The organism is Microbacterium sp. GXS0129 (genome assembly GCF_044769785.1).
Taxonomy (GTDB): domain Bacteria; phylum Actinomycetota; class Actinomycetes; order Actinomycetales; family Microbacteriaceae; genus Microbacterium; species Microbacterium nymphoidis.
The window spans coordinates 685650-741683 of sequence record NZ_JBIZVZ010000001.1 but is presented as its reverse complement, the minus strand read 5'-3'; the positions used below and the strand labels follow the sequence as shown (position 1 = coordinate 741683).

At 68.8% G+C, this 56034-nt stretch carries 56 protein-coding genes (2 of these 56 running past the window's edge); 24 read left to right on the top strand and 32 right to left on the bottom strand.

Annotated elements, in window-relative coordinates:
• The 4 genes from ACIQJ5_RS03290 to ACIQJ5_RS03275 form a co-directional block, all read right to left on the bottom strand.
• A protein-coding gene (locus ACIQJ5_RS03290; RefSeq protein ID WP_231090444.1) for an extracellular solute-binding protein crosses the window boundary here: on the bottom strand, positions 1-63 show its 5' portion. The gene continues 1218 nt to the left of window position 1, outside the view; 63 of the gene's 1281 nt are visible here — the first part of the coding sequence; the start codon lies at positions 61-63; its stop codon lies beyond the left edge, outside the window.
• Between the two features lie 57 nt (positions 64-120).
• Positions 121-1305 carry an ROK family transcriptional regulator gene (locus tag ACIQJ5_RS03285; RefSeq protein ID WP_231090445.1) on the bottom strand — a complete coding sequence of 395 codons (1185 nt, stop codon included), beginning with the start codon at positions 1303-1305 and terminating at the stop codon, positions 121-123.
• 446 nt (positions 1306-1751) lie between these two features.
• Positions 1752-4943 (bottom strand): family 20 glycosylhydrolase, encoded by a 3192-nt coding sequence (locus ACIQJ5_RS03280; protein WP_402840840.1) that lies wholly within the window; start codon positions 4941-4943, stop codon positions 1752-1754.
• Complete coding sequence (locus ACIQJ5_RS03275; RefSeq protein WP_402842026.1) at positions 4934-6139, bottom strand: alanine racemase; 1206 nt, start codon at positions 6137-6139, stop codon at positions 4934-4936. Before ACIQJ5_RS03275 ends, ACIQJ5_RS03280 begins: the two co-directional genes overlap by 10 nt.
• A gap of 64 nt (positions 6140-6203) precedes the next feature.
• Between ACIQJ5_RS03275 and ACIQJ5_RS03270 the strand changes: the two genes are divergently transcribed.
• The 5 genes from ACIQJ5_RS03270 (at position 6204) to ACIQJ5_RS03250 (ending at position 10161) form a co-directional block, all read left to right on the top strand.
• Complete coding sequence (locus ACIQJ5_RS03270) at positions 6204-6611, top strand: RidA family protein (protein ID WP_402840837.1); 408 nt, start codon at positions 6204-6206, stop codon at positions 6609-6611.
• A gap of 168 nt (positions 6612-6779) precedes the next feature.
• A complete protein-coding gene (locus ACIQJ5_RS03265; RefSeq protein ID WP_402840834.1) occupies positions 6780-8354 on the top strand; it encodes a L,D-transpeptidase family protein in 1575 nt (524 codons plus the stop codon).
• A 148-nt stretch (positions 8355-8502) separates the two neighbouring features.
• Positions 8503-8955 carry an N-acetyltransferase gene (locus ACIQJ5_RS03260; protein ID WP_231090451.1) on the top strand — a complete coding sequence of 151 codons (453 nt, stop codon included), beginning with the start codon at positions 8503-8505 and terminating at the stop codon, positions 8953-8955.
• Positions 8956-9184: 229 nt separating this feature from the next.
• Positions 9185-9676 carry a hypothetical protein gene (locus ACIQJ5_RS03255; protein ID WP_402840831.1) on the top strand — a complete coding sequence of 164 codons (492 nt, stop codon included), beginning with the start codon at positions 9185-9187 and terminating at the stop codon, positions 9674-9676.
• Positions 9664-10161 carry a DUF559 domain-containing protein gene (locus ACIQJ5_RS03250; RefSeq protein WP_402840828.1) on the top strand — a complete coding sequence of 166 codons (498 nt, stop codon included), beginning with the start codon at positions 9664-9666 and terminating at the stop codon, positions 10159-10161. Before ACIQJ5_RS03255 ends, ACIQJ5_RS03250 begins: the two co-directional genes overlap by 13 nt.
• Before the next feature lie 58 nt (positions 10162-10219).
• Here the strand turns inward: ACIQJ5_RS03250 and ACIQJ5_RS03245 are convergent, their stop codons facing one another.
• The 4 genes from ACIQJ5_RS03245 to ACIQJ5_RS03230 form a co-directional block, all read right to left on the bottom strand.
• Positions 10220-12031, bottom strand: coding sequence for an ABC transporter ATP-binding protein (locus ACIQJ5_RS03245; protein ID WP_402840825.1), 1812 nt, complete (start codon positions 12029-12031; stop codon positions 10220-10222).
• Complete coding sequence (locus ACIQJ5_RS03240) at positions 12028-13893, bottom strand: ABC transporter ATP-binding protein (protein WP_231090455.1); 1866 nt, start codon at positions 13891-13893, stop codon at positions 12028-12030. The genes ACIQJ5_RS03245 and ACIQJ5_RS03240 overlap by 4 nt, the downstream gene beginning before the upstream one ends.
• 366 nt (positions 13894-14259) lie before the next feature.
• Positions 14260-14763 (bottom strand): methylated-DNA--[protein]-cysteine S-methyltransferase, encoded by a 504-nt coding sequence (locus ACIQJ5_RS03235; RefSeq protein ID WP_402840821.1) that lies wholly within the window; start codon positions 14761-14763, stop codon positions 14260-14262.
• On the bottom strand, positions 14760-16259 hold the full coding sequence (locus tag ACIQJ5_RS03230) for an AlkA N-terminal domain-containing protein (RefSeq protein WP_402840818.1): 1500 nt from the start codon (positions 16257-16259) through the stop codon (positions 14760-14762). Before ACIQJ5_RS03230 ends, ACIQJ5_RS03235 begins: the two co-directional genes overlap by 4 nt.
• Before the next feature lie 153 nt (positions 16260-16412).
• Between ACIQJ5_RS03230 and ACIQJ5_RS03225 the strand changes: the two genes are divergently transcribed.
• From ACIQJ5_RS03225 to ACIQJ5_RS03215, 3 genes are read left to right on the top strand one after another with little or no spacing between them, the layout of a single operon-like run.
• On the top strand, positions 16413-17837 hold the full coding sequence (locus ACIQJ5_RS03225; RefSeq protein WP_402840815.1) for a dihydrolipoyl dehydrogenase family protein: 1425 nt from the start codon (positions 16413-16415) through the stop codon (positions 17835-17837).
• Positions 17834-18421, top strand: a complete 588-nt coding sequence (locus tag ACIQJ5_RS03220; protein ID WP_402840812.1) for a class I SAM-dependent methyltransferase — start codon at positions 17834-17836, stop codon at positions 18419-18421. Before ACIQJ5_RS03225 ends, ACIQJ5_RS03220 begins: the two co-directional genes overlap by 4 nt.
• A 9-nt stretch (positions 18422-18430) precedes the next feature.
• Positions 18431-18598, top strand: a complete 168-nt coding sequence (locus tag ACIQJ5_RS03215; protein ID WP_402840810.1) for a hypothetical protein — start codon at positions 18431-18433, stop codon at positions 18596-18598.
• Positions 18599-18779: 181 nt separating this feature from the next.
• On the opposite strand, the gene purH is transcribed toward ACIQJ5_RS03215, so the two are convergent.
• The 4 genes from purH to ACIQJ5_RS03195 all read right to left on the bottom strand — a co-directional run bounded on the left by purH (position 18780) and on the right by ACIQJ5_RS03195 (position 22808).
• Positions 18780-20387 carry a bifunctional phosphoribosylaminoimidazolecarboxamide formyltransferase/IMP cyclohydrolase gene (purH, locus tag ACIQJ5_RS03210; protein WP_231090462.1) on the bottom strand — a complete coding sequence of 536 codons (1608 nt, stop codon included), beginning with the start codon at positions 20385-20387 and terminating at the stop codon, positions 18780-18782.
• Between the two features lie 33 nt (positions 20388-20420).
• Complete coding sequence (gene purN / locus ACIQJ5_RS03205) at positions 20421-21014, bottom strand: phosphoribosylglycinamide formyltransferase (protein WP_402840806.1); 594 nt, start codon at positions 21012-21014, stop codon at positions 20421-20423.
• A gap of 50 nt (positions 21015-21064) precedes the next feature.
• On the bottom strand, positions 21065-22276 hold the full coding sequence (locus ACIQJ5_RS03200; RefSeq protein WP_402840803.1) for a DUF6350 family protein: 1212 nt from the start codon (positions 22274-22276) through the stop codon (positions 21065-21067).
• An 88-nt stretch (positions 22277-22364) separates the two neighbouring features.
• Positions 22365-22808 carry a nitroreductase family deazaflavin-dependent oxidoreductase gene (locus tag ACIQJ5_RS03195; RefSeq protein WP_231090468.1) on the bottom strand — a complete coding sequence of 148 codons (444 nt, stop codon included), beginning with the start codon at positions 22806-22808 and terminating at the stop codon, positions 22365-22367.
• A gap of 50 nt (positions 22809-22858) precedes the next feature.
• Here ACIQJ5_RS03195 and ACIQJ5_RS03190 point away from each other — a divergent pair, with 50 nt between their 5' ends.
• The gene (locus ACIQJ5_RS03190; RefSeq protein WP_372459776.1) at positions 22859-24268 is read left to right on the top strand and encodes an NCS2 family permease; all 1410 of its coding nucleotides are present in this window, start codon (positions 22859-22861) and stop codon (positions 24266-24268) included.
• Between the two features lie 64 nt (positions 24269-24332).
• Here the strand turns inward: ACIQJ5_RS03190 and ACIQJ5_RS03185 are convergent, their stop codons facing one another.
• From ACIQJ5_RS03185 to ACIQJ5_RS03165, 5 genes are all read right to left on the bottom strand, one after another.
• Entirely contained in the window at positions 24333-25412 is a 1080-nt protein-coding gene (locus tag ACIQJ5_RS03185) for a Gfo/Idh/MocA family protein (protein WP_402840799.1), read from the bottom strand.
• Positions 25397-26098 (bottom strand): ThuA domain-containing protein, encoded by a 702-nt coding sequence (locus tag ACIQJ5_RS03180; RefSeq protein ID WP_402840797.1) that lies wholly within the window; start codon positions 26096-26098, stop codon positions 25397-25399. The genes ACIQJ5_RS03185 and ACIQJ5_RS03180 overlap by 16 nt, the downstream gene beginning before the upstream one ends.
• A gap of 41 nt (positions 26099-26139) precedes the next feature.
• Positions 26140-27021, bottom strand: coding sequence for a carbohydrate ABC transporter permease (locus ACIQJ5_RS03175; protein ID WP_402840794.1), 882 nt, complete (start codon positions 27019-27021; stop codon positions 26140-26142).
• 1 nt (position 27022) lies between these two features.
• A complete protein-coding gene (locus tag ACIQJ5_RS03170) occupies positions 27023-27877 on the bottom strand; it encodes a carbohydrate ABC transporter permease (protein ID WP_269142955.1) in 855 nt (284 codons plus the stop codon).
• A 68-nt stretch (positions 27878-27945) separates the two neighbouring features.
• Entirely contained in the window at positions 27946-29289 is a 1344-nt protein-coding gene (locus ACIQJ5_RS03165; protein WP_402840792.1) for an extracellular solute-binding protein, read from the bottom strand.
• 197 nt (positions 29290-29486) lie between these two features.
• Between ACIQJ5_RS03165 and ACIQJ5_RS03160 the strand changes: the two genes are divergently transcribed.
• From ACIQJ5_RS03160 to ACIQJ5_RS03150, 3 genes are all read left to right on the top strand, one after another.
• Positions 29487-30521, top strand: a complete 1035-nt coding sequence (locus ACIQJ5_RS03160) for a LacI family DNA-binding transcriptional regulator (protein WP_231090478.1) — start codon at positions 29487-29489, stop codon at positions 30519-30521.
• Positions 30522-30655: 134 nt separating this feature from the next.
• Complete coding sequence (locus tag ACIQJ5_RS03155; protein ID WP_231090479.1) at positions 30656-31267, top strand: DUF4166 domain-containing protein; 612 nt, start codon at positions 30656-30658, stop codon at positions 31265-31267.
• Positions 31264-32220: an epimerase gene (locus ACIQJ5_RS03150; RefSeq protein ID WP_402840789.1), complete on the top strand. Its 957-nt coding sequence runs from the start codon at positions 31264-31266 to the stop codon at positions 32218-32220. Before ACIQJ5_RS03155 ends, ACIQJ5_RS03150 begins: the two co-directional genes overlap by 4 nt.
• Before the next feature lie 61 nt (positions 32221-32281).
• On the opposite strand, the gene sucD is transcribed toward ACIQJ5_RS03150, so the two are convergent.
• Together sucD and sucC are read right to left on the bottom strand one after the other, a co-directional pair.
• Positions 32282-33184: a succinate--CoA ligase subunit alpha gene (gene sucD / locus ACIQJ5_RS03145; protein ID WP_231090481.1), complete on the bottom strand. Its 903-nt coding sequence runs from the start codon at positions 33182-33184 to the stop codon at positions 32282-32284.
• A 33-nt stretch (positions 33185-33217) separates the two neighbouring features.
• Positions 33218-34387, bottom strand: a complete 1170-nt coding sequence (gene sucC, locus ACIQJ5_RS03140) for an ADP-forming succinate--CoA ligase subunit beta (RefSeq protein ID WP_231090483.1) — start codon at positions 34385-34387, stop codon at positions 33218-33220.
• Positions 34388-34534: 147 nt separating this feature from the next.
• Between sucC and ACIQJ5_RS03135 the strand changes: the two genes are divergently transcribed.
• The 7 genes from ACIQJ5_RS03135 (at position 34535) to ACIQJ5_RS03105 (ending at position 38470) form a co-directional block, all read left to right on the top strand.
• Positions 34535-34978: a hypothetical protein gene (locus ACIQJ5_RS03135; protein WP_231090484.1), complete on the top strand. Its 444-nt coding sequence runs from the start codon at positions 34535-34537 to the stop codon at positions 34976-34978.
• A 49-nt stretch (positions 34979-35027) separates the two neighbouring features.
• Positions 35028-35696 carry a TetR/AcrR family transcriptional regulator gene (locus tag ACIQJ5_RS03130; protein ID WP_231090485.1) on the top strand — a complete coding sequence of 223 codons (669 nt, stop codon included), beginning with the start codon at positions 35028-35030 and terminating at the stop codon, positions 35694-35696.
• Between the two features lie 88 nt (positions 35697-35784).
• On the top strand, positions 35785-36531 hold the full coding sequence (locus ACIQJ5_RS03125; protein ID WP_231090486.1) for a hypothetical protein: 747 nt from the start codon (positions 35785-35787) through the stop codon (positions 36529-36531).
• A gap of 5 nt (positions 36532-36536) precedes the next feature.
• On the top strand, positions 36537-36854 hold the full coding sequence (locus tag ACIQJ5_RS03120) for a hypothetical protein (protein ID WP_231090487.1): 318 nt from the start codon (positions 36537-36539) through the stop codon (positions 36852-36854).
• Between the two features lie 13 nt (positions 36855-36867).
• Complete coding sequence (locus ACIQJ5_RS03115) at positions 36868-37563, top strand: hypothetical protein (RefSeq protein WP_231090489.1); 696 nt, start codon at positions 36868-36870, stop codon at positions 37561-37563.
• A complete protein-coding gene (locus ACIQJ5_RS03110) occupies positions 37560-38018 on the top strand; it encodes a hypothetical protein (RefSeq protein WP_402840783.1) in 459 nt (152 codons plus the stop codon). Before ACIQJ5_RS03115 ends, ACIQJ5_RS03110 begins: the two co-directional genes overlap by 4 nt.
• Positions 38015-38470: a hypothetical protein gene (locus ACIQJ5_RS03105; protein ID WP_402840780.1), complete on the top strand. Its 456-nt coding sequence runs from the start codon at positions 38015-38017 to the stop codon at positions 38468-38470. Before ACIQJ5_RS03110 ends, ACIQJ5_RS03105 begins: the two co-directional genes overlap by 4 nt.
• Positions 38471-38568: 98 nt before the next feature.
• Here ACIQJ5_RS03105 and ACIQJ5_RS03100 read toward each other — a convergent pair whose 3' ends face one another.
• The 3 genes from ACIQJ5_RS03100 to ACIQJ5_RS03090 are packed head-to-tail and all read right to left on the bottom strand — an operon-like array spanning position 38569 to position 41670.
• Entirely contained in the window at positions 38569-39462 is an 894-nt protein-coding gene (locus ACIQJ5_RS03100; protein WP_231090494.1) for a carbohydrate ABC transporter permease, read from the bottom strand.
• Position 39463: 1 nt separating this feature from the next.
• A complete protein-coding gene (locus tag ACIQJ5_RS03095) occupies positions 39464-40387 on the bottom strand; it encodes a carbohydrate ABC transporter permease (protein ID WP_402840777.1) in 924 nt (307 codons plus the stop codon).
• A complete protein-coding gene (locus tag ACIQJ5_RS03090) occupies positions 40381-41670 on the bottom strand; it encodes an extracellular solute-binding protein (RefSeq protein ID WP_402840775.1) in 1290 nt (429 codons plus the stop codon). The genes ACIQJ5_RS03095 and ACIQJ5_RS03090 overlap by 7 nt, the downstream gene beginning before the upstream one ends.
• Before the next feature lie 163 nt (positions 41671-41833).
• Between ACIQJ5_RS03090 and ACIQJ5_RS03085 the strand changes: the two genes are divergently transcribed.
• Both ACIQJ5_RS03085 and ACIQJ5_RS03080 read left to right on the top strand, forming a co-directional pair.
• Positions 41834-42829: a LacI family DNA-binding transcriptional regulator gene (locus ACIQJ5_RS03085; protein WP_402840772.1), complete on the top strand. Its 996-nt coding sequence runs from the start codon at positions 41834-41836 to the stop codon at positions 42827-42829.
• 49 nt (positions 42830-42878) lie between these two features.
• A complete protein-coding gene (locus tag ACIQJ5_RS03080) occupies positions 42879-43940 on the top strand; it encodes a class I SAM-dependent methyltransferase (protein ID WP_402840770.1) in 1062 nt (353 codons plus the stop codon).
• On the opposite strand, the gene ACIQJ5_RS03075 is transcribed toward ACIQJ5_RS03080, so the two are convergent.
• From ACIQJ5_RS03075 to ACIQJ5_RS03060, 4 genes are all read right to left on the bottom strand, one after another.
• The gene (locus tag ACIQJ5_RS03075) at positions 43937-45817 is read right to left on the bottom strand and encodes a DUF222 domain-containing protein (RefSeq protein ID WP_402840768.1); all 1881 of its coding nucleotides are present in this window, start codon (positions 45815-45817) and stop codon (positions 43937-43939) included. The two genes, ACIQJ5_RS03080 and ACIQJ5_RS03075, sit on opposite strands and share 4 nt — an antisense overlap.
• A gap of 106 nt (positions 45818-45923) precedes the next feature.
• Complete coding sequence (locus ACIQJ5_RS03070; RefSeq protein WP_231090500.1) at positions 45924-46328, bottom strand: DUF6508 domain-containing protein; 405 nt, start codon at positions 46326-46328, stop codon at positions 45924-45926.
• Positions 46329-46437: 109 nt separating this feature from the next.
• Positions 46438-46923 (bottom strand): hypothetical protein, encoded by a 486-nt coding sequence (locus ACIQJ5_RS03065; RefSeq protein ID WP_402840764.1) that lies wholly within the window; start codon positions 46921-46923, stop codon positions 46438-46440.
• A gap of 14 nt (positions 46924-46937) precedes the next feature.
• Complete coding sequence (locus ACIQJ5_RS03060) at positions 46938-48035, bottom strand: NAD(P)-binding domain-containing protein (protein ID WP_402840761.1); 1098 nt, start codon at positions 48033-48035, stop codon at positions 46938-46940.
• 88 nt (positions 48036-48123) lie between these two features.
• On the opposite strand from ACIQJ5_RS03060, the gene ACIQJ5_RS03055 reads away from it, so the two are divergent.
• Positions 48124-48732, top strand: a complete 609-nt coding sequence (locus ACIQJ5_RS03055) for a TetR/AcrR family transcriptional regulator (protein WP_231090503.1) — start codon at positions 48124-48126, stop codon at positions 48730-48732.
• Positions 48733-50370 carry an MDR family MFS transporter gene (locus tag ACIQJ5_RS03050; RefSeq protein WP_402840758.1) on the top strand — a complete coding sequence of 546 codons (1638 nt, stop codon included), beginning with the start codon at positions 48733-48735 and terminating at the stop codon, positions 50368-50370.
• 104 nt (positions 50371-50474) lie between these two features.
• Here the strand turns inward: ACIQJ5_RS03050 and ACIQJ5_RS03045 are convergent, their stop codons facing one another.
• From ACIQJ5_RS03045 to murQ, 4 genes are read right to left on the bottom strand one after another with little or no spacing between them, the layout of a single operon-like run.
• Entirely contained in the window at positions 50475-50909 is a 435-nt protein-coding gene (locus ACIQJ5_RS03045; RefSeq protein WP_231090505.1) for a TY-Chap domain-containing protein, read from the bottom strand.
• Positions 50910-50913: 4 nt separating this feature from the next.
• On the bottom strand, positions 50914-51834 hold the full coding sequence (locus ACIQJ5_RS03040) for a rhodanese-related sulfurtransferase (RefSeq protein ID WP_231091380.1): 921 nt from the start codon (positions 51832-51834) through the stop codon (positions 50914-50916).
• A 15-nt stretch (positions 51835-51849) separates the two neighbouring features.
• On the bottom strand, positions 51850-52773 hold the full coding sequence (locus tag ACIQJ5_RS03035; protein ID WP_402840754.1) for an N-acetylglucosamine kinase: 924 nt from the start codon (positions 52771-52773) through the stop codon (positions 51850-51852).
• Positions 52774-52787: 14 nt separating this feature from the next.
• Positions 52788-53708, bottom strand: coding sequence for an N-acetylmuramic acid 6-phosphate etherase (gene murQ, locus ACIQJ5_RS03030; RefSeq protein ID WP_231090507.1), 921 nt, complete (start codon positions 53706-53708; stop codon positions 52788-52790).
• Positions 53709-53865: 157 nt separating this feature from the next.
• On the opposite strand from murQ, the gene ACIQJ5_RS03025 reads away from it, so the two are divergent.
• Positions 53866-54735, top strand: coding sequence for a MurR/RpiR family transcriptional regulator (locus ACIQJ5_RS03025; protein ID WP_231090508.1), 870 nt, complete (start codon positions 53866-53868; stop codon positions 54733-54735).
• 10 nt (positions 54736-54745) lie between these two features.
• On the opposite strand, the gene ACIQJ5_RS03020 is transcribed toward ACIQJ5_RS03025, so the two are convergent.
• Entirely contained in the window at positions 54746-55420 is a 675-nt protein-coding gene (locus tag ACIQJ5_RS03020; protein WP_402840750.1) for an ABC transporter ATP-binding protein, read from the bottom strand.
• Positions 55420-56034, bottom strand: the 3' portion of a protein-coding gene (locus tag ACIQJ5_RS03015) for an ABC transporter ATP-binding protein (protein ID WP_402840747.1). Its footprint extends 417 nt past the window's final position; 615 of the gene's 1032 nt are visible here — the last part of the coding sequence; the start codon falls outside the window, past its right edge; its stop codon occupies positions 55420-55422. The genes ACIQJ5_RS03020 and ACIQJ5_RS03015 overlap by 1 nt, the downstream gene beginning before the upstream one ends.

Here is a 56034-nt window from a genome sequence, read left to right as displayed (position 1 = left end):
GCAACCGGCGAGGACGAGTGCGGCAGCGCCGGTGAGGGCGACCGCTCCGATCTTGCGGTTCATCTTGATTCCTTACTTGGTGGTGGGGTGTGGCGGATCGCTCCGCCGGGGGTGTCCGAACTAAGACACCCCGAGACGCGAGGAAAGGACCATGACAGCCGTGCCGCGCAGCACGATGTCGGATCCTTGCTCGGTCATCCGCAGCAGGACGTTGTCGTGGAACAGCGCCATCGTCCTGTTGCGGAGTGTGCTCGCGGCCTCATCACTGAGGGGTCCATCGAGCAGGTCTGTGGGGCCGGAGAGCACGATCTCCGACAGGTCGAGCGCGCCGACGATGGGGGCGAGGGCGATGCCCAGCCGCTCCCCCGCGTCGCGCAGCACGGATTCGGGATCGTCGGATTCTGCCATCCGACGACGCAGCGCGGGGGCTGCGAGCCACGCCTCGAGACACCCGATCTTGCCGCACGCGCACCGGGGTCCGCCGTCGGTGCCGACGGTGACGTGACCGATCTCTCCAGCCGCGAAGTGGCTGCCGCGCAGCGGCTCACCCCCGGCCAGCAGGCCGGAGCCGACGCCGAGGCCGACCTTCACGAGGAGGGTGTCGGCGGTGGCGTGACCGAAGGTGTGCTCGGCGAGGACCGCGGCGTTAGCGTCGTTGAGCACGACGACGGGCAGGCCGAGTTCGTCCTCGAGAATCTGCTGCAGCGCGAGGTCGGTCCAGCCGTAGTTCGGTGCGGATCGGACCACACCGGCCGGGTCGACGATACCCGGGGTTCCCACGCCGATGCCCAGCACCGGGGCGGTGGCTGCAGCGATCAGCTCACGGGCGAGGCCGATGACGGCGGCGAGCGCGGTGGCGCCGTCACCCTGCGCGGGTGCCGGCACTTCGCGGCGCTCCACGATCTGGCCGTCGAGGCTGATCACGGCACCGGTGAGCGGCGTCGGCCCGGAGAGGTCGAGACCGATGATCTGATGTGCGTCGCGGGCGAGGTCGATGAGCATCGCGGGCTTGCCGGGCCCCACCGCCTCACGCACGCCCTTCTCCTCCACGAACCCGTCGTTGATGAGCTCGCCGACCAGGTCGGAGATCGTGACCCGGGTGAGGCCGGTACGGCGCGACACGTCGGCGCGGCTCATCGCCCCGTCGTGGAACAGCGTCTGCAGCACGAGCGCACGGTTGTGACCACGAGCGTGCTCGGGGAGCACCTTGCCGGTGGCGCGCAGAGAGCCGCCGCCGAGGCGGGGGACCCGGGTGGGCGCGCCCTTCTCCTGAGAAGAGCGACCCTGCGCTTCCGATGCAGTCATGATGTTTGTTAGTACACCTTACGAACATTCACCGGCGCAACCCCGCCCCTGGTTTTCCGCCCTCTGTTACCCATTCGTTACCCCCGAACGGTTCGCCGCATCTCCCGGTCGTCGTCCCCGCGCGCCACCCCATGTCTCGCGAGGCGTCCGCCTGTCGGCGGCAATCGGCGCGTTGCAGCGACTCTCGCCCGCGGACGGAAGTCTCGCGGCGGACGGCGTCGCGTGAGGGATGCCTGCGCGCGGCGAGGGGGCGGCTCGGGCCTGAGGCCGGGGGCAGCGGCAGGCTCGGGCCGGACGCCGGGGTCGGCGGCAGGCTCGGGCCGGACGCCGGGGTCGGCGGCAGGCTCGGGCCGGACGCCAGGGTCAGCAGCAGGCTCGGGCCGGACGCCAGGGTCAGCGCCCAGGCTCGGGCCGCACGCCGGGGCGCCCGGTGCGAGCAGCGAGGGCTAGGGGCGCAGGTCGGCGACGAGCTCGGCGACGACCGCCTCCCGCTCGGCGAGGGTCCGGGGGCTTCCGGGGACACCGGGGAGGCGCTGCTCCGGCCGCGGACCGTCGAGCGGACGATACGCGACGCCCCACGCGGCAAGACGGCGCAACTGCACGGCCAGACGCGACTCGAACTCGGCGAGGTCACCGGGCGCACCGCCCAGCCACAGTCGTTCCGCGATTGCGGACAACCGCGGGAACAGAGCGAAGTCGGCGCGGTCACGCGAGAAGATGTGCTCGGTCCAGAGATTCGCCTGGCCGCCGAGGCAGCCCTCCGGAATCCGTGTCTGCCACGCGCCGGCGAGCGTGAGCGGGGGACCGACGGGGATCGGCTCCTCCAGGCTCTCGCTCTGCCGGTAGTCCAGGTAGAGCATCATGTCGGGACAGGCGACGCACTCGAAGCCGCGCTCCAGCGCCACCTCTGCCGCCACGGGTCCGCGCCAGGCCGCGATGACCACCCCGTCCGGGGTGGGACCGGCGAGCACCTCGTCCCAGGCGAAGGCACGACGACCCCGGGACGCCAGATGCGCCGCGAGCTGTGCCGTGTACCAGGGCTGCACACCGTGGATGTCGTCGATTCCGAGCTCGGCCATCCGCTCCCCCACGCGCGGCGAGGCCGCCCACTGCGCGGTCGGCACCTCGTCACCGCCGATGCCGATCAGCTCGGAACGGAAGCAGTCGATCAGGACATCCAGCGCATCACGCGCGAACTGGAGCGTGCCCTCTTCCAGGTTCAGTGTGTGCGGGTTGAGACCGAAACTGTGCCAGGGCTCGGCCTCCGCCGCAGCCGCGTCGAGGTTTCCCAGATCCGGGTAGGCCGCGAGCGCGGCCTGCACGTGACCGGGGAACTCCGCCTCCGGCACGACGGTGATGCCGCGAGCTGCGGCATAGTCGTCGATGCGTCGCAGGTCTGCGGCGGTGTACCAGCCCCGGTGCTCCCCCATCACGACCTGGGCGAGCGGCCCATGACCGTGCTTGGTGCCGGATCGGACGCCGCCGCGGGTGGTCAGCAGCGGCCAGCCGGGCACCTCGAACCGCCATCCCTGGTCATCGGTGAGGTGCAGGTGGAACACGTTCATCCGGTGACGCGCGAGCAGATCGATGATGCGCAGCACGTCCTCCACGGGACGGAAATGACGGGCGACATCGAGCATGAGACCGCGCCACTCGTATGCGGGAGCGGAGCTCCACGACCCGAAGGGCACCGGATGCGACACGTCCTCAGGTTCGCGCAGCTGGTCCAGGACGATCACGCCGTACAGCGCACCCGCCGCATCGCCGCCCACGACACGGACCCCCTCCGCGTCCACGGTCACCGAGAAGGCACCGGGTGCGAGGTCCGCGATCGTGACGTGGACGTCCACCGGCGCGGATGCCGCTCCCTCGCGGTCGAGGAAGCCCTGCAACACGGCAGCGTCCAGTCCCTCCCCCGCGACCACGCGCAGGTTCGCGAGAGAGACCGCGCCACGAGGATCGATCGTCGCATCCACGCGCGGAACGACGGCGCGATGCGCGGCGGGCTGATGCGCCAGCGCGCGGCCGGGTGTAGCGCCGGTGAGCTCGCCCGCAGCGACCACGACCTGTCCGGCCACGAGAACCTCGCGGATGCCGGACGGCGCGGTACGAGGCGCCGCGAAGGTCGCGCCGTCGATGACCTCGTCCGGGTCGAAGAGGACGAGATCCGCGGTCGCGCCGATCCGGATCACACCACGGGGAGCGTCACCGCGATCCAGGCCGAGCCGCCGTGCGGGAGTCGCCGCGAGGTGGCGGACCGCCTCCTCCAGCGAGAGAACGCCGACCTCGCGCACATAGTGGCCGAGGTAGCGGGGGAAGGTGCCGAATCCGCGAGGGTGGGGCTTGCCGCCGATGAGGATGCCATCCGATCCCCCGGTGTGCGCCGGATGCGCCATGATCTCGCGCACGTTGGCCTCATCACCGATGTGCATCAGCACGCCGGTGGCGAGCTCGTCGCGTACCAGGAGATCGACGACGACGTCCACGGGGCGCGCCCCGGACGCGGACGCGATGTCGGCGATGGTGCGGCCGACGTATCCGGCGTTCGCCGGGTCGCGCACTCCGGAGATCTCGATGGCCGCCCAGTCGGCGACCTCGCCGTGGAACCCGTCGCAGCCGACCTCGTCGAGCTGGACGCGCAACCACTCGCGATCCTCATGGGTGAGTGTCTGCAGCCGCGCCAGCAGATCCCCGCCCGCGGAGAGCGTGCTGGGCAGCAGAGCGGCGAGCGTGGTGGCGCCCGGCAGATAGGGGTAGGTGTCCAGGGTGACGTCGACGCCGTCCGCGATGGCCGCGTCGACCAGCGCGAGCAGCTCTCCGGCGCGTCCGCGGTTGGGCGCGAAGTTCATCGTCGCGTGGGTGAGATGGACGGGGCAGCCGGTGGCACGGCCGATGTCCAGCGCCTCACGGAATGCGTCCAGCGCCGCGCCCCCATAACTGCGGGTGTGCGGAGCCCAGTAGCCACCGCGCTCGGCCACCACACGGCACAGCGCGATGAGCTCCTCGGTGGAGGCGTACATTCCCGGCGTGTAGGTGAGCCCGCTCGACATGCCGAACGCCCCCTCGTCCATCGCCTCGCCGAGGATGCGGCACATCTGCGCGATCTCCGCATCGGTGGCCGGCCGCGGATCGTGGCCGACGACGAGCATCCGGAGATTGCCCTGCGGGACGAGGACGGCGGCGTTGCCGGCGGTGGCGACGTCGATCGCCGCACGGTATTGCGCCACCGATCGCCAGGGCATGGCGGCGGTGTCGATCGGGCCGTTCCAGCCGGTGATCTGCGCGGCTACGGCCGCCGCCACCGTGTCGTCGACGGGAGCGTAGCCGAGCCCGTCCTGTCCCAGGACCTCGGTGGTCACGCCCTGCAGCAGCTTGGCGCCGTGATCGGCGCCGCGCAGCACTGCGAGGTCGCTGTGCGCGTGCATGTCGATGAATCCCGGCGCCAGCGCCAGGCCCCGGGCGTCGATCTCCACCGCGTTCCCGGACAGTTGCAGGGGCTGTCCGATCGCGACGATCCGCGCGCCTTCGACGGCGACGTCCGCCACGTATCGCGGGTCTCCGGACCCGTCCACAACCGTCGCTCCGCGATACACGCGGACGTCCTTCTCCGCGCTGAGCGCGATCTCGTTCAGAAGCACGTCGCCACCGCCCCGATGACGAGGGGGTCGTCCGCATCGGGGTCGTCCACGAGCGGGATCACCCGCCACTTGTCCAGCGCCGTGCAGGGGTGGGACAGGCCCAGACGCACGACCTCGCCGACCGCCGGGGCCTCACCGTCGGTGCGCAGGAACGCATGCTGGTCATTGAGGCCCGTGATGCGCGCATCCAGCGGCCCGCGACCCACGAGGAGCTGGACCTCCGGCAGATCGATGTCGAAGGAGACGTCGCGCCGTCCGGCGTCGAGCAGCGCCAGACCGGGTTCGGGCTGGGACACGACCCGGCTGAAGACGTGCATCGCGGAGTGCAGCCGCTCTGCGCCCACAGCGGTGCCGAAGGGGCTCTCACGCCGGTACAGTCCGTCGTCGTGCACCTGGTAGGCGCCGGATCGCACGATGACGTCCGCGTCCGATCGACCGCCGAGAATGGCGGCGACGCGGTCCGGCCACTCGCTGCCTCCCGCGGAGAGGATCGGGCGGCCGGGAACCAGATGAGCGACCCGCTCGTGGACCGCGAGCAGTTCGCGCAGGAACACGTCGACCTCGGCGACGTCCTCGCGGGTCGCGCCGAACGGCCCCTCGTAGCCCGCGACACCCGCAAACGTGAGGTTCGGCTCCGCGGCGATGGCCTCGGCGACCGCGACCGCCGCGTCGGAGCCGCGAGCGCCGGTGCGCCCATCGGCGCCGCCCACATCCACCATGACTTCGAGGGGCGCGGGTCCGGTGTGCCGCGCCAACCGCGCGACCGTGGCCGGCGAGTCGGCCCACACCACGATGCGCACCCCGCGCGCGGCGTGCTCCGAGAACCGCGTGGCCGCAGCGATGTCGGTGAGGTCGTTGGCCAGCAGGATGCGCTGCACCCCGACGGAGACCGCCAGCTCCACCTGCCAGGGCGTGGCCAGAGTGATCCCCCATGCCCCTTCGGCCAGCAGCCGCTGCCAGAGCGCGGGCGACATCGTCGTCTTGCCGTGCGGCGCCAGCTGGACGCCGGCCTCTCGGGCCCAACCTGCGACGGTGCGCTCGTTGTGGCCGAGCGCTTCGGTACCCAGCACCAGCACGGGAGTGATGAACTCGCTGAGAGGTGCGCGGGCGGTGTGGACGTCGGAGAGGGCGGAGCCCCAGAGGCGAGGAGGGAATGCTTTCGCCCAGGGACCGAGAACGGGATCGGGGACAGTCATCGTCACGGGATCAGTTTAGGCAGTACGCCGAACAAATTCGCCAGCGCCCCGTATTCTTACTGTCATGAGCGCCAAGATCGAGGTTCGCACCGACAACGCCCCCGCCCCCGCCCACACCTTCTCGCAGGGTGTCCGCAAGGGCCCGATCGTCCAGGTCTCCGGCCAGGGGCCGGTCGATCCCGCGACCAGCGAGTACCTCTTCCCCGGAGACGTCGCCGCGCAGACCATCCGCACGCTGGAGAACGTCAAGGCCATCGTCGAGGCGTCCGGCGCCACGTTCGACGACGTCATCATGCTGCGCGTGTACCTGACCAAGCGTGAGGACTTCTCGATCATGAACGACGCCTACGGCGAGTTCGTCAGCAAGCACACCACCGGGGGCGTTCTGCCCAGTCGCACCACCGTCTTCACGGGGCTGCCCCGCGAAGAGATGCTCGTCGAGATCGACGCGATCGCCGTGGTGTCCGACTGAACGAACCCCGTCGAGATCACGAACGCCCGGAGCCGCTGGCTCCGGGCGTTCGTGCCCGTCCGGGGCGTCCGCCACGAGACGTGGCGAAATCGTGATACGCGTGAGCCCCGCACGGGGGTGGTGCGAACTTACGATAGGCGTGGCGACGAATGACCAGGGGGTTCCGCCATGACCGATCACGATCAGCCCGAGCACACCACGTCGGGTGACGACGCGACTGCTGCCGATGCCACCGTGGGCGAGAACGCCGCGACCGCGGCGTCGGGTGCGGACACCGCCGCCGCGGACGGCGACGCGGCTGAGCCCGTCGCCGTCGAGACCGTTGCGGCACCTGTCGCCGCTGAGCCGACGCTGACAGCGCTGCCGCAGGCCGCTGACACCCCGGTCGCCGTCTGGGTCGACGCCGAGCCGAAGAAGCGTCGCAGGCGCTGGCCGTGGGTCTTCCTGCCGGCCGCCGGTGTCGCCGCCGGACTCGTGATCGCCTCGACCACGCTCATCGCACCGGGCGTGAGCGCCTCCGGTGTTCCGATCGGCGGTCTCACCCCGACTGCTGCGGCCAACGCGATCACCGATCGTCTGGCCTCCACCACGATCGAGCTCACCGGCGACGGTGAGAAGGTCACGCTGAGCGCGGCCGACCTCGGCGCCACGATCGACGCCGGCGCCCTGGCCGATGCCGCGCACCGCGACGCTCCGCTGTGGAAGCTGGACGCCTGGAACTCGGCGGCAGACACCGGCGCCGTGACCATCGATGAGGACAAGGCCGAGGCTGCACTGCGCGCGGCACTTCCCGACGCTTTCGTCGCGGCCACGGATGCCGAGGTGACGTTCGCCGACGGCTCGTACCACGTGAAGCCCGCCGCAGACGGCTCGGGGATCGATGTGGACGGCCTTCGTGCCGCGCTGCAGTCCGCGCTCGAGAACGGTAAGGCCGTCGCTCAGGCGTCGGCCAAGCCGGAGACTCTCACTCCCGCCGTCTCCACCGAGGCGGCTCAGGCTGCAGCAGACAAGCTCAACGGGCTGGTCTCGACGATCGGCTTCTACGTCGGCGACGAGCGCACCGTGCCGGTCGACGCCGCCACCGCCGCATCGTGGCTGAAGCCCACCATCGACGACTCCGGCGCGCTCACCATCGAGGTGGATGAGGCGGCGCTGGCGAAGGTCCTGCCGACGCTCGCCGAGAAGGTCGATCGCGCGGCCGTCAACGGCACCGAGATCGTCAACAAGTGGGGCGATCTCGTCGAGGAGGGCGAGCCCTCGCGCACGGGACGAAAGCTCGGTGACACGTCCAAGCTGGCGGCGGCGTTCGCCCAGCAGGTGGCCGCCGGCGACGGCAAGCTGGTTCTGCCTGTCGAGGAGACCCAGCCGGAGATCACGAAGGTCGAACGCCACATCGAGGTCAACCTCAGCGAGCAGCGCACCTACGTGTACGAGAACGGCAAGGCGATCCGCACGTTCAGCATCTCCTCGGGTGCCGCCGGTCACGAGACGCACACCGGTGAGTTCACGATCTTCGCCCACGTCCCCATGCAGGACATGGGGTGTGTCGACGGCTACGACTACTGCACGAAGGACGTCCCCACGGTGATGTACTTCAACGGCGACGAGGCCTTCCACGGCACGTACTGGCACAACAACTTCGGCACGCCGATGAGCCACGGCTGCATCAACATGCGCGAGGACGAGGCGCTGTGGCTCTACAACTGGGCAGCCGATGGCGTGAGCGTCAGCGTCCACTACTGAGTCCTGATGATGGAACGGGCGTCGTCCTCTCCGGACGGCGCCCGTTCTTCGTCGCAACACCGGGCGTTCACGGGTCGCTCATCCAGCCGATGACTTTCACAGAAACAACCCGGCCCAAAGTGTCAGTGGTAGCGGCTACCCTGTGGCTATGAGCGAACTGCGACTGGAAGAACTCGGCGCCAAGACCATCGTGGCGGTCAACAACCTCTCCCTGAAGCCAGGGCAGCAGCAGTTCCTTGCGCCGGTCTCGTACGACCTGGCCACCACTGTCGTCAACCCGCAGACCACCTGGCAGCGCGTCGTGCTCGACGGCGACCGTGTGGTCGGCTTCGTGAGCGCCAACTTCGACCACGACGCCACGGAGCCCCACTTCCAGTCGGTGTTGTGGCGCATCAACGTCGATGCCGATGCCCAGCGCAGCGGCGTCGGTCGCTTCGCCGTGGACGAGCTGCGCCGCGTCGCCGCTGAGCGCGGTTTCGACCACGTGGACGTCATCTACGAAGCGGGCGAAGACGGCCCGGAGCGCTTCTTCACGGCCGTCGGCTTCACGCCGGTGGGCGAGACCGAGTACAGCGAGGTCATCGCCACCGTCAAGGTCTGATCACTTTCATAGCGCGCAGATGGCTCCACACCCTCGTGGTTTGGAGCCATCTGCGCGCTATGAACCGTTAGCGGCTCCTCCCCCTCCCCCATGACGACGGGGGTTGTCCCGATTGGCGGCGTGGGCGTGGCCCCATGCCGCCCGCGGCGGCAGGCTGATCCCTCAGCGCGCCCGATCTGCTCGTGTTCCCGACGGATGAGGGCACGTCGCGCACGACGAAGGGGATGTCATGGGAAGAAGGTCCACACCGCTGCCGGACGGCCTCGGCGCCGCATTCGATGTCGCTCTTGCCCGACGGCGCGCGGTCAGCCGCGCGAGGCTCCGAGGCGGTGATCTCATCGCGCCGTACTACGGCGTGCGCCTCGACGGTTCCCCGGAAGACCCGGCGCAGATGCCCGCGTCGCCCTACGAACGCCAGCGGCTGCAGCGTCGAACAGCTGCGCGGAACTATGCGCCGCGCCTGCACACCGGCCATTGCTTCAGCCATCAGACCGCGGCCTCGCTCTGGGATGCGCCCCTGCCCCTGGAACGCGACGGCGCGGGAGATCCCGTCGATACACCCGACCTGCACGTGACCGCGCTCGGTCATCTCGCCCAGCCGCGAACCGCCGGGGTGGTCGGGCATCGCTCGTACCTGTCTCTCACAGCGGTCGCCGAGGTCGACGGGCTCCGCGTCTCGTCCCCCCCGCGACCTGGGCGTCGCTCGGCATGCTTTCCGTAACCGACCTCGTCGCCCTCGGAGATCACTTTTGCCGTCGGTGGCGAGACGGACGGGGTCGTCCGGATTCCGGTCGCGAGCCGCTTGCCACGCGGGAGGAACTGCGTCAGATGCTGGAGGCGGGGCGACGAACCGGCGCAGAGAGGCTCCGCACGGCGTTGGAGCTCATCCGGGAGGACTCGTGGTCGCCGCGCGAGACCCGGGTGCGGCTCGCTCTCATGCAGGCGGGTCTCCCAGAACCCGAGCTGAACGTCGATGTCTTCACGGAGTCCGGTGCGTTCCTCGCCTGCGTCGACCTCGCCTCCGTCCGCGAGCGCGTGGCCGTGGAGTACCACGGCATGCTGCACGCGCAGAGCTGGGCGCAGGACGTCGAACGAGCGGCTCGGCTGCGCGCCGCGGGCTGGGCGGTGGTCGAGATCACCGCCCCTCTCCTGGAACACCCCGAGCTGGTGGCCGCCCGTGTTCGAGCAGCGCTGAGCCGTTCATAGCGCGCAAATGGCTCCAAATCCCGGCGGATTGGAGCCATTTGCGCGCTATGAAACCGACCTAGACGAGAGTCTCCCGCCACGCCGCGTGCAGTTGAGCGAACTTGCCCGTCCCGGCGATCAGCGCCTCGGGGGTGTCGTCCTCGATGATGCGGCCGTGCTCCATGACGAGCACCCGGTCGGCGATCGCGACCGTCGACAGGCGGTGGGCGATGATGATCGCCGTGCGGTCGGCCAGCAGCGTCTCCAGGGCGTCCTGGATCTGCCGCTCGCTGGGCATGTCGAGCGATGCCGTCGCCTCATCGAGGATGAGCACGGCGGGATCGGCGAGGAAGGCGCGGGCGAAGGAGATGAGCTGGCGCTGACCCGCCGACACACGGCCACCACGCTTGTTGACGTCCGTGTCGTACCCGTCCGGCAGCGCCTGGATGAACCCGTCAGCACCGACGGCGCGCGCCGCCGCGATGACCTCGTCCAGCGTCGCATCGGGCTTTCCGAGTGCGATGTTGTCCGCGATCGTGCCGCTGAACAGGTACGCCTCCTGCGTCACCATGACGATGGCACGACGAAGATCCTTCGGGTGCAGTTCGCGCAGGTCGACGCCGTCCAGGCGCACGGCGCCCTTCGTGGGGTCGTAGAAGCGCGACACCAGCTTCGCAAGCGTGGACTTGCCCGCACCGGTGGTCCCCACCAGTGCGATCGTCTCCCCCGCCGGAATGGTCAGCGAGAAGTCCGGGAGGATCGTGCGGGCGTCGGAGTATCCGAACGTCACCGCATCGAACTCCAGTTCCCCGCGAGCGTCCCAGAGGTCCACCGGCTTCGCCGGGTCCGGAACGGTCGGCGTCTCCTCGAGCACACCCGACACCTTCTCCAGCGCAGCCGTGGCCGACTGGTAGGAGTTCAGGAACATCGCGACGTCCTGCAGCGGACCGAAGAACTGCCGCACGTACAGCACCGCGGCAAGCAGCACACCGGCCGACATGGTCCCGTCGGGCACACGCAACGCGCCCCACAGCACGACGACGGCGAGTGTGACCGCCGCGATGGCCATCATGCCCGGATCGAAGGTGCCGTACAGCTTCATCGAGCGCATGTTGACGTTGCGGTAGTCCGCGGACAGCCCGCTGAACTCCGTGTCGTTGCGCGGCTCGGTGCGGAACGCCTTCACTGCGCGAATGCCGGTCATCGTCTCGACGAACTTGACGATGACGCGTGCGCTGATCACTCGTGACTCACGGAAGATCACCTGCGAGCGCGCGTAGAACCAGCGCATCAGGAGGTACAGCGGGATGCCGGCGAGCACCAGCACCACGCCGGACTGCCAGTCCAGGGTCACGAGCATCACGAGAGTGAACACGGCATACAGCAGACCCGACACCAGCTGGTTCAGCCCGCCATCCAGGAGTTCCCGGATGGAGTCCAGGTCACTGGTCTGCCGCGAGATGATGCGCCCAGACGTGTACGACTCATGGAACTCCAGGCTCAGCCGCTGGGTGTGCAGGAAGATCCGCTTACGCAGATCCAGCATGATGCCCTGCGTGAGCTTGGCTGCGAGCACGGCATACCAGCCGATCAGCGCGGCGCCGCCGAGGCCGACCACGATGTACACCGCGACGACGACGAATGCGAGGCTCCAGTCGCCCTGCTCCACCGCGAGGGGCAGCGCATCGTCGATGCCCCAGGCGATCAGGCGGGGCGCGATGACCTGCATGATGGTCGAAGCCACCACCACGATCGCGGTGAGGACGATGAGCCCACGGGTGGGCTTGATGAGCGAGCCCAGCAGGCGCAGCGACCGGCGACGGATCGCCCGGCTCTCCGCCTTGCTGTAGTCGATGCGTTCTTCGCCCTGGGTTCCGGTGACAGAACTCACAGCTCCACCTCCGCTTCCTGAGCCACGATCTCGATGATCCCGGTCTGCGCTTTCCTGATCTCCGTCTTCTCCGCCTCGGCTTCTTCGAGGCTGGAGATGACATGTCGGTAGTGCTCGCTGGTGGCGAGCAGGTGCGAGTGGGTTCCCACTGCGGTGATGCGCCCGCTCTCCAGGAGCGCCACGCGGTCCGCGAGCGCCACCGTGGACGGACGATGCGCCACGATGAGCGCCGTCGTGTGAGCCAGCACCTGGCGAAGCGCAGCCTCCACGAGCGCCTCGGTGTCCACGTCGAGCGCGGACAGCGGGTCATCGAGCACGAGAACCGCCGGGGCGGCGGCGACGGCGCGGGCGAGGGCGAGACGCTGGCGCTGCCCGCCGGACAGGCTCATCCCCTCCTCACCGATCACCGTTTCGACGCCATCCGGCAGGTCGTCCACGAAGCCCGCCTGAGCGATCTCCAGGGCCTCACGCATGACGCGCTCGCCCTCCTCCGAGTTCGGGTCCAGCTCCGGACGCCCGAGGAGCACGTTCGTGCGCACCGAGGCCGAGAACAGGGTGGCGTCCTCGAACGCCATCGCGATGTGACGGCGCAGATCCCGTAGGCGGAGGTCCCGGACATCGACGCCGTCGAGCGTGACACGGCCGCCGGTGACGTCGTACAGACGGGTGGGGAGTGTCGTGAGAGTGGTTTTCCCGGAGCCGGTGAGACCGACGAGTGCCATCGTCTCCCCCGGCTGCAGGTGCAGGTCGATGCCGTCGAGCAGGTCACGCTCGTGGGCACCGGCATCCTGGTAGCGGAAGCGTGCGCCCTCGAACACGAGCTCGCCGCGCGAGGTCGGCATCTCGACCGGGTTGGCCGGATCGGTGATCGTGTCGAGCTCGTCGTACACCTCGAACACGCGGTCGGTGGCCGTGCGTGCATCCAGCAGGAACGAGAACAGGAAGCCGATCGACTCGATGGGCCACCGCAGCACTGCGGCCATGGCGAAGAACGCGAACAGCTCCGGCACGCTGATGGCGCCCTGGCTGCGCAGCCAGATGCCCGCCAGCAGGCTCACGCCGAAGGCGATGTTGGGCATCAGCACGAGCCAGAACCAGATGTTCCCGTCGGCCTTGGCCTTGCGCAGCTCGGTCTGGCGCAGAGTCTCGGCCTGCCCGGCGAACTTGCCGAGCGCGTGCTTGCCACGGCCGAACGCCTTCAGCACACGGATGCCGTGGACGCTCTCCTCGACGCTGGTCGCAAGGTCGCCGGCCTGATCCTGGCTGAGCCGGGACAGCTCACCGTACTTGCGGTCGAACAAGTAGCCCTGCACCCACAGCGGCAGCGAACACACGAGGAAGATGACGCCGAGCATCCAGTGCCAGCGGAACAGCAGCACGGTGCCGATCACGATGGTAAGCATGTTGACGACGAGCAGGATGAGCCCGAAGGCCAGCCAGCGGCGGATGAGGCCGATGTCCTGCATCATGCGGCTGAGCAGCTGGCCGGACTGCCAGCGGTCGTGGAAGGCGACCGGCAGACGCTGCAGCTTGGAGTAGAAGTCGGTGCGCATGGCGTACTCGACTCCCATGGAGGGGTCCAGCACGAACCAGCGGCGCAGCCACACCATCGCCGCTTCGCCAAGCCCGAGGACGAGCACGACGATGGCACCGACGACGATACCGACGGTGTCGCCACCGGCGACGGGGCCCTGCACGATGCTCTCCAGGGCGACGGGGATGAGCAGCGCGATCACGGCGCCAACGAGGGCGCTGACGGCACCACCGACGAGGCGGCCGGCGACCGGCTTGACATAGGGAATCAGGCGCGCGAGTGCGCGCGGGGTTGACAGACGTTCAGCAGAGTGCGCGGAAGAAGACATGATCCTTGAGGGACGTCGAGATCGAGAGGTGTATGCGCGCGAGCGCGCGAATGACCGGTGCTACCGGTGATGCAGGGGGCCGCGACGGAGATGCGGCGACGCGGTTCTAGCCGAACGTGGGCGTCGCGATCCCCGCGGGCACAAAGGCGGCGACAAACGTGGTGAGAGCGGTCTCGTTCATTGCGGCCTCCTGGAGCTCACGGGATGTCACGCCGGTCGACGCGACAGCCCTCCAGACTATGCTGTGAGTTCCCTGACCGCAAGTGTTGTTTTCTCGACTCCGGAAAGGGCGTTCATCGTGCGCACATGGCTCCTATTCGCGAGGAATAGGAGCCATGTGCGCACGATGAAGCGAAGGGCGACCGCTTACGCCGCCGCCTCGCGCGCGAGGAGCGAGCGCTTCACCTCGGCGCCCCAGGCGAACCCGCCGAGAGTGCCATCGGTGCGCAGCACGCGGTGGCAGGGGACGAACAGCGCCACCGCGTTGCGCGCGCACACCGAGGCTGCCGCGCGAACGGCGGTCGGGCTGCCGAGCGCCGCGGCGAACTCGGCATACGACAGGGGCGAGCCGGGGGTGATGCGCCGGAGGGCCTCCCATCCGGCCCGCTGCATCTCGGTGCCGCGCTGACGCACCGGCACGGTCATGATCGGCTCGACGTCGCCGTCGTAGAAGGCGCGCACGGCATCCCCTGCCGGCGTCTCCCCCGCCCGGATATCGGTGGGACGGTCCTGCGGGCGGAGCCGGTCGATCAGCGACGCGGGATCGTCGGTCCAGCCGGATGCGATCACGGCGCCGTCCTCGTCGGTGAGGATCCCGAACGGGCCGTCTGCCGTCTCGATGAACTGGACAACTGCGCTGGTGGTGGTCATGATCGTCCTTCCCCGGTGACCGGAGCGGTGTGGTGAACAGGTGTGGAGAGCACACGCCAGAGGTGCGCGGTGAGGTAGGAACGCCAGGGAGATGCCCGTCGTGCCCAGTCGTCAAGGCTCGCGGCCTGCGCGGGAAGGCCGGCGCGCGCAGCGCCCTGGCGCACGGCGACGTCTCCGGGGAGGAAGACATCCGGATCGCCCACCACTCGCATGCGCACGTAGTCGGCGGTCCACGGTCCGACACCGGGCAGCGCCAGCAGTCGCCGGCGCTGGTCCTCGGAATCGTCGCCGCTGGTGAGCTGGAGATCCCCGGCGGCGATGGCAGCTGCCGCACCGGTGATCGCACGGATCCGCGCCGCGGGTCCGCGCAGCACCTCGGCGCCGCGCTGCGCGATCGCCGTCATCGTCGGGAAGAGCCGCCGGGGACCGCCCTCTCCCGCGATGTCGGTCTCCTCGCCGAGCGCGTCGACCAGGCGGGTGAGGTGTGTGCGAGCGGCGGGGACGGAGATCTGCTGGCCGATCATCGCCCGGATCAGCATCTCGTGAGGATCCGCGGTGCCCGGTACGCGGATGCCCGGGACGGCGTGGACAAGTGGCGCCAGCTCCGCAATCGCTCCCAGCGACTCGTCGATCGCGGCAGGATCGGCGTCCAGATCGAACATCCGGCGCGCACGTGCCACAACGCTGCTGAGGTCGCCGAGGGCGGTCAGTCGCACGGAGAGACGCAGGCGGGCGTGATCGGCGCGCGCCACGCGGAACCACGCCGGCCCGCCGGGCAGGCGGAGAGTCCGCTCGAAACCGTCGGGTCCGGCAGCCTCGGTCCCCGGCAGCACACGGGCCGCCATCCAGGCGAAGACGCCCGCCGGATCGAACGGGGCACGGTACGGCAGCACCAGGTCGATGCGCCCACCCTCCGTGCTCTCGTGCGTACGACGACGAGCACGCAGCGCCGTGGGGGTGAGATCGAAGACCTCACGGATCGTGTCGTTGAACTGACGGACGCTCGCGAATCCCGCCGAGAACGCGACGTCCGCCGCGGACAGATCGGTTCCGACCAGCAGCATGCGCGCCGTGTGGGCGCGATGCGCCCGCGCCAGCGCGAGCGGGCCGGCGCCGAGTTGCTCGGTGAGCACGCGCGTCAGGTGCCGGGAGGAGTAGCCGAGGCGAGACGCCAGTCCCGCCACGCCCTCCCGCTCGACGACACCGTCCGCGATCAGGCGCATCGCGCGTCCCGTGACGTCGCCGCGAAGGTCCCACTCGGGTGAGCCGGGTGCAGCCTCCGGGAGACACCGCTTGCAGGCACGGAAGCCCGCCTCATGCGCCGCTGCCGAGGTCGGCAGGAACGAGACGTTCTCCGGCCGCGGCGTCCGCGCCGGGCACGAGGGCCGGCAGTAGATGCCGGTGGAGTGCACCACGGTGACGAACTGCCCGTCGAACCGGGCATCGCGGGAACTGATCGCGCGGTACCTCTCATCGAAGGTCAGGTTCGGGCTCATGGGTCCATCCTGACACCGGCGCAGGTCATTGGCTCGCGGAAATCGGACATCGCGATGGGGGCGCCCAGAGCCCGTTGATAGCGCGCGATTGGCTCGTATCCCGGCGAAACACGAGCGGATTGCGCACGATGGACGGGGTTGTAGCGTGTACCCATGAGCGCGCAGGAGTACGACGTCATTGTGATCGGGGCAGGGCCCGTCGGCGAGAACGTGGCCGACAGAGCCGTGCAGGGCGGTCTGACCGCCGTCATCGTCGAAGCCGAGCTGGTCGGCGGCGAGTGCTCGTACTGGGCATGCATGCCGTCCAAGGCGCTGCTGCGACCGGCCGAGGCGCTGGCGGCGGCGCGCGCGGTGGCCGGATCCGCCGAGGCCGTCACCGGGGAACTCGACATCTCCGCCGTGCTGCGCCGACGCACCGAGTTCACACATGACTGGGACGACGCGGGACAGGTGGAGTGGTTGACCTCGGCCGGCATCGACCTCGTTCGCGGCCACGGCCGCATCAGCGGCGTACGCGAGGTCACCGTCACGGCCGGGGACCGCACGGACGTCGTGCTGACGGCCCGCCACGCCGTCGCCGTGTGCACGGGCACGAGCGCGCTCGTGCCCGACGTCCCTGGGCTTGCCGAGATCTCACCCTGGACCAGTCGCGAGGCGACCTCGGCCGATCACGTGCCGGCATCGCTCACCGTCATCGGCGGCGGCGTCGTGGGGGTGGAGATGGCCACCCTGTACGCGGCACTCGGATCACAGGTCACGATGGTCGCTCCGTCCGGGATCCTGCCCCGGATGGAGCCGTTCGTCGGCGAGCGCGTCACGGCGTCGCTGCGCGACGCCGGCGTGGTGTTCGCGGCTTCCCGCCCCGCATCGGCCCACCTCGGGGTGGAGGGGCGCACGGTGGTCCTCACGGACGGCACGGAGATCACATCCGATGAGGTTCTCGTGGCCACCGGGCGCCGGCCGCGAACGTCGGATCTCGGTCTGACGGCGCTGGGGGTCTCCGGTGTAAGCGACGATGACTGGATCCCCGTGGACGACACCATGCTCGTGCCGGGCACCGACTGGCTCTACGCCGTCGGGGACGTCAACCACCGCGCGCTGCTGACCCACCAGGGCAAGTACCAGGCCCGTGCAGCCGGGGACGTCATCGCCGCGCGCGCCCACGGACGCCCGGTGGACGGTGCCGCGTGGGGCGCGCACGTGGCCACCGCCGATCACGCCGCGGTCCCACAGGTGGTGTTCAGTCATCCCCCGGTGGGATCCGTCGGTCAGACCGCCCACGAGGCGGAGGCCGCCGGTGTGCGCACGCGGGTCGTCGACTACGACCTCGGATCCGTCGCCGGTGCCGCCACCTTCGCGGACGGTTACGCGGGTCATGCCCGAATGATCGTCGACGAGGACCGCGGTGTCGTGATCGGCGCCACACTCATCGGTCCCGGGGTCGAGGAGATGGTTCACGCCGCCACCATCGCCGTCGTGGGTGAGGTCCCGCTCGCGCGCCTGTGGCACGCGGTACCCTCGTACCCCACCATCAGCGAGGTGTGGCTGCGTCTGCTCGAGGCATACGGCCGCCCGTGACCGCGCGAGATCCGCAGCTCATCGGGTGGCTGGCGCACCTGCATCAGAGATCGACGATGTCAGGCTGGGACTTCGCGGCGCTCGACGGACGGCTGGACTGCGACGATCCGCCCTGGGACTTCGATGACGAGGTCCGCACGGCACTGCGCTCCAGTCAGTATGCCGTCGACATCGGAACCGGGGGTGGCGAGCGGCTTCTCACCCATCTGGCGGCCATCGGCGATCACCACGGCACCATCATCGCGACGGAGGGCTGGGAAGAGAACCAGCCGCTCGCTCGCGCAGCCCTGGCGCCGCACGGCGTCAACGTGCTCTCCTACGATCCGGAGCTGGGCGAGCGCCTCCCGCTGCCCGACTCCACGCAGGACCTGCTCCTGAACCGCCATGAGGCCGTCGACGCCTCGGAGTTCGCTCGCGTACTCCGACCGGGTGGCCGGCTGTTCACCCAGCAGGTCGATGGACGTGACGGCGAGCAGCTGCGCGCGTGGTTCGGTGGCGAGGGGCTCTACGACCACGTCACCCTGGAGAACCTGGCGGCCGCGCTCACCGCTGCCGGCTTCCGGATCGATCGGGCCGACGACTGAACCGGCGCGATGCGCTTCCGTGACGTCGGCACGCTCGTGGAGTACCTCGCGATGGTCCCATGGGACGTCCCCGGCTTCACCGTGCGAGAGCACGAAGAACAGCTGCACGCGCTCGCTGCCGTTCGCCCGATCGAGGTATCACAGCGGCGTTTCCGCATCATCGCGACCCTACTGTGAACCCGCGGCGTCGCTCTGATCCGGCGGCGCCGTCGGGATATCACGGCCCCCGTCGCTCGCCCCGGACGGTGCCGCCCGCAGGGTTCGCGCCTGCGCGCACGGCGGCGGCCCCGGTGCGCTGCGCACACGAGGACGACCGCGGTGCGTGACGCACCGCGGCCGTCCTCTCAGCGGCTGTGACTCAGTGGAAGAAGTGACGCTCGCCCGTGAAGAACATCGTCACGTTCGCGGCCTGTGCCGCGGCGATGACCTCGGGATCGCGCACCGAGCCACCCGGCTGGATGATGGCGGAGATACCGGCGTCGATCAGCACCTGCGGGCCGTCGGCGAAGGGGAAGAAGGCGTCGGACGCCGCCACCGAGCCGGCAGCGCGCTCGCCCGCACGCTCCACGGCCAGACGGCAGGAGTCGACGCGGTTGACCTGGCCCATGCCCACACCGACGGTGGCGAGGTTCTTCGCCAGCACGATGGCGTTGCTCTTGACCGCGCGGCAGGTCTTCCAGGCGAAGATGAGGTTCTCCATCTCGTCCTCCGCCGGGCGCTCACCCGAGACCAGCTCCCAGTTCTCCGCCACCGACAGGATGTCGGACGGGAACCGGTCGGCATCCTGCAGCAGCAGTCCGCCGGAGACCAGACGCACGTCCATCTCCTCCTGCTGCCAGTCCGCGGGAAGCTGCAGCACGCGCAGGTTCTTCTTGCGGCTGAAGGCCTCCAGCGCGGCGGGCTCGTAGGAGGGGGCCACGATCACCTCGGTGAAGATGTCAGCGAGGTTCTCGGCCATCTTCAGCGTGACGGTGCCGTTCGCGGCGATCACGCCGCCGTATGCGGACACCGGGTCGCACTCGTGTGCGCGCAGGTGAGCTGAGGCGATCGGGTCGAGCGCGTTGGGCGCAGCCACGGCGATGCCGCACGGGTTGGCATGCTTGATGATGGCCACGGCGGGCTTGACCATGTCGTACGCGGCACGGAGAGCGGCGTCGGCGTCGACGTAGTTGTTGTAGGACATCTCCTTGCCCTGCAGCTGCGTGGCCTGGGCGATGCCGCGTCCCCCCTGGCGGGTGTAGATCGCGGCGCGCTGGTGCGAGTTCTCGCCGTAGCGCAGCGTGTTCAGACGCTCGGCCTGGATGGTCAGGTGCTCCGGAAGCTCGATGCCCTCCCCCAGGGTCTCGCCGGAGAACCAGGCGGCCACGGCGGCGTCGTAGGAGGCGGTGTGCGAGAACGCGCGCGCCGCCAGCTCACGGCGCTGCGTGAGGGACGTGCCACCGGCGGTCACCGCCTCGATGATCGACGGATACGACGACGGAGAGACGACGATCGCCACGTTGGCGTAATTCTTCGCCGACGCGCGGACCATCGCGGGCCCACCGATGTCGATCTGCTCCACAACGGCATCGCCCTGCGCGCCCGAGGCCACGGTCTCCACGAACGGGTACAGGTTCACCACGACGAGCTCGAACGGGCGGATGTCGAAGTCGGCGAGCTGACGCTCGTGGTCCTCGAGTCGAAGATCCGCCAGCAGGCCCCCGTGCACGTTGGGGTGCAGGGTCTTCACTCGGCCGTCGAGCATCTCGGGAAAGCCGGTGATGGCGGCCACATCCGTGACCGGGTGGCCCGCGTCGCGGATGGTGGCGGCGGTGGAGCCGGTGGAGACGATCTCGACGCCGGCTGCGGAGAGGGCCGAAGCCAGCTCCAGCAGTCCGGACTTGTCGCTCACGGAGATGAGCGCGCGGCGGACGGGGACGACGTCGCGCTCCCGGTAGTCGGCGGGGTCGTGGCTGTGGCCGGCCATGGTTCCTCTTTCCAGATGGGGGTCGGTGCGCGGTCAGGGATGCGCGGGAGCGGCGAGGTCGATCTCACCCGTGGCGATGCGGCGGACGACGTCGATGAGAAGCTCCCGCTCGACGGGCTTGATCCGCTCGTGCAGCGTGGCCTCATCGTCGCCGGGCAGCACCGGAACGCGGCGCTGGGCGAGGATCGGTCCCGCGTCGACGCCGTCGTCGACCACGATCACGCTGGCACCCGTCTGCGTGACGCCGGCCGCGAGCGCATCGCGCACACCGTGAGCGCCCGGGAACTCGGGGAGGTAGGCGGGGTGGGTGTTGATGATGCGCGGCGAGAAACGCGCGACGACGGCAGGCGGCAGGAGCTTCATCAATCCGGACAGCACCACGATGTCGGGATTCCAGACCTCGAGCTGGTGAAGGAGCTCGTCACCCCAGGCGACTCGTTCTTCCTTGCCGCGCCACGGGACCACGAAGGTCGGGACACCGAAGGCCTCGGCGTGGGCGAGGCCCTCCGCCTCCCGATCCGCGCCGACCGCGACGATACGCACCGGATAGTCCGCGACGCTCGCTGCCTCCAGCAGCGCACGCAGGTTCGATCCGGTTCCCGAGATGAGCACGACAGCCGACAGCACGCCAACAGTCTACTGGCGCTCGGAAGAGCGCCCTACCGCACGAGCAACGCTCAGAACTCGTCGCGACGACGACGTGGCGACAGCAGCAGGATCGCGGCACCCACGAGGACCTCGACGCCGACGGCGAGCGCGACGAACCCGGGATGGGGTCCGAGCTCGACCAGCCGTCCCGGTCCGATGCCGCCGCGAGCGAGGGCACTCGCGATCGCCGCGAACGCTGCGACTCCGGCCGCCACGCTGACGCTGAGTGCGACGCGGGGCAGGAACGGTTCGTCATCTCCCAGCACCGCGACGAAGCCGGAGCGCAGGACCCACCCGGCCAGCGCCCCGATGGCAACCGGCACGATCACGACGACCAGCATGATCGGTGTCGCGCCCGTCGGCAGCAGGCCCAGCGGCGGAAGCGCGGGGACCACGCCGAGGTGGACGGCTGCCGGCGTCAGGGTGGAGCCGACTCCCACCGTGATCCCTGCGCCGCTCAGCCAGGCGATGGCCCAAGCGATGAGCGTCGGCAGATACGCGAGGGACGCCAGCGAGACCAGCACCGCACCCCAGACGTCGACCCGGGCGGACTGGAACAGCGAGATCATCTCCCCGCCGCGGAGCACGACGGACGCGAGCACGGCGAGCGCACCCGCGCCGACCAGCGATGCACAGCCGATCGCGATGCCGCGCGCGGCCAGTGCCGGCAGCTCGCTCCACTGCACGGGCGCTTCGTCGACCAGGTCGTGCACCCAGTCGACCAGCCCACGGTCGCCGTCGCGCCACGCGATGACGAGTGCGCCGAGAGCGGCGGGCGCGGTGTAGAGCAGGGCCGGATGCAGGATGGCCTGCCACGTGATGGTGTGCGCGAGCGGCGCTGCGGAGGTGAGCTGGACGATGACGGCCACAGCGGTGTAGACGACGGCACCGGAGAGTACACCGGCGAGTCCCGCACCGGCCCGCATCGCGCGCACGCCCGAGCGGGCCGCGAAAATCGCCACGAAAGCGGTCAGTGCCAGGGGCGCGAGGGAGATGATGAAGCCGCCGGCATCCGGTGCCACACCGAGCGCGGTGAGGAGCGACTCGGGCAGCGTGACGGTCACCGGCACCAGGCCGCCGAGCTGCCAGATCTTCGCGATCAGCGGCCACAGCCCCGCCCAGGAGGCATCCGCCGCGGTCGCCCAGAACAGCGCCAGTGGAGCGCCGACGACGACGAGCCCCACGGCGGCGGCGACGATCGCGTCGAAGGCGGCGAGGAGGGCGACGGTGAGGCGGTGCATGGCCTTCCGACCATACCTGCGAGCGTACGGTGCGCCGTTCCTCCCGCGCCGCCGTCCCGTCAGTTCTCAGCGAGGCCACGCGGTCGCGTCACTGCGAAGTGACGGGCTCCAGCAGAAACAATGGAATGAGGCGGTCGGTCTTGGTCTGGTAGTCCGCGTAGGGCGGCCAGGCCTCACACGCCCGGGCCCACCATTCCTCCCGCTCCGCCCCGGACAGCTCGCGTGCCGTGTAGTCGCGCTTGTCCGCACCGTCCTGCAGTTCGACGTGCGGGTTCTTGCGGATGTTCCAGTACCACGCCGGGTTATCCGGTGCTCCGCCCTTGGACGCGACCACCACGTAACGTCCTTCGTGCTCGACGCGCATGAGCGCGGTCTTGCGGAGCGCGCCCGAGCGCGCGCCCAGCGTGGTGAGCACGATGATCGGCTTGCCCTGCATGTCCGCGGCGTCGGCGCCGTTCGAGGCCTCGTACTCCTCCGCCTGCTTGCGGGACCACTCGTAACGTCCCGGCTGGTAAATTCCTGAGAGTGGCATATCGTACCTCCGCTTCGGAGGATACGCGCCTCACCCCCACCCTGACACGTATGAGGAGCCCCATGGCCACGGCGCCAGCCCAGCCCACCACCGCACTCGATCGCTTCTTCCACATCACCGAACGCGGATCCACCGTCGGAGCAGAGCTCCGCGGCGGTCTCGTCACCTTCGTGACGATGGCGTACATCGTGATCCTGAACCCGATCATCCTGTCGACCCCCGACGTCGACGGCAACACGCTGGCCGGCCCGGCCGTCGCTGCCGCCACCGCCCTCACCGCCGGTGTGATGACCCTTCTGTTCGGTATCGTCACCCGGCTGCCGTTTGCCTTCGCCGCCGGTCTCGGCATCAACGCCTTCCTCGCCTTCTCGGTCGTCGGGCAGGTCTCCTGGCCCGAGGCCATGGCGCTGGTGGTCATCAACGGTGTGGTGATCGTGCTGCTCGCCGCCACCGGGCTGCGGAAGATGATCTTCGACGCGGTCCCTGTCCAGCTAAAGCTCGCCATCACGGTCGGCATCGGCCTGTTCATCGCTTTCATCGGGTTCGTCAACGCCGGCTTCGTCACGGCGACGGGCAACCCCTCCCCGCCGGTGGACCTCGGCGTGAGCGGTTCCGTCGCATCCGTTGCCACGTTGCTGTTCGTCCTCACCGTCCTCATCGGCGGCGTCCTCATCGCGCTGAAGATCAAGGGCGCGATCCTGATCGCTCTGGTGGGCGGCACGGTGGTCGCGGCGATCGTCAACCTCATCTGGCCGCAGGACCTGTTCTCCTTCTCGGGCAGCATCGTGAGCCTTCCCGACCTGAGCCTCATCGGCAAGGTGGACTTCGGCTTCGACCTCGGCAAGGTCAGCGTCGTGGCGCTCGTGATGATCGTCTTCACGCTGGTGTTCTCGAACTTCTTCGACGCCATGGGCACGATGACGGGCCTCGCCCGCGAGGCGAACCTGGCCGATGAGAAGGGCGACTTCCCGCGCATCAAGTCGGCCCTGGTGGTCGAGGGTGTCGGCGCGATCGTCGGTGGTGGCACGTCGTCCTCCTCCGCGACCGTGTTCGTCGAGTCCAGCGCCGGCATCGGCGAGGGCGCCCGCACGGGTCTTGCCACGTCGTTCACGGGTGTGCTGTTCCTGCTGGCGATGTTCTTCACCCCGCTGACCTCCCTGGTTCCCGGCGCGGTCGCCTCGGCGGCGCTCGTGCTGGTGGGTGCCATGATGCTCTCGCAGATCAAGAACATCGACTTCGCCGACTTCCGTGTGCTCCTGCCGGTGTTCCTCACCGTGACCGTCATGCCGATGACCTACTCGATCGCCAACGGCATCGGTGCGGGCTTCGTCAGCTGGGTCGTCGTCAATGCACTGTCGAAGAAGGCCAAGAGCATCCACCCGCTGTTGTGGGTGGTGGCCATCGGCTTCGTGATCTACTTCGCCCGCGGCCCGATCGAGGCGGCGTTCGGCGTCGCCTAACCCGTTTCATAGCGCGCAAAAGGCTGCAATCCTCCGCGGATTGCAGCCTTTTGCGCGCAACGAGTCAAAGTGACTGCAGTTCCACCCGGGCGGGAACCACGCAGGTCGACACCACCGGGACCGCGGTGCGAGTGGCGGCGGCGCGCAGCACCGATTCCATGACATCGAGGGCGTGATAGCCCAGCTCCCCCGACGCCCGGGCGTCGTCACCCACGAGCGCCCGGTCGTGGATGCCCACGCCGCGGCCGGCGTCGATGTACCCGGCAGATGGCTCCTGCACGATCCAGTCCACGTCTGCGAGCGAGCGCACCAGCACATCGCCGTCGAAGGTGTTGGGATCGGGCACCACCATCGATCCGCTCTCCCCATGCACCTCGATGTTGGCCGAGCGCGTGGCCACCGCATCGAACGACATGACAAGGGTGGACAGTGCACCCGACGCGTGCTCGAGCACTCCCGTGATATGGGTGTCGATCTCGACGGGGACACGCTCACCCGCGCGATCCCCGGAGCCGATCACACGCTCGTCACGTAGGCGACTGGCCGATCCCACCACGCTCACCACCGGACCCAGCAGATGGATGAGGGCGCTGACGTAATAGGGGCCCATGTCCAGCAGCGGTCCTCCGCCGGGCAGGTAGTAGAAATCGGGGTTCGGATGCCACCGCTCGTGCCCCGGCGTCACCATCGTCGCGGTCGCGGCGATGGGCCGGCCGATGCGGCCGTCCTCGATCACCCGCCGCGCCGTCTGGACTCCGGTCCCGAGCACGGTGTCGGGCGCACAGCCCACCCATCGGCCGGCGTCGTCCGCCACGCGCAGCACCCCCGCACCGGCAGCGCCGTCGGCCGCGAGCGGCTTCTCGCTGTAGACGTCCTTGCCCGCGGCGATGATCCGCTCCGACACTTCCGCATGCGCGAGCGGAATGGTGAGGTTGACGACGAGGGAGATGCCGGGGTCGGCGAGGAGCTCGTCGATGCTGAGAGCACGCACACCCGGAACCTCTGCGGCCACCGCCGCCGCACGCTCGATCATCAGATCGGCGACGGCGACCAATCGCACGGTCTCCAGGCGGGCGAACGTCGCCAGGTACTGGGCGACGATGCTCCCGCACCCGATGATGCCCACATTCAGCGGCTGGCCCACAGCATCCCCCGCTCGATGATGGTGCGCACGTTCGGGTCCTGCAGCACGTCGACGGAGTGCCCCGGCGTCGCCACGAAGATCCGCCCCTGCCCCCAGTCACGTGTCCACACCGCGGGCGAGGTGATCGGCCGGTGCCAGGGATGGTAGGGCTGAACCGGGTGGGTCGTGGTGGCGAGCACGTCGATCAGGTCATCGTGCAGCACCCAGTACTGCTCGGTCGTCAGCGGGAAGTCCTCGATCCCTGCGGTGATCTCATGCCGGCGGCCGAGATCGGTGATCTCCACCGTGTACGGGAGGTAGTTGTCGGACTGCTCGCCGTGACGCTCGTCGGGGTGCTTGCCGGGATGCGTGGCGAACTGGCCTCCAATCAGCTGGAGGTAGTCGGCGTCGTTGCGATAGGAATCGGCGATGCCGCCATGCCACCCGGCCATTCCGGCACCGGCCTCAATGGCCGCACGCAGGCCCTGCTGCTCCTCCCGCTGGATGGTGTTCATCGTGTTGCACTGCACGATGAGATCGAATCCGGCCATTGCCGCAGCATCAGCGTAGATCGCCGGGCTCTCCTCGATCCGCACCGCGTAGCCGTTGTCTCGCAGGAACGGGATGAAGAGCTCCGTCGCCTCGACGGGCGCGTGCCCGTCCCATCCGCCCCGGACGATGAGCGCCGATTTTGCCGTGTCCGTCATGTCTTGCCTTTCGTCTGTCAGGTTGCTCGCGCGGGCGGCGCTCACTTGCTGAAGCCCGCGGTCAGGCCGCTCACCAGCTGGCGACGACCGAAGATGTACACCACCACGAGCGGCAGCGTGGTCAGCACGACGCACGCCAGCACGGCGGGGATGTTGACGCTGAACTCGCCCTGGAAGCTCCACAGCGCCAGCGGCAGCACGCGCAGATCCGGGCTCTGGGTGAGTACGAGCGGAAGGAGGAACCCGTTCCACACGCCCAGCGCGTTGTAGATGGCGACCGTCACGATCGCGGGCTTCGTCAGCGGCAGCGCCAGCCGCCACAGCGTCTGCCACTCGCTGCAGCCGTCCAGCCGCATGGACTCGAACAGCTCGTTGGGCACATCCCGGATGAAGTTCGACAGCAGCAGCACGCTCAGCGGGATCGCGAACGCCACCGAGGGCAGCACGATCGCCAGCAGGCTGTCGTACAGGTTCAGCCGGATGATCATCAGGTAGACCGGGATGATCGTCGCCTGCAGCGGTATGGCCAGCCCCATGAGGAACGTGCTGTTCGCGATGCGCAGGAAGCGGCTGCGGCCACGAACGATCGCATAGGCCGCCATGAACGACAGCGCCAGGGTCGGCACCACCGCTCCCACCGTGATGAGGACGCTGTTGATGAAGTACCGGACGAAGTCCGCCTCGATCACGGCGGTGTAGTTGTCGAGGGTCGGGTTCATCGGCAGCGCCAGCGGGTTCTGGCCGAAGTAGTCCGCCTGGTGCTTCAGGCTCGTGACGACGACGTAGTACACCGGCACGATGATGATCGCGAGCCAGATCCAGCCGGCGAGACCGCCGAACAGATTCGGACGTCCGGTGCTCGTGCGTCGGGCACGCCGGCGGTCGGCCTCGCGGGGAATCACAAGGGTGGTCGTGGTCGTCATCTCAGGCTCCGTCCAACTGGCTGGCCGACTTGTCGGTGCCGCCGAGACGCTGCAGGAACAGCGCGAGCCCGAGGCCCAGCAGCACGAGGATGACGGCGATCACGCTCGCAAGGCCCATCTGGTTCGCCTTGAAACCGGTGAGATACATGTCCAGCGGCAGGATCCGCGTGGCGTTCGCGGGCCCTCCGCCGGTGAGCACGAAGATCAGGTCGAAATAGGTCAGCGATCCCACGGTCATCAGCGTCGACGACGTGATGATCGTGTACTTCAGCTGCGGCAGCGTGATGTGGAAGAACTGGGCGATCCGCCCGGCGCCGTCGAGCTGAGCCGCCTCGTACATCGACTGCGGGATCTGCCGCACGCCGCCCTGATAGATGAGCGTGTGGAAGGGCACGAACTGCCAGGCGATCACGAAGATGACCACACCCATCGCGAGCGCGGGATCACCCAGCCAGTCCTGCGCGAGGAACGGGAGTCCGAGCCCGGCGGCGAGACCGAAGTTCGGATCCAGCAGCGCCTTGTACGCGACCGCAATCGCGGCGGAGGAGAGCAGCAGCGGCAGGAAGTACAGCACCGCGAGCACCGCGCGATAGCGCTGGGTCCCCGCCGTGAAGACGCCGAGCAGCAGGCTGATCGGCGTCTGCACCAGCCACGACAGCACCATGACGATGATCGTCAGGCCGAACGCACGCCACGTTCCGGGATCGGTGAGGACAACGCCCCAGTTCGCGATGCCGGAGAAGGTGATCGCGCCGATGCCGTCCCAGTCGGTGAAGCTCAGGGCCAGCACGCCCACTAGCGGAACGATCGCGAAGATCACGAAGTAGATCAGGGCGGGGGCGGCGAGCCAGCTCAGACCACCTCCCGTCGCGCCCGCGCGACGGGAGGCGGGAACGAGCGCTCGCGCGGTGTTCGCGCTCACGGTCACTTCCCGATCGTCTTGTTCATGTTCGCCGCGAACTCCTCCGGGGTGATGGAGCGCGAGAACAGCTGATCGATGTTGTTGAGCAGGGCTTCAGCGGCGGTCGGGCTGAGAGCCTGGTCCCACGACTGCTGGAAGCTCGGCGCGTTGCCCGCGAGCTGGTAGACGAAGGTCAGATAGTCGGCGTCGTCCGTCGCGGCGAGCTTGTCGTCCACACCGTTGACCACGGGGACGGCCCCGTTCTCGATGAGGCCGTCGATCTCCGCCTCGGTGAACAGCCCGGTCTTCAGGTAGTCCTCGGCGATCTTCTTCTGCTCGTCGGAGGCGGACGAGGAGATGGAGAGGTAGTTCGCGGGATTGCCGACGACGTTCTCGGCATCGCCGACGCCGCCCTCGATGGTCGGGAACGACACGAAGCCGAGGTTGCCGTCCTGCACGAAGTTCTGGCCGTCCGCCTTCATGGATCCATACGTCCAGCCGCCGTGCAGCATCATTGCGGCCTTGCCGGTGTAGAGCAGCGCCTGGTCCGCGTTGGAATCTGCGGTGATGGAGTTGAAGCCCTTGATGAACCCGTCGGCGGCGACGAGGTCCTGAGCCTTCTCCAGCGCTTCGAGCGCCGCCGGGTTGGACCAGGCGTCGGGCTTGCCCAGGAAGATGTCGTTGAACACCTCCGGCCCGCCGATGCGGTCGAAGAGGTACTCGAGCCACATCATCGACGTCCACCGCGACTGACCGGCGAGCGAGATCGGGGCGATGCCCTTCTCGTTGAACGTGGTGACCAGGCTCATCAGGTCGTCCCAGGTCTTCGGCGGCTCGACTCCGGCGTCGGCGAAGACCTTCTTGTTGTAGAACAGCACGATCGGCTGCACGTCCTGGATGGGCATCGCGTAGATCTTGTCGTCGATGGTGGCGGCACCGAACGAGCCGGGGAAGAGCCGGTCCTTCACCTCGGGGTTGTCGGCGAAGAAGGAGGTGAGATCCTCCACCTGCCCGGCATCCGCGTAGGCCTTCAGCGTGCCGCCGCCCCAGCCGTAGATGAGCGTGGGCGCCTGGCCCGCGCCGATGGCCGTGCGGATCTTCGTCTTGTAGGCGTCGTTCTGGAAGAAGGTGACCTCGAGCTTCTCGTCCGGGTTGGTCTTGTTGAACGCGTCGACGGTGTCCTGACGCAGCCCCTCCTTCGGCTGACCGGACAGCGCCCACATGGTGGCGGCGCCCGTGCCTGAGCCTCCGCCGGAGCCCGTGGGACCGGACGTGCCGCAGGCGGCGAGGGACAGTGCCATCGCGGAGGCCGCGACCGCGGCTGCCAGGCGGATTCGACGTGACGAGCGGTGACTGCTGTGTGCCATCTCAGTTCTCCATTGAAACGAGGGATTGTGATGCGAAAGTTTGCGCAAGTTTCTCTGCAACTTTCGTGGTCATGACCGTAGTCCGGAAGCAGATCGGTGTCAATGCCGAGTTCTCCCGGCAGACGGCGCTGTCTTCTTGCTCCTGCGGGCCGGGCACGACAGGATGTCTGTAGCGAAAATTTTCCTCGGAGGAAGACATGGCCCGAGAGCTCCCCGGCCCGAATCTGGCCAGCATCGCCGAAGCCGCGGGCGTCTCCGTTCCGACCGTGTCCAAGGTGGTCAACGGCCGCGGCGGCGTGTCCGACGAGACCCGGGAGCGCATCCAGTCGCTGATCACGGAAGCCGGCTACCGCTCGCCCCGCACTCGGCGGCTGCGGACGGGCAATCGCACGATGGTGGATCTCGTGATCGGCGAGGTGCGCAACGGCTACTCGGTGGGCGTGCTCAACGGCATCCTGGAGCATGCCCGAGAGGTCGATACGGACGTGGTGATCTCCTCGGTCAACCCGGGGAGCATGCACCTCACCGATGCCGACGAGTGGGCGGACCGCATGGTGGACTCGGGCCGGCAGGGACTGATCGCGGTGACCTCGGATCTGTCCTCCGCACAGCACGCCGCATTCGCCTCGCGAGGGCTGCCGGTTGTCGTGATCGATCCGCTGAACACTCCCGCCGCGGACCTGCCGAGCGTGGGCTCGACCAACTGGGCGGGCGGGCGGGCGGCCACGGAACATCTGCTCAGCCTCGGCCACCGTCGCATCGCCTACCTCGGCGGGCCGGCGAGCGCCGAGTGCAACCAGGCGCGCATGCACGGCTACCTCGCGGCACTGATGGCGGCAGGGATCCCGATGCGTGCGGACTACCTGTACGACGCGCCGGGATTCACCCCCGCCGGCGGGCTGGCGAACGCCCGGACCGTCCTCGACCTGGAGGATCCACCGACGGCCATCTTCGCCGCGAGCGACACGATCGCCCTCGGCGTCCTGGACGAGGCCCGGCGCCGCGGGCTGGAGGTCCCTCGCGACCTGAGCATCGTGGGATTCGACGGAACGCCGCTCGCCGAGCAGACGCTCCCCCACCTCACCTCCGTGGCGCAGCCACTGCACGACATCGGGCGCACCGCGCTGCGCACGTTGCTGCAACTGATCGCGGGGGGCAGTGCTGACGTGCCCCGCATGGAACTTGCAACCGAGCTCGTCGTCCGCGATTCCACCGCCCCACCGCGGGCCTGAGCCCCTTCATCGCGCACGTTTCGCGCCCATTCGACGACGGGAAGCGCACAGTGCGCGCCGTGAAGCGCCGAGTTGACACGGTGCGCTCGAGCGAAGAAACTGAACGTGTTCAGTTCGAGATTCGGGGGCTCAGGATGACACAGCCGGTTTCGCCGTATGCGGCAGCACTCGGAGACCGGAGGAATCGGCTCGCCGCGCCGCTGCAGCGCTACTTCGACACGATTCCCGACGGGTACGTGGGGCGCGGCGAAGGTGTGTTCCACGTGGTGGGCACGCCCCGGAAGTGGCTCTGGCCGCTGCTGCGACCGCTACAGCGCAGCGCCGTCGTCCCGGCCGGCTTCTGGCTCGATGTCCCGTTCACCGTGGTGAACCGGACGATCGGCGAGCGCGGGATGGGAGTGCGCACCTTCCACCTGCCGACTGGGGACTTCACGATGACCGACATCGTCGCCCGAAGCGGCGTGGGAACCGCGGACGCCATCGGGACCCCGGCGCGGGTGAGCGCTCGATTCGATCTCGACGTCCGGGATGAGAAGCTGCTGATCACCAGTCGACGCATCGGCCTGCGCATCGGCCGGCTCCGCCTGGGGACGCCCCCCTGGTTTCCCGCGCGCATCCGCATCGTCGAGTATGCCGAGGGCGACGGGCACGGCATGTCGTTCACCCTCGATCTCCCACTGATCGGCCGCGTCTACGAGTACCGCGGTTCCTTTCGGTCGTACCGCATCGAGAAGGCGGAATCGTGAGGGACGGCCGTGTGGTCATCGGCGGGGCGAACGGCTTCGTGGGCACCCACCTGGTGGACCGCTATCGCCGCGCCGGACGCGAGGTCATCACGATCGGGCGGCGCGGGTGCGATGTCGCCTGGGACGACCCGGACGCCATCCGTGCCGCCGTCGACGGTGCGGCACTCGTGATCGGTCTCGCTGGCAAGAGCGTGAACTGCCGCTACAACGCTCGTAACCGCGCCGAGATCTTCCGATCGCGCCTGGACACCACGGCAGCACTCTCGCGCGCGATCGCCGCGTCCGACACCCCCGCACCGGTGTGGATCAACTCGTCCACCGCGACCATCTACCGGCACGCGATGGATCGCCCGCAGACCGAGTCGGCGGGCGAGATGGGCACCGGATTCTCTGTTTCGGTCGCACAGGCGTGGGAGCGGGCCCTGATGGCGCAGTCGCTTCCCACCACCCGCCGCATCGCGCTGCGTACCGCCATCGTTCTCGGTGACGGCGGCGTGTTCGCCACGCTGCACCGGCTCGCCCGGCTGGGGCTCGGCGGCACGAACACAGACGGCTGGTGGCCGGTGAGCCGCGCGCGACTGCGGGCCGGTACCGCTCACCTGCCGGGTTCGCGCGGCGGCGAACAGCACTTCAGCTGGATTCATCTCGTCGATCTGGCCCGCGCCATCGATCTGATCGAGGAGCGCGACGATCTGTCCGGCGCCATCAACGCCGCGGCGGCGCACCCGGTGACCAACCGGGAACTGATGCGCGAGGTGCGACGCGTGTCGCGTGCGCCGATCGGGCCCCCGATGCCGCGGTGGGTGAGCGAGCTCGGCGCCATCCTGATCCGGACGGAGACCGAGCTGATCCTGAAATCTCGTTGGGTGGTGCCGGAGAAGCTCGTGAACGCCGGCTTCAGCTTCGAGCATCCCCGGCTGCGCGACGCTCTGGAAGCCTCGCTGCCCCGGTGACCCACCCGCCCGGGAACGACGAAGGCCCCCGGATCGCTCCGGGGGCCTTCGTCGTTGCTGCTTACAGCGCTGCGATGATCTCGCGCATCAGGGCGGCGGTCTCGGACGGCGTCTTGCCGACCTTCACGCCGGCGGCCTCCAGGGCCTCCTTCTTCGCCTGGGCGGTGCCGGCCGAGCCGGAGACGATCGCACCGGCGTGGCCCATCGTCTTGCCCTCGGGGGCGGTGAAGCCCGCGACGTAGCCGACGACCGGCTTGGTGACGTTGGCCTTGATGAACTCCGCGGCACGCTCCTCGGCGTCGCCACCGATCTCACCGATCATGACGATGGCCTTGGTCTCCGGGTCCGCCTCGAACGCGGCGAGCGCGTCGATGTGGGTGGTGCCGATGACAGGGTCGCCGCCGATGCCGATGGCGGTGGAGAAGCCGTAGTCGCGCAGCTCGAACATCATCTGGTAGGTCAGCGTGCCCGACTTGGACACGAGGCCGATCGGGCCCTTGCCGGCGATGTTGGCGGGGGTGATTCCCACCAGCGACTCACCGGGGGTGATGATGCCGGGGCAGTTCGGGCCGATGATGCGGGTCTTGTTGCCCTTCTCGGTCGCGTACGCCCACGCCTCGGCGGAGTCGCCGACCGGGACACCCTCGGTGATGACCACGAGCAGCGGAATCTCGGCGTCGATGGCCTCGATCATCGCGGAGCGGGTGTGCGCACCCGGCACGAAGGCGATGGAGACGTCGGCACCGGTGGCTGCCATGGCCTCCTCGACCGAGGCGAACACGGGCAGCTCGACGGCGTTGCCGTCCTTGTCGACGTGCGAGACCGTGGTGCCGGCCTTGCGCGCGTTCACGCCGCCGACGATGTTGGTTCCCGCCTTGAGCATGAGCGCGGTGTGCTTGGTTCCCTCGCCACCGGTGATGCCCTGGACGATGACCTTGGAGTCCTTGTTGATGTAGATCGACATATCTCTAGTCCTTTGAATCCGAGTCCGGGGCGATCAGGCGTTGGCCAGCTCGGCGGCCTTGTCGGCGCCCTCGTCCATGGTGGCTGCGAGGGTGACGAGCGGGTGGGCGTACTCCGCGAGGATCGCGCGACCCTCTTCGACCTTGTTGCCGTCCAGGCGGACGACCAGCGGCTTGGTGGCGGCGTCGCCCAGCTTCTCGAGTGCGCCCTTGATGCCGTTCGCAACCGCGTCGCAGGCGGTGATGCCACCGAACACGTTCACGAAGACGCTCTTGACCTGCTCGTCACCGAGGATGACGTCCAGGCCCGCGGCCATGACGTCCGCGGATGCGCCACCGCCGATGTCGAGGAAGTTGGCGGGCTTGACGTCACCGTGGTTCTCACCGGCGTAGGCGACCACGTCGAGGGTGGACATGACCAGACCCGCGCCGTTGCCGATGATGCCGACCTGACCGTCGAGCTTGACGTAGTTGAGGCCCGCAGCCTTCGCCTTTGCCTCGAGCGGGTTCTCGGTGGCCTCGTCGACCAGTTCCTCGTGCTCGGGGTGGCGGATCTCGGAGGCGTTGTCGTCCAGCGAGACCTTGCCGTCGAGGGCAACAACCTCACCCGAGCCGGTGAGCACCAGCGGGTTCACCTCGACGAGCGTGGCGTCCTCACCCTTGTACACGTCGAACAGCTTGACGAACACGTCGGAGACGGCGTCGATCAGCTCCTCGGGGAAGTTCGCCTGCTTGGCGATCTCCAGGGCCTTGTCCTTGTCGATGCCCGTCAGCGGGTTCACCTCGACGCGCGCCAGCGCCTCGGGCTTCTCGACCGCGAGGACCTCGATCTCCATGCCACCCTCGACCGAGCACAGGCTCAGGTAGGAGCGGTTGGCGCGGTCCAGCAGCACGGAGAAGTAGAACTCCTGCTTGATGTCAGCGCCCGCGGCGACCATGACCTTGTGGACCGTGTGGCCCTTGATGTCCATTCCGAGGATCGCCTGGGCGGCTTCGTAGGCCTCCTGCGGCGACTTCGCGACCTTGACGCCGCCGGCCTTGCCGCGGCCGCCGGTCTTCACCTGAGCCTTGACGACGACGACACCCGTCCCGATCTTCTCGGCAGCCGCCTTCGCCTCCTCAGGAGTCTCGGCGACGATACCGGCGAGAACCGGCACCCCGTACTTTTCGAAAAGGTCACGTGCCTGGTACTCGTACAGATCCACTGTTGTTCCTCCGGTGGGCTGCGATCTGGAAAAAGTCTCTCGATATCGAGATAACGACCGGTATCACAGCCTACTACCTCCGCCTGAGCGCCCGCGGCCGGTGTGCACGGGAGCGGAACCGGCCGTGCATCTGGGAGAATCGGAGCGATGAACGACAGCGCCACGCCCTCGCCCGAGTCCGCCTCAGCCTTCGGGCCCGCCGCCGACGCAACCCCGGAGGCCGCAGAGCCGTCCGACCTGCTCGCGGAGCTGGCGTCGCGGGCGGAGGCCGGAGAGGCCACCCACGTCGAGCTCGTGGATGCCTTCCTGGCGGCGACCGTCTACGTCCCCTCCGTCACCGATCCGGAGGGCGGCACCATCGACCCCGTGATCACGCGCGTGGACGAAGTCGACTACATGGTGGTCGCCAGCACCACCGGCGCACTGGAGCACACCGGGGACGTCGCCCGCTTCGGCGTGCCGATGAACGGGCGCAGCGTGATCACCGGCATGAACCCCGATCTGGCGCTGATGATCAATCTGTCCTTCGGAGCGTTCGCGATGCCGAAGGCCATGCTGGACGACATCCGGTCGCAGAACCCGCTCGGTTGATACTGAGTTTCACCTTTCGCGACACCGCGTATCGCAGTACCCTCGTCCAATGAGCACTCCTCGCCAGAGCACCGCAGACGTGTCGTCCGTGGTCGCCGCCGCCCTCACCCTCTTCGAGGAGCAGGGCTTCGAGCAGACGTCGGTCGATCAGATCGCCAAGGCCGCCGGCGTGTCCCGATCCACGTTCTTCCGCCAGTTCGGTGGCAAGGACGACGTCGTGTTCGCCGATCACGAGTATGTGCTGGCCGAGGCCCGCGCCTTCCTCGATGACCGCCATGAGAACCCCTGGGTCGCTGTGACAGACGGTGCCATGCTCGTCTTCAAGCACTTCACGTCGGACATCGACGTTGCGCGCAAGCGCTACGAGCTCGTGCGGCGCATCCCCGCCCTGCGCGAACGCGAGATCGTCACCGTGTTCCGCTATGAGCGACTGTTCGACGAGTACCTGCGCAGCGCCCTTCCGGGCCTCGATCCGGTGGACGCGGTGGGCTTTGCGGCCGTGGTCGCCGCCGTCCACAATCACGTGCTTCGCCAGATGCTGCGCGGCCGCAAGGTGCCCGCCGCCACCCTGCGCGCGGCGCTGGATGATGCGCTGCACCGTTTCGGCGTGCACCCAGACGGCGCCCGTGCCGCCGAGGACGACGTGGTCGTGGCCGTCTTCCCCCGCTCGATGCCGATGGCCGAGGTCACCCGCCGCGTCCAGGCGCAGATCGGCTGACGTCGCCTCGTCGATGCTTCGGGCTACTTGCCCATCCGATGAGCGTGTGTACCCTGGCAGAGGAAGCAGACGCAAAAAGGGGGCGTTGATGACCGACGATGCTGAGCGATTCTTCGAACTGCGCGATGAATTCGATCGAGAAGCGCAGATGTACACCGAAGCGGCGGAGGGCGAGCAGCCCGCGTCGCACACCGATGAGACCGGTGCTCTCACCGTGAACATCGACTCCGAGGGGCTGATCTCGTTCGCGATAGCGAACGACTGGCAGAACCACATCGAGGCCTCTGCTCTCGCGGGCCGGCTGGTCGAGACCTTCCAGCAGCTCAGCACGGCTCGTCTGGAGGCGTGGGGAACACACCTCGGCGAGGCTCAGGAGCACGAGCACCGCGCCACGCCGCTGCCGCCCACAAGCGATTCCGTGGCGGAGAAGCTGCGCACCGCGTTGACCGAGAGTCCCGACGCGGCCTCCCAGGTGGAGCGGATGCTGGAGAACGTCCTGGAGATGCTCGAGGACATGACCGCCGGCTTCGATGAGACGTTCGCCACCGCGATGAGCCGCGGCGGACGCGTGGACACCGTCGCTCCGCTCTCCGGTCACCTCACGGTGAACCTGACGGCGGGCGGCCAGTTGCAGGGCATCACGCTGGATTCCCGCTGGGCTGCCCGCTCGGCGGCGACCCAGGTCGCACGTGAACTGAACGAGGCGCTGCGCGAAGCACACGAGGCGACCGCGGAGGAGCGCACGTCTGCAGCGCTTGCCGGAACGCCGCTGGAGAAGTACCAGCGCCTCCTCGACGACCCCGACGGCTTCGTGTCGTACATGACAGGACGGTAGGAAGAATGGCTCCCGATCTCCGCGCCAATTTCGAGGCGCTCACCAAGGACGCGTCCATCTGGGACGAGGCATCCAACACGCTCCGCACCAGCGGAAACTCGATCGCCGCGATTCAGGTGACTCATGGCGCGTTCTCGTTCGCCGCCATGGATGTCGCCGATCAGTACGCGGAACTGCACCAGCGAGTCACGCAGCTCCTCGCGGACGGCGCTCAGGCCGCAAGCAACGGCGCTAAGGCGCTGCGCGAAGTTCGCGACATGTATCAGCAGATGGAAGAGGGAACCGTATCCGAGCTGTCACGCATGTGGCAGCCGGTGGTCTGAGGGGGAAGACGACATGAATCCGATCATCGAGCGCGCTCTGGAGCTGCTGGAGAAGATCCGCCAGAAGATCGACGAGATCGTGCGACTGGTCAACGCCGCGCTTCGGCTCCTGCCCGCGGCGCTGTCCTGGGTGGCGGACCGGCTCCGCGAGGCCTGGGACGGCATGCTGCAGAAGATCGGCGAGATGTGGAAGGCGATCTCGGAGTTCTTCAGCCACGTCGGCGACCCGTTCATGCTCAACGGCGCCGCGCAAGGATGGAAGACCGCCGCGGCGAAGGTGTCACGGATCAACGACACGATCATGGACGCCAACCTCTCCGTCGACGACAAGTGGACCGGAAGCGGAGCCGACCAGTACAAGCAGCGCATCGAGACCCAGCGCCGCGCCAACACGTCGATCATGGCGGACTACGCCGAGAACGTCAGCGGCGCCATGACGGGCCTCGCCGTGGCGATCGGCGTGTTCTGGGGCGCGGTGGTGGTCGCGATCCTCACGCTGCTGGGCGCCCTCGCGGGAGCTGCCGTGGCGACGGGGACGATCGTCGGACTGCCCGCGGTACCCGTGCTGGTGACCATCGGCATCGTCGCCTTCCTGGCCGCCGTGGGCACGGGTGTCGCCGTGCTGTTCCTGTCGGCGGGGCAGGCGCGTGCGACCATGACGTCCACCGCGGCGGGCATCGCGTCCTGGCCGCCGCTCGCCAACGCATGACCGTTCCCCCTGCGCCCTCGCGGCAGCACGACCCGAGGGCCGCGCGCATCGTCGCGCGGTCCTCGGGCGTGATCGCGCTCGTCGTCGCGGTGGCCACCGTCGCCTTCGCTCTCGCCGCGGCCGAACCCCGTCTGATCGCCGCAGCGATCACCGGACTCGTTCTGGGTGTCCTCAGCCTGTGCATCGCGGGCTCTCGCGCGGCGCGCCCCGCGAACGCGGGTGCTGAGACGGGATCCCTCGCCCCGCTCGGGTTGCTCTGCGCGGCGACCTACGTCGTTGGCATCGCCGTGCCTCTGGTGGGCTTCTTCGTGAGCATCGCGGTGGGTTTGACCGGTGCTACACCGCTGGCCGTCATCCTCTTCGTGCTGGGGATCCTGTCCGCTTTCAGCGGGCTGCGCATCCTGCGCGCGGCGATGCTGCGGCGCCAGGCGGCTCCGACGGCTCCCCTCCGATGAGTGCTCCGCACGGGGCGAGCCCCCGGCCACGCGCGGGCCGCGGCGCGGCCTGGGTGACGGCCGTCGCGACGGCGGCTTCCGCGGTCGCGGCTCTCCTCGCGTGGCTGAACGTCGGCGCCGATTCCGCTCTGGTCGGCCCCGCACTGGTGGCGACGCTGCTGGCCGCCGTGGGTCTGATGACGACGGGCTACGGCTTCTCTCTGTCCCGGCCGGACGGCGGTGCACACGTGTCGATCGGCCCGCTCGTGCTCCTCGCCGCGGTGGCCGCCGTCGACGGTGTGATCGCGAGCATGGGGATCTTCGTCCTCGCCTACGCAGTGGGCAGCAGGGATGCGTCGACGACGTCGATCATCGTGGTGGTCCTCGGCGTGACGATCACGATCTGCGCTTTGCGGATGATCCGCATCATCCGTACCCGAACGACGGGCCCGCAGCCCTCGTCCGGCTCGTGACCGGGTCGCGTCGCTGATGCCCGTGCGGCCCGATGCGGCCGCGGTCATCCCGACACGCGACGGACGGGCGCCCGCAGCACGCGGGCGCCCGTCTTTCGTCATTTGATCCCGGTCATCGTGATGCCCTGGATGAAATGCTTCTGCATGGCGATGAACAGCACCAGCACCGGGATCACGATCAGGAACGATCCGGCCATCTGCAGGCCGTAGTCCGCCCCGTGACCACCCGCCTCAGCCGAGAACAGGGCGAGGGAGACCGGGAGGGTGTACATCGAGTCGTCCTGCGAGATGATCAGCGGCCACAGGAAGCTGTTCCACGATCCCATGAAGGTGAAGATCGCGAGGGTGGCAAGAGGGGCCTTGCACAACGGCAGCACGATCTGGAAGAAGGTGCGGAACTCCCCCGCACCGTCGATGCGGGCTGCGTCCAGCAACGAATCGGGGATCTCCAGCATGAACTGCCGCATGAGGAAGACGCCGAACGCACCCACCATCCCGGGCAGGATCAGCCCCCAGTAGGTGTTGACCATCCCGAGGTTCGCCACCAGCACGAACTGCGGGATGAGGGTGACGATGCCGGGGACGAACATCGTCGCCAGCACCACCACGATGATCGCGTTCTTGCCCGGAAAACGCATCTTCGCCAGCGCCCATCCGACCATCGAGGAGAACAGCAGCGTCGTGGCGACGGTGGCCGCGGCCAGCAGCACCGAATTCAGGAACGGGCGCAGGATGTCGAACTGGAAGAACCAGGCGGCGAAGTTGTCCAGGGTCGGGCTCTTCGGCCACCAGGTCACCGGACGGGACATGATCTCGGCCTTGGTCTTGAAAGCGCCGAGCACCATCCAGACGAACGGCAGGATCGTCGCAGCCAGCCCGATCGACAGCACCACCATCACCACCAGGTTTCCCCAGCGGAAGGGCTTTCGCCGAGAACGGTCCTCCGCGGGCGCGGTCATCACAGTGCGCGCGGGTGCATCAAGAGCGGTCATGTCAGGTCCTCTGCCGGAAGAAGCGGAACTGGATGAGGGCAAGGATTCCGACGAGCACGAAGAGGACGTACGCTCCCGCGGCTCCCACGGAGTAGTTGCCGTACTTGAACTGGTTGTAGACCTGCAGCGCGATGGAGGTGGTCGACTCCAGCGGACCGCCGTTGGTCATCACGAAGGGCTCGTCGAAGAACTGCATGTAGCCGGTGGTCACCAGGATGGTGTTCAGCAGGATCGTCGGCATCATCATCGGGATGGTCACGCGGAAGAACTTCTGCACCGCGTTCGCACCGTCGATGGCGGCCGCCTCGTTGACCTCGGCCGGAATGCTCTGCAGACCGGCGAGGAAGATCACCATGGAGGATCCGATGTTGCGCCACACCGCCATGATCGTGATCGCCATCAGCGCCGTGTTCGGATCGCTCAGCCAGTTGGGCCCGTCGATTCCGACCCAGCCCAGCATGGTGTTGATCACACCGGTGTCCTGGTACATGATCCGCCAGACCACGGCCACCGCGACGATGGTCGTGATGACCGGGGTGTAATAGCCCACACGGAAGAAGGTGGCGACCCGGCGGCTCAGTGAGTTCAGGAGCACGGCCAGCACCAGCGCGATGAACAGGGTCGACGGCACGCCCACCACGACGAACACCAGGGTGTTGCGCAGCGCCCGCAGGAACGACTCATTCGTCAGAACCGAGATGAAGTTCTCGAGTCCGACGAAATTCACGTTGAACGGGTTGCGGATGTCACGGGCACGCAGGTCGGTGAACGACATCGCGAACGAGCTCACCAGCGGGATGAGGCTGAACACGCCGAACGTCAGCACGAACGGCGACACGAACACCCACGCGATGAGGGCGGAGCGGCGGCGCTGGGCGGCCAGGGAAGACGTCTTCCCCGGCCGCCGCGCGGTGGATGTCACCATCCGAAGCCGATCGAGTCGGCCTGCGTCTGGATCTGCTTCGCCGCATCAGCGCTGGAGAGTTCGCCGCGGGCGACCTGCTCGGAGTACTTGCTGATCAGATCGGAGATCTGCGACCACGCCGGGTAGTTCGGCGGTGCCACGGTGTCCTGCATCTGCTCCATCAGCGTCTTGGTGACGGGGTTCTCCTGAATGGCGGAGTCGTCGCCGGCAGCGATGTTGGCGGGCAGTTCCTTCTGGAGCCCGTACCAGGCCTGCTGCTGCTCGGTCTGCCCCATCCAGGACAGCAGCGACCAGGCAGCTTCCTTGTTCTTCGCCGCGGAGAAGACACCGAGGTTTCCCCCGCCGATGTACTGGTCGTTGTTGCCGCCGGGGCCGGCGGGTGAGACGGCGTAGCCCACGGAGTCCATCGTGAAGTCTGCGGGAGCGGTGCCCTTGTCGATGAGCTCCTGGTAGACATCGAGCATCCAGGGCCCCGAGATGAACATCGGCGTGCCGCCGTTCTCGAACGTGGCATCGGTGGTCTCGGCGGGCGCCTCGCCGCGGGTGAAGAAGCCCGCGTAGAAGTCCAGCGCCTGCACGAACTCGGGGGTGTCGATCGTCCACTTCTCACCGTCGGTCATGCTGCCGCCCGCCTGCGCCACGAACGGCACGATCACCTGCGCCGGCGACTCGGTGGGCTTGGGCAGGCTGAGACCGTAGGTGCCGCCCGGCCGTGTCTTGAAAGCGGTGGCCATCGCCTTCATGTCCTCCCACGTGGTCGGCGCCGACAGACCCAGCTGCTCCGCGAGGTCCTTGCGGTAGAAGAGGAAGCGCGTCTCCACGTACCAGGGCATGGCGTAGGCGCCGTCCGGTCCGGTCACCGAATCGATGGCGGCCGAATAGAAGTCGTCCGCCTGGTACACCCCATCGGGGACCTTGTCGAAGCCGCCCATGCCGATGACCGTCGCCGTCTGGTCCGACCCGGTCATGATGATGTCCGGTCCGGTACCGGCGGCGGTCGCCGTCTGGATCTTGGTGATCACCTGGTCCCACGGGATGTCGGTGACCTTCAGCGAGGCATCCGGGTTGTCGTCGAGCCAGGGCCCCGCGAGCTCCTGCAGGTTGTCGGCATGCCCTCCCGCGGTCCAGATCTCGATGACGCCCGTGGCCTTGCCCTCCGCCGCGGCGCCCGCTCCGCTGTCCGTGCCCCCGGTCGCGCCGTCGGCGCCGCGGCCGCAGCCGCTCAGCACCAGGGCGGCACCGAGGACCACGGCAGCCGTAGCGGTGACTCGTGTCCTGCGCATGCTCACTCCTTCGTGATTTCGAAACAGGGTCTCGAAATTTCGATCCCTCTCCGGGAACTATAGAGCGACGGGCACGGATAGGTCCAGAGATTTCCTCAGAAAATGCCTGCGCTTGCGGGGGTGATCACGGTATGGTTTTTCGGAAAGTCTGTGAAAGGGAACCATGACAGTCCAGCTCGCCCGGATCGCCGAAGAGGCGGGCGTCTCCGTCCCCACGGTCTCGAAAGTGCTCAACTCCCGACCAGATGTGGCCAGCTCCACGCGGGAACGGGTGACCGAGGTGCTCTCCCGGCACGGGTACGAGATCCGCTCCCGTGCACGTGTCACCACCGGTTTCCTGGACGTCCGCATCGTCGACCTGGATCGAGCCTGGTCCGAGGCGGTGGTCCGCGGAGCAGCGGAGGCCTCGAAACGACATGACAAGGATCTCGTGCTCACGGTGGATCCCGACCCGGAGAACTGCGACGACTGGGTGCGCCACGCGGTCGAACGTGGCTCGGACGGACTGCTGAGCGTTGTCGGGGTCCCCAGCGATGAAGCCCGGCAGCTCCTCGCAGACGCCGGGATTCCCCTGGTGATCGTCGACCCGCTGCGCCGGGTTCCCGAGGGGACATACTCCGTCGCCGCGACCAACTTCCAGGGCGCATTCGACGCCGCACAGCACCTCATCTCACTGGGACACCGCCGCATCGCCACCATCACCGGACCCCTGGACCAGGCGAACGGCATCGCCCGGCTCGCCGGATTCCAGGCCGCGATGCTGCAGTCGGGCGTTCCCGTGGACGATGAGCTGGTGATCCGTACCCAGTACGGCGTCGATCAGGGGTACGCCGCCACGCGGCTCCTGCTCTCGCGCGCCGAGCGCCCCACCGCCATCTTCGCCGCGAGTGACGACAGCGCACTGGGGTCCATCCGGGCGCTGCGCGAGCAGGGACTGCGCATTCCCGACGACATCTCGGTCGTGGGCTTCGACGACATCCCCCACTCACAGTGGACCGACCCGCCGCTCACCACCATCCGCCAGCCGCTGGCGCAGATGGGAAGCGCCGCGGTCGACGCCCTGGTCCGATCCCGCGCGGGTCATCGCCTGGCCGCGCACACGGAGCTGTCGACCACCCTCGTCGTGCGATCGTCCGCAGCGGCCCCCGCTTCCGTCTGAGGTCACGGACGCCGCCTGACCGAACGGGCGGGCCGTGCGAGCATGGAGTGTGACCGACGCACTGTCCCCCGCCGCCCGCCTCGCCCTCGATGAGGCGTTCGAGCGTGATGCGGCGCGCGGCGGCTTCGCACACCGCGGTGCCGTGGCGGTCATCGGCGACGATGCCCTGGCAGCGGCAGCGCGTGAGCGCTTCGGATCGCCGATCCGCCTCTTCCACGAGCTCACCCCGATTCCGGTCGCGCCACCGGAGGGCTGCGAGCGCCACGGCCTCGTTCCGGAACTCGTCGATGGTGTGACCCTCGTGGTCGGAGAACTGCCCCGGACACTCGCCGGGGTCGACGAGATCGCCGGTCTCGTCGCGCGCCATGCCGATGCGGATGTCCTCGTCGTCCTCGCGGCGCGCGAGAAGAACCTCGAACGAGGGATGAACGAGCGCCCGCGGGACTCCTTCCTGGAGGTCGCGGCCAGCCGGGGCCGGGACAAGGCCCGCGCGCTGATCGCGTCGGGTCCACGACCGACCCCCTCTCCGGCCTATCCGCGCTCGGAAATCGTCAGCGGTCTGGATTTCCCGATCGCGGCGCACGGCGCCGTGTTCGCCGGCACACGTCTGGACATCGGAACCCGCGCGCTGCTGGAGGTACTGCCGGCACAGCTGGATGCCGCTGCGCTTCCGGAGCGCCCCACGGTCGTGGACCTCGGGTGCGGCACGGGAGTGCTGGCGGTGTGGACGGCACGGCACCTGCCCGGCGCCCGGGTGATCGCGACGGATCGCTCTTGGTCGGCGGTGTCCTCCGCTTCCCGTACCGCCCAGCTCGCCGGCGTCGCGGACAGGGTAGACACCGTGCATGCCGACGCCGGGGAGGGGATCCCGGACCGGAGCGTCGATGTGGTGCTGCTCAATCCTCCGTTTCACGATGGGCGTGCCGTGATCGACGACATGGCGCATCCGCTGTTCCGCGCTGCGGGCCGGATGCTGCGCCCCGGGGGCACGCTCCTCACGGTGTACAACTCGCATCTGAAGCACCGTGGCGCATTGGAGCGCAGCGTGGGCCCCACGTCCCAGGTGGCTCGGACGCCGAAGTTCACGGTCACGCGCTCCATCGCCCGCTAGGTGTCATCCGTCTGTCTGGGACGAATATCGCGCCGGTGATGTGGTTTGCGGATCCAGCGTTGGTCGGGATCCCAGAGGAGCGGGGCCTGCACTTCTGGCACTCCCTCGCGGATGCGAATCCGCCACCCGGCCTGTTCCAGAGTGCGGTGGTGATGAAAGCAGATCGCCACGGCGTTGCTGGTGTGCGTGGGACCACCGTTCGCCCACTCTGTGACGTGGTGGTGTTCGCACCAGGTGGCCGGAACGTGGCAGCCGGGAATGATGCACTCCCGGTCCCGATCGTTGATCGCGCGGCGCTGCCTGGGCGTGAGGATGCGCGCCTCGCTGCTGATCGCCGTGACCGCCTGGTTCGCGTCGTAATGGATGTGCTGGACGCCGCCGGTGCAGGTGATGCGCAGCGCGGTTGCGATGGAGATCGGCATCTCGAGTCCCGAGACTTCCGCGTGTGCCACAGCGAGTGAATCGCCCGTGAGGCCGCTGTTGCAGTGTTCGGCTTCGACCCGAGCGTCCGTACCGACTCCCTCACCAGCATGTGCTCCGGAGTCATGAGGGGCGCCAGCGCGCCGCCTGAGGGCAGCGCTGTGAATCCGAACGAGCAGCGTGGGCGCGTGGCCCTGGAGAGCAGGAGCGCGTCCGGACTCAGCGGCGATGCGGAGGATCGCAGACAGGGCGTCGTGACGCTTCTGCGGCGGCGTGCGCCGATCATCCGCGCGTGACGGCACGCACACACACGCCATCGCGGACCCCGCCTCCGCACCGGCACCGGGCCATCGAGAATCATGCTCGGCGTGCGCCGCGTTCACGTCTCGGGCACCACAGACACACGGCGGCGCATCGACATCGCTGTCCGGCGACATGAGGGTCGGCGTCGATTCACGGAAGTACACCCCGCCGCGCGGCAGATGCAGGACGGGAGCGCCGATGACAGCCTCGACATCAGCGGGCGAAGTTCCCGGTTCACCCCCAGTCCCATCCGCGTCTTCATCCGCTGCGCCGGCGACACGAGGGGCATCCAGACCACCCGGAGACATCGCGAAGGGTAGCGGGATCGGCGGTGCCGCGGGGTTGTTGTATGCATCGAGAAGGAGCTGGAGTTGCGCAGCGGCTTCCGGAAGGAGCGCACCACGAATCGGCACAAGACCACCGACCGGCGTCCCGAGTGTGATGCCACGCTTCAGCATCGCGATACGCTCGGCCGGCTCCACTCCGTCAGGGTCGATGCGCGCGAGAACCGCCCGAGACATCGCGTCGAGGTCCGAGGCCGGGTAGCACACGTTCCACGCCGCACCGGGATGCTTCCCAGCGGCGGAGCCATCTCGATCAGCCGATGCCGCGACATCCGTCACCGCATGTGCGCCACGGGCAAGGTCCACGAGGAACTGCTCCGCCTCATGCACCGCCGCCGCATCGATGCGGGAAGCGGCGTTGTTCAGGACGCCCGCGATCGCGAGGATCCCGTCCGTCCCCAGGACTCCGCACCTGGCCGCGTCGGCGACAGCCGGAAACAGGCCCGGAACCACCGCTCCCGACAGATCCGTGGGCTGCGTGATCAGCCCTGCGGCGCGCACCCACTGGCGCGCCGTGCGACCGCTCGCCCCCACGGCGCGCTCGATCACCTCCGCCACTGTGCGGCATCCGATCCGGGTGGTCATCAGGGCTCCGCGATCGGCGGACGATGAGCGCTGCTGAACCTCGCCCACCGTCTGCAGGAGGGCACCCTCGACGAAACGCAGGACTCCGCCCAGCACCCGCAACCGGGCGATGAGTTCCTCATCGGTGGCCGCGTCCTGGCTCGCGGGCAGTGCGGCAAGCGCCTCAGCGAGTTCCAGCCCCGCGCCAGTGACCTGGTCGAGTGCCTCGGAACCGTACATGAACATAGCTCCATTCAACTCGGGGCCACCGACATTCGACCGGTGTTTTCCCCAGCTCAGTGGGCATATTCAGAGGCAACCGGCCAGTCAGGCTTCAGGCGCGCCGACGCGGTCATTCCTCCCCGGCGGCACCCCCGGTCGCCGTCGGCAATGAATCCCGCAGCGCGATCAGCCGCTCGAGGAGCACGAGCAGCTCGCCCGACTCGACGTACTGTGCGATGTGCCCGTCGGAGAACCGCTCTCCCCGCAGGATGTAGGTGAACCAGGTGGACAGCTCCGGCCCCGAGACGGAACCGAGCGGCACCTCACGGACCCGCTTGTAGGAGGCGAGGTACTCGTAGTCGGTGCCGACGATGCTCTGCGCCGCCCACAGCGCCTTCATCAGCACGTCGTCGTATGCGGGGTACGGCATCGTCCGCGCGCCCGAGGATGTCATCCGGCTGGGTGTCCACTGCACCTGGTAGCCACCGAGCAGCAGCTCCCGGCCCCGCTGCACGTGCTCCCATTGGTCGGTCATGTGTCCCCCTCCGGCTTCGCCCGATGCACACCGGCACGGAATACCGCTCGACGCGGCGCGTCGACGCTCGACGCGCACTCCACGATAGTCACCCAACGAGTGCCATCGATCAGATCAGATCATCCTTCGCCTGCTCGATCGCCCCGCTCCACCAGGAGCCGGGGCTCGTCGCAGCCTGCGTATCGATCCGGCGCAGCGCACGCAGCAGATTCCTCACGCGTACGGAGTGAGGCAGAGCGGCAGCCGTCGGGGGCGGGGGCGGGGCGATCTTCCCGGCCCGGAACGCGGCGAGGCGTTCGGCGGCCTGATCCGCCGTCAGCACCCGGGGGCCGGACGACGGCCCTGCCGAGCGCAGGTAGTCGGCAAATGCCTGCAGGAAGCCGGCGGTCGCCGCCCGATCCCGATTCAGTGGGACGGTGTGGCGGCCTGCGACATCGAAGACCGCCGTCGTCGCATCCGCCACGAACTCCACGATGAGGAACTCCCCGTCGTGGACGTGGCCGATCACGACGGCCTCTCGGTCGAGACCGGGCGCGGGCGGGTTCTCACCGTTGTCGACCAGGACCATGCCGAGCGGTGAATCGATGCTGGTCACACGCACAACGATACTCAGCCCACCAGGGCGCCCGCCTGTTCCCGCACGATCGCACGCACCGCGTCGCGTCCGGCCCTGTTGGCGCCGATGGTCGACTGGCTGGGCCCATAGCCGATGAGGAAGAGGCGGGGCTCGTCGATCGACCGTCCGTTCGCCACACGGATCCCGCCTTCCGGGGTTCGCAGCCCGAGCGGTGCCAGGTGGGCGATCGCGGGGCGGAAGCCCGTCGCCCACAGGATCACATCGGCGTGTTCCAGCGTGCCGTCCGGCATACGCACGCCGTCCGCCTCGACCCGCGTGAACATCGGGTGTCGCACCAGCACGCCCTTGTCGTGAGCGCGTTGCACCCATGGCGCCCAGATGTCGCCCGTGACCGAGATCACACTCCCCGGCGGGAGCCCGGCGCGCACGCGCTGCTCGACGCCGTCCAGCGCCTCGATCCGTGATGCGGTGGTCCACTCGCCACGTTTCCAGTCCGGACTGCGACGCGTCACCCAGAACGTCTCGGCGACGTCGGAGATCTCGTCGAGCAGCTGAAGCGCCGAGACGCCGCCGCCGACGATCACCACACGCTTTCCGGCGAACTCCTCCCGCGACACATAGTTCGCGGTGTGAAGCTGACGACCGCGGAAGGTCTCGCGCCCGGGAACGTAGGGCCAGTACGGCTGGGTCCAGGTGCCTGTCGCGTTGATGACGTATCGCGCCGCCCACGATCCCCGATCCGTGTCGACGATCAGCCGCCCCTGGGGATCGGTGTCCGCCCGGCTCACCGAGCGCACACGCACCGGCCGGCGCACCCGCAGATCGAAGCGCTCCTCATAGGCGGCGAAGTATGGCGGCAGCGCGTCCCGAGCGGGGACGCCGGCATCGGCGGGCGGCACCGGAAAGCCCGGGAGCTCGTAGATGCCGTTCACGGTTCCCATCCGCAGCGATTCCCACCGATGCTGCCACGCACCACCCGGCCGTTCGTCTGCATCCAGCACCACGAAGCTGTGCTCGCCCCCCTCACCCGCGGGCACGAATCCGCGTCGGCGAAGATGATGCGCGGCGGACAGACCCGCCTGCCCGGCACCGATCACGACCACATCGACGGCGTCCGGGGTGATGCTCATGCCTCCCCCAACGCCCCGGGTACAGATCGCATTCCCGCACCACAGCTCAAAGTGCACTTTCAGCTTTACAGTGCAAGAATTGCATCTCATGGAGACAAGTGCAGAATCACTGCGGGAGCGCCGACGCCGCGAGACGGCCGCCGCACTCACCGCGACGGCGCGACTCCTCACCACGGAGCGCGGCTTCACGGGCTTCACCGTCGACGAGCTGTGCGCCGAGGTCGGGGTGTCTCGCCGCACGTTCTTCAACTACTTCGCCAGCAAGGAGCACGCGGTGTTCGGATTCACCGCGAACGATCCGCGAACGGAGGCGCTCGATGCCGAGTTCCTCGCCCGCGGCGGCGATCTGGTCGACGACTTCGTCGAGCTCAGCGTGCGCCGCTTCGAGGTGTTCAATCCGATCGACGACGCCCGCCCCCTGTTCGCGCTCATCGATCAGGAGCCGCGTCTGCTGAAGAGCCTGTTCGACCAGCTCGGCGAGAACGAGCGGCGCGATCGCGAGCTGGTCGCTCGGCGGCTCGGCACCGACGACGTTGATATCCGCGCCGAGGTCCTCGTCCACTCCGTCGGTGCGCTGGTGCGCATATGCATGGACCGCATCCTCCATCAGGACTCACCCGAGAGTTTCCGCGACCTGATTGCCCAGCGCCTCCAGGTCGCGCGCTCCCTCCTCGTGCCCACACAGAAAGTCGATTGAATGTCCGCACCCGTCACGCAGGATGCACCGTTCCTGCTCACCCGGCGCCGCGTCTGGATCATCTTCAGCGCGCTGATCGCCGGAATGCTGCTCTCCAGCCTCGATCAGACCATCGTCTCCACGGCGATGCCGACCATCGTCGGCCAGCTCGGCGGCGTGGACCACCAGGTGTGGATCACCACCGCCTACCTGCTGGCCACCACCATCGTGATGCCCATCTACGGCAAGTTCGGCGATGTGCTGGGACGGCGAAACCTCTTCTTGATCGCCATCGCCCTGTTCACACTCGCCTCCGTCGGCTGCGCCTTCGCGGGCGACTTCTGGACGTTCGTGGTCTTCCGTGCGCTCCAGGGTCTCGGCGGCGGCGGTCTGATGATCCTCTCCCAGGCGATCATCGCCGACATCGTGCCCGCCAACGAGCGCGGCAAGTTCATGGGCCCGCTGGGCGCCGTCTTCGGCCTCTCGGCGGTAGCAGGGCCCCTGCTGGGCGGCTTCTTCGTGGATCACCTCACCTGGCAGTGGGCGTTCTACATCAACATCCCCGTCGGCATCGCGGCCTTCATCATCGCCCTGGTGGCCCTGCAGCTGCCGAGCAAGAAGGCGCAGAAGCCGATCGACATCCTCGGTGTGATCCTGCTGTCGATCGCGACCACCTGCCTCATCTTCTTCACCGACTTCGGCGGCGACAAGGAGTTCGGCTGGTCCTCCCCTGCCACGTGGGCGTGGGGCGCGGGCCTCGTCGCCGCGGCGGCGGCATTCGTCCTGACCGAGGCGCGCGCAGCGGATCCGATCATCCCGCTCAGCCTGTTCCGCAACCCGATCTTCATCAACGCCACCGCCATCGGTCTGGTGCTGGGCATCGGGATGTTCGCCGCGATCGGCTTCGTGCCGACCTTCCTGCAGATGTCCTCCGGCACCTCAGCCGCAGCCTCCGGCCTGCTCATGATCCCGATGATGGTGGGTCTCATGGGGACCTCGATCTTCTCGGGGATCGCGATCTCCAAGTCCGGCAAGTACCGGATCTATCCCATCCTCGGCACGATCATCACGGGTGCGGCCATGGCGGCGTTCACGACGCTGTCCGCGACGACGCCCATCTGGCTGATCTGCGTGTTCCTCTTCGTCTTCGGCGCTGGTCTCGGCCTGATCATGCAGGTGGTGGTGCTCGTCGTCCAGAACGCCGTTCCGGCGAGCGAGATCGGCACGGCCACCAGTACCAACAACTACTTCCGCGAGGTGGGCGCCTCGCTCGGTACGGCCGTGTTCGGCACGATCTTCACCACTCGCCTCACGGAGAACCTGCTGGGCGTCTTCGCCGGCGCGGGTGCTTCGCCCGATGACGCGTCGGCTGCGGCGTCAACGATCGATCCGGCGACGCTGAGCACTCTTCCCGACGAGGTGCGCGATGGCATCGTCACCGCATACGCGGACGCGCTGGCGCCGGTGTTCTGGTACCTGATCCCGTTCGTGGTGATCGCGCTGGTGCTCTCCCTGTTCCTGAAGCAGATCCCGCTGTCCGACCAGGCGGGACTCGTGGCCCGCGGCGAGGCGATCAGCGGCGAGGAGGCCGAGCGCCTGGAGGCGGAGCAGCGCGCCGCTGCCGCCGCTGCCTCACCGGACGCTCCTCCGCGCGGCTGACGCTGCGCGCACGGGTCCGGCCCGTGAGAAGCCCACACACGTCCCCGGGAAGCCCTGCGCAACGCAGGGCTTCCCGGACGTGTGTGGGTTTCTCGGCGGGTGGTTCAGAGGTCAGCGAGAGGGAGGTCGGGATTGTTCTCCAGTACCTCGGTGAGGTCGGACTCGAACAGCTCGATGTGCACCGCGTCATCGCCCGAGAACCGCAGCACGGTCACGAGCGCGTCGGCCAGCAGCTCGGCGGCCTCACGATCGGCGCCTTCCGGGAAGACTCGCGCATGATTGGGCGAGACGTCGTCGCTTCCCGCGCTGAAGCCCCACCCGCGAAGCGCCGCGATCTGCAGGCCCGACAGCGGGGGGTCGTTGATCTCGTTGGATGAGACCTCGATGACGATGGAGCCGTCATCGTTGCGCGTGCCCTGCACGTACGGCCGCTGAACGGCCTCGCGCACCACCTCGACCACCCACGGGTCGTCCTCGCGGATCAGGTGCTCGAACAGGTTGGCCAGCGCCTCGCGCACGGCTGACGTCTCATCGGTCATGCGCTCATCCTGTCACGGCCGCCGCGGCAGGCGCTTCGGCGTGCCGGGCGCAGACGACCGCGTCCCCGCAGGCGGCGCACAGCACCACGCGATTGCGGCAACTGTCGTCGGCGCAGTTCACCATGCGCGTGGTGGGCGTCTGACACAGCGCGCACCGTCCGATCACCTTCGGGTCGCGCCCCACCGGCACCGATTCACGGCCGTCGAACACGTAGAGCGATCCCTCCCACAGCCCGGTGCTGCCGAAGCTCTCGCCGTAACGGACGATCCCGCCGTCCAGCTGGTACACCTCACCGAACCCGCGCGCCGTCATCAGACTCGACAGCACCTCGCACCGGATCCCGCCCGTGCAGTAGGTGACCACGGGCCGGCCCTTCAGGTGGTCGTACTTGCCGGAGTCGAGTTCGGCGATGAAATCATGCGTCGTCTCCACGTCGGGAACGATCGCGCCACGGAACCGGCCGATCTCGGCTTCGAAGGCGTTGCGCCCGTCGAAGAAGACGACTTCGTCGCCCCGGTCGGCCACCAGGTCGTGCAGGGCTCCGGGGCTCAGGTGCACCCCGCCTCCGACGACGCCGCGGTCGTCCACGCGCAGCTCACCGGGCGCGCCGAAGGAGACGATCTCATCACGCACGCGCACGCTCAGGCGGGGGAAGTCCAGGCTGAAGCCCTCTTCGTCCAGGCCGGTACCGCTGGACCACTTCACATCGACGTCCGCGAAGGCGCGGTACTCCTTCGTCTTGCGGACGTACTTCTTGAGGGCGGCCATGTCCCCACCGAGCGTGCCGTTGATCCCGTCCTTCGAGATGAGGATGCGACCGCGGAGCCCGAGCCCCTCGCAGAGGTCGCGCTGCCACAGCCGCACCGCATCCGGGTCGGTGATGGGCGCGAACACGTAGTACAGGATGATCTTGGCGGGCACGATTCCAGGGTACGCGGGTCAGGCCCAGAGGAACCCGGCAGCGGGTGCCGGCGGCGCCGAGACGACCAGCCGCGCGAGCTGGACGGCCCCCTCGAGCGGCCCACCAGCGGGCGGGACGAGCTCGGCATCCGGTCGCAGCTCGCGCACGACGCGGCGGAAGGTCGCGGCATACTCCTCCGAGCGCAGCAGACCACCCGTCGCCGAGATGCGCGGGGGCAGCCCCGGCAGAGCCGCGACCGCCGAGTGGGCGGCCTCGGTCGCGGCCTCCCGGATGATCTCTCGGGCGCGCGGGTCGTCGAGCTGAGCGATGTCGGCTGCGAAGGAGGCGAGCACGCCCGCACGGTCATCCCGCGTGTACAGCTGACCGGGCCAGCTCATCGGATCCCCGAAGCGCTCGCGCGCGGCGGCGAGGACGGCATCCGCATCACCGGAGACGCCGTCGCGCTGGCGCATCGCCAGCTGGAGTGCCCGCATTCCGATCCAGGATCCCGACCCACGATCGCCGAGGAGGTGTCCCCAGCCGTCCACACGATTCCACACGCCATGGAAATCGGCTCCGAGGGCGATGGCGCCGGTGCCGACGGCGATGACGGCGCCGGCGGCACCGCTCAAGGCACCCAGGTGACCGGTGACGGCGTCGATGCTGACGGCCACCGCGGCGCGGGGCACCTGTGCCCGCACGCGGCGCACGAGATCGCTCGGGTCGGCCACCAGCGTCGCGATCCCGGTCGCACCGATGCCGATGCCCACGATGCTCTGAGTCTCGACATCACCCAGCGCACGCTCGACCAGCGCGAGAGCGAGATCGGGCCCCGCGCTCCCGCCCGCGGTCACCGCCCCGCGTGGGCCGCTGGCCTCGGCGAGTACGACGCCATCGGCCGACACCAGGCGCGAGCGCGACCCGGTACCGCCGATGTCGATGCCGAGGAAAGCCGTCGTCACCGTTCCGGGTCCGCTCAGTCCGCGAGATGCGTGAGGGCGGCGCGAACCGATCCGCTTCCTGCCGCGAGGGCAGCCGATGCCTCGGCGGCGGTGACCGAGGCCACCGTCATCACGATGGCCGTCTTCAGGTCGCCACCGGCCTCCTCGAGACGTTCGCGGGCCTCGGTGTCCTCGATTCCGGTGGCCTCCCGCAGGATGCGCACGGTGCGCTCACGCAGCTTGGCGTTGGTCGCCACGACCGAGACCATCAGGTTGCCCCAGGTGCGCCCCACGGCCACCATGAGGGCGGTGGAGAATCCGTTGAGCACGAGCTTCTCGGCGGTGGCGGCCTTCAGACGGGTGGACCCGGTGAGCACCTCCGCGCCGGTCTCCAGCACGATGTCGATGTCGGCGAGCGGGGCGAGGGAGGCATGCGGGTTCGATGAGATGAGCACGGTGTGCGCTCCCGCGGCCCGGGCGGCGCGCAGCGCGCCACCGACGTAGGGGGTGTTGCCGCTGGCGGCGAGACCGACCGCGACGTCGCCGGGGCGGAGGTCTGCGGCGGCGGCGGCGCCCTCTTCCTCCGAGTCCTCGGCGTTCTCCACGGCGTCGAGGAGCGCGGTCTCGCCACCGGCGATGTGCGCCACGACACGGCCGCGCTCGAGGTTGAAGGTCGGGCGCAGCTCCGCGGCGTCCAGCACGCCGAGTCGTCCCGAGGTTCCCGCACCGAAGTAGTGCACGTTGCCTCCGGCGCGGAACGAGTCCGCCGCGAGGTCCACCAGCTCCGCCAGCTGCGGGATGATCCGCTGGACGGCGTCGACGGCGACGCGGTCCTGCTCGTTGAGAAGCCGGAGCACCTCCGCTGCGGGCAGGGCGTCCAGGTCGGCCGATGCCGCGAGACGCTGCTCGGTGGGCGGGAGCGGCCGCGCTGCTGCGGCGTCGGGAGTTGCGTTCATGCTTTCGTGCCTCACTCGTGAGAATGTTCTCAGACCAGTATGGTGAAAAATATTCAGAGTTCAATCGCGCCTTGAACATTTTTGCCACACCTGCGGGTATTCTCAGGGTGCACCGGTGCGTCGGCCCGGTGGCGCCAGACAGCACGAAGGAGCGGCCATGAGCGATGTGCTCACGAGCCTGCGGCAGAAGCTCGGATCGATGAGCCGCACCGAGCGCCTCGTCACCGACGCCGTTCTGCACGATCCGGGCCTCGTGCTGCACTCGACCATCACGGAGCTCGCCGAGTCGGTCGGAGTCTCGACCGCGTCCGTCACACGCATGTGCCGCGCGGCCGGTTTCGCCGGGTACAAGGACTTCCGTCTCGCCTTCGCCTCCGCGCACAGCCGTGAGGAGGCCTCACGCGAGCACTTCCAGGTGGCGGATGCCGACATCTCCACGGAGGACTCCGTCGCCGATCTGGTCTCGAAGGTCGCCTACCAGGAGGTGCGAGCGATCGAGGACACCGCCCGCGCTCTGGATCTGGCCGCTCTCGACGCCGCGGCCGCCGCGCTCGGCGCCACGACCCGGGTCGAGGTCTTCGGTGTGGGATCCTCCAGCCTCACCGCACAGGACCTGCAGCTCAAGCTGCACCGCATCGGCACCCCCACCTTCTGCTGGAGCGACACCCACCTCGCGCTCACCTCCGTCGCGAGCACGGATGGGCGCAGCGTCGTGCTCGGAATCTCGCACTCCGGATACACACTCGAGACGCAGCAGGTGCTGGCGCTGGCACGAGAGCGCGGTGCCACCACGATCGCCATCACCAACGATCCGTCGTCCCCGGTCGCGCTCGACGCCGACATCGTGCTCACGACGGTTGCCCGTGAGGCCGCATTCCGCACCGCCGCGATGTCGAGCAGACTCGCCCAGATGGTGATCGTCGACTTCCTCGTGGTGCGTGTGGTGCAGCGCAACTTCGCCACGGCCGAGCGGCTTCTCGTGGCCAGCCACGATGCCGTGCGGGAGCACAAGCTCCCCCGACGCTGACCGGTGGCGATCAGCTCACGACCAGCGCTCCGTCGTGCAGTTCGAGCACACGATCGGCACGCTCGGCCATGGCCGCATCGTGCGTCGCCACCACCGCTGCGGTCCCCTCGGTGTGCACGAGACGGGCGATCAGCGCCATGATCTGCGCGCCTGTCTCGCTGTCGAGCTGGGCCGTGGGCTCGTCCGCCAAGAGGATGCCGGGCGACATCACGAGAGCGCGTGCGATCCCGACGCGCTGCTGCTGCCCGCCAGACAGCTCGCTCGGGCGCTGGCGGCTGTGCTCGGCGAGCCCCACGGCCTCCAGCGCGGCAGCCACGCGGGCATCGCGCTCCGCCACGGCGGTGCGGCGGATGCGCAGCGGCACTTCGACGTTCTCCGCGGCGCTCAGCTGCGGGATGAGTCCGCCGGTCTGCAGGATGGAGGCGACGCGGTCGCCCAGCAGAGCGGACAGGTTCGTCGCGGGGGCCGCGAGGTCCTGACCGTCCACGAACACCGCGCCGGAGGTGGGGCTATCCAGCCCGCCGAGCAGGCTCAGCAGCGTGGTCTTTCCCGCGCCGGATCTCCCGCGTACCACCACGAGCTCGCCTGCTGCCACCGACATCGTCACCCCGCGCACGGCGTGCACCTCCCCGGCCGGAGTCCGGAAGGTGCGCGTCAGCTCGACGGCGTTCAGTACGTCCGGCATCATCGGCCTCCCTCGGCGTCGGCAGCAGCGGCAGCGGCGCGGGCGGCACGCGCCTCGGCGCGGGTGAGAGGCCGTGCCGCTGCCGCGCTCGTCCCCGGTGCGTCGCCGGGCGGAGGCGCCGCGGCGCGCGTCGGGGGCACGGAGGGTCGCACCTGCACGTGGTCGGGTTCCAGAGACACCTTCACGCGGTCGCGCAGGTGCAGGGCGGAGACGAACTCCTGCGGCAGCTGCAGGCGTCCGGCGCGATCCATCACAGCGTATTCCTCCGCCACACGGGTGGTCTCGCCGTCCGCCCCGGTCAGCGTGCTGCGCAGCGTTTCGGTGGATGTGCGCCCGTCGCGGATCCGCACGGTACGGCCCACGTGCTGAGTGATGGCGGCGTCGTGCGTGACGATCAAGGTGGTCACTCCCCGTTCGGCGTTCACCGTTTCCATCGCCGCCAGTACCTCGGCGCCGGTGGCCTCGTCCAGTTCCCCCGTCGGCTCGTCGGCCAGCAGCACACGCGGTTCATTCGCCAGCGCGACGGCAATCGCCACCCGCTGCTGCTGGCCGCCCGACAGCTGCGCCGGACGACGATCGGCGATGTCCCCGATCTCCAGCAGCTCGAACAGTTC

Coding starts and splice junctions, on each gene's coding strand:
- ACIQJ5_RS03285 (WP_231090445.1), bottom strand. CDS start 1,305: ATGACTGCATCGGAAGCGCAGGGTCGCTCTTCTCAGGAGAAGGGCGCG.
- ACIQJ5_RS03275 (WP_402842026.1), bottom strand. CDS start 6,139: ATGACTGTCCCCGATCCCGTTCTCGGTCCCTGGGCGAAAGCATTCCCT.
- ACIQJ5_RS03270 (WP_402840837.1), top strand. CDS start 6,204: ATGAGCGCCAAGATCGAGGTTCGCACCGACAACGCCCCCGCCCCCGCC.
- ACIQJ5_RS03265 (WP_402840834.1), top strand. CDS start 6,780: ATGACCGATCACGATCAGCCCGAGCACACCACGTCGGGTGACGACGCG.
- ACIQJ5_RS03260 (WP_231090451.1), top strand. CDS start 8,503: ATGAGCGAACTGCGACTGGAAGAACTCGGCGCCAAGACCATCGTGGCG.
- ACIQJ5_RS03255 (WP_402840831.1), top strand. CDS start 9,185: ATGGGAAGAAGGTCCACACCGCTGCCGGACGGCCTCGGCGCCGCATTC.
- ACIQJ5_RS03250 (WP_402840828.1), top strand. CDS start 9,664: ATGCTTTCCGTAACCGACCTCGTCGCCCTCGGAGATCACTTTTGCCGT.
- ACIQJ5_RS03240 (WP_231090455.1), bottom strand. CDS start 13,893: ATGTCTTCTTCCGCGCACTCTGCTGAACGTCTGTCAACCCCGCGCGCA.
- ACIQJ5_RS03235 (WP_402840821.1), bottom strand. CDS start 14,763: ATGACCACCACCAGCGCAGTTGTCCAGTTCATCGAGACGGCAGACGGC.
- ACIQJ5_RS03230 (WP_402840818.1), bottom strand. CDS start 16,259: ATGAGCCCGAACCTGACCTTCGATGAGAGGTACCGCGCGATCAGTTCC.
- ACIQJ5_RS03225 (WP_402840815.1), top strand. CDS start 16,413: ATGAGCGCGCAGGAGTACGACGTCATTGTGATCGGGGCAGGGCCCGTC.
- ACIQJ5_RS03215 (WP_402840810.1), top strand. CDS start 18,431: ATGCGCTTCCGTGACGTCGGCACGCTCGTGGAGTACCTCGCGATGGTC.
- purH (WP_231090462.1), bottom strand. CDS start 20,387: ATGGCCGGCCACAGCCACGACCCCGCCGACTACCGGGAGCGCGACGTC.
- ACIQJ5_RS03200 (WP_402840803.1), bottom strand. CDS start 22,276: ATGCACCGCCTCACCGTCGCCCTCCTCGCCGCCTTCGACGCGATCGTC.
- ACIQJ5_RS03195 (WP_231090468.1), bottom strand. CDS start 22,808: ATGCCACTCTCAGGAATTTACCAGCCGGGACGTTACGAGTGGTCCCGC.
- ACIQJ5_RS03190 (WP_372459776.1), top strand. CDS start 22,859: ATGAGGAGCCCCATGGCCACGGCGCCAGCCCAGCCCACCACCGCACTC.
- ACIQJ5_RS03180 (WP_402840797.1), bottom strand. CDS start 26,098: ATGACGGACACGGCAAAATCGGCGCTCATCGTCCGGGGCGGATGGGAC.
- ACIQJ5_RS03175 (WP_402840794.1), bottom strand. CDS start 27,021: ATGACGACCACGACCACCCTTGTGATTCCCCGCGAGGCCGACCGCCGG.
- ACIQJ5_RS03165 (WP_402840792.1), bottom strand. CDS start 29,289: ATGGCACACAGCAGTCACCGCTCGTCACGTCGAATCCGCCTGGCAGCC.
- ACIQJ5_RS03160 (WP_231090478.1), top strand. CDS start 29,487: ATGGCCCGAGAGCTCCCCGGCCCGAATCTGGCCAGCATCGCCGAAGCC.
- ACIQJ5_RS03155 (WP_231090479.1), top strand. CDS start 30,656: ATGACACAGCCGGTTTCGCCGTATGCGGCAGCACTCGGAGACCGGAGG.
- sucD (WP_231090481.1), bottom strand. CDS start 33,184: ATGTCGATCTACATCAACAAGGACTCCAAGGTCATCGTCCAGGGCATC.
- ACIQJ5_RS03135 (WP_231090484.1), top strand. CDS start 34,535: ATGAACGACAGCGCCACGCCCTCGCCCGAGTCCGCCTCAGCCTTCGGG.
- ACIQJ5_RS03130 (WP_231090485.1), top strand. CDS start 35,028: ATGAGCACTCCTCGCCAGAGCACCGCAGACGTGTCGTCCGTGGTCGCC.
- ACIQJ5_RS03125 (WP_231090486.1), top strand. CDS start 35,785: ATGACCGACGATGCTGAGCGATTCTTCGAACTGCGCGATGAATTCGAT.
- ACIQJ5_RS03120 (WP_231090487.1), top strand. CDS start 36,537: ATGGCTCCCGATCTCCGCGCCAATTTCGAGGCGCTCACCAAGGACGCG.
- ACIQJ5_RS03115 (WP_231090489.1), top strand. CDS start 36,868: ATGAATCCGATCATCGAGCGCGCTCTGGAGCTGCTGGAGAAGATCCGC.
- ACIQJ5_RS03110 (WP_402840783.1), top strand. CDS start 37,560: ATGACCGTTCCCCCTGCGCCCTCGCGGCAGCACGACCCGAGGGCCGCG.
- ACIQJ5_RS03105 (WP_402840780.1), top strand. CDS start 38,015: ATGAGTGCTCCGCACGGGGCGAGCCCCCGGCCACGCGCGGGCCGCGGC.
- ACIQJ5_RS03100 (WP_231090494.1), bottom strand. CDS start 39,462: ATGACCGCTCTTGATGCACCCGCGCGCACTGTGATGACCGCGCCCGCG.
- ACIQJ5_RS03095 (WP_402840777.1), bottom strand. CDS start 40,387: ATGGTGACATCCACCGCGCGGCGGCCGGGGAAGACGTCTTCCCTGGCC.
- ACIQJ5_RS03090 (WP_402840775.1), bottom strand. CDS start 41,670: ATGCGCAGGACACGAGTCACCGCTACGGCTGCCGTGGTCCTCGGTGCC.
- ACIQJ5_RS03085 (WP_402840772.1), top strand. CDS start 41,834: ATGACAGTCCAGCTCGCCCGGATCGCCGAAGAGGCGGGCGTCTCCGTC.
- ACIQJ5_RS03075 (WP_402840768.1), bottom strand. CDS start 45,817: ATGTTCATGTACGGTTCCGAGGCACTCGACCAGGTCACTGGCGCGGGG.
- ACIQJ5_RS03070 (WP_231090500.1), bottom strand. CDS start 46,328: ATGACCGACCAATGGGAGCACGTGCAGCGGGGCCGGGAGCTGCTGCTC.
- ACIQJ5_RS03060 (WP_402840761.1), bottom strand. CDS start 48,035: ATGAGCATCACCCCGGACGCCGTCGATGTGGTCGTGATCGGTGCCGGG.
- ACIQJ5_RS03055 (WP_231090503.1), top strand. CDS start 48,124: ATGGAGACAAGTGCAGAATCACTGCGGGAGCGCCGACGCCGCGAGACG.
- ACIQJ5_RS03050 (WP_402840758.1), top strand. CDS start 48,733: ATGTCCGCACCCGTCACGCAGGATGCACCGTTCCTGCTCACCCGGCGC.
- ACIQJ5_RS03045 (WP_231090505.1), bottom strand. CDS start 50,909: ATGACCGATGAGACGTCAGCCGTGCGCGAGGCGCTGGCCAACCTGTTC.
- murQ (WP_231090507.1), bottom strand. CDS start 53,708: ATGAACGCAACTCCCGACGCCGCAGCAGCGCGGCCGCTCCCGCCCACC.
- ACIQJ5_RS03025 (WP_231090508.1), top strand. CDS start 53,866: ATGAGCGATGTGCTCACGAGCCTGCGGCAGAAGCTCGGATCGATGAGC.
- ACIQJ5_RS03020 (WP_402840750.1), bottom strand. CDS start 55,420: ATGCCGGACGTACTGAACGCCGTCGAGCTGACGCGCACCTTCCGGACT.